This window comes from Salinicola avicenniae (genome assembly GCF_023736115.1).
Lineage (GTDB): Bacteria > Pseudomonadota > Gammaproteobacteria > Pseudomonadales > Halomonadaceae > Salinicola > Salinicola avicenniae.
Genome location: NZ_JAKQZC010000004.1, coordinates 341,647 through 399,317, shown reverse-complemented (window position 1 = coordinate 399,317; position 57,671 = coordinate 341,647). Strand labels below are relative to the sequence as shown.

General features: G+C 65.7%; 46 protein-coding genes and 1 pseudogene (2 of these 47 only partly in view). 17 read left to right on the top strand and 30 right to left on the bottom strand.

Annotation, left to right across the window (positions count from 1 at the left end):
- From ttcA to MC381_RS11145, 6 genes are all read right to left on the bottom strand, one after another.
- Nucleotides 1-586, bottom strand: the 5' portion of a protein-coding gene (gene ttcA, locus MC381_RS11170) for a tRNA 2-thiocytidine(32) synthetase TtcA (RefSeq protein ID WP_251977831.1). The gene continues 323 nt to the left of window position 1, outside the view; 586 of the gene's 909 nt are visible here — the first part of the coding sequence; the start codon lies at nucleotides 584-586; its stop codon lies beyond the left edge, outside the window.
- 142 nt (nucleotides 587-728) lie between these two features.
- Nucleotides 729-950 carry a hypothetical protein gene (locus tag MC381_RS11165; protein WP_251977830.1) on the bottom strand — a complete coding sequence of 74 codons (222 nt, stop codon included), beginning with the start codon at nucleotides 948-950 and terminating at the stop codon, nucleotides 729-731.
- A 58-nt stretch (nucleotides 951-1,008) separates the two neighbouring features.
- Nucleotides 1,009-1,653, bottom strand: coding sequence for a 3'-5' exonuclease (locus tag MC381_RS11160; RefSeq protein ID WP_251977829.1), 645 nt, complete (start codon nucleotides 1,651-1,653; stop codon nucleotides 1,009-1,011).
- Between the two features lie 14 nt (nucleotides 1,654-1,667).
- Nucleotides 1,668-3,506: a DUF294 nucleotidyltransferase-like domain-containing protein gene (locus tag MC381_RS11155; RefSeq protein ID WP_251977828.1), complete on the bottom strand. Its 1,839-nt coding sequence runs from the start codon at nucleotides 3,504-3,506 to the stop codon at nucleotides 1,668-1,670.
- Between the two features lie 52 nt (nucleotides 3,507-3,558).
- Nucleotides 3,559-5,343, bottom strand: coding sequence for a sodium:solute symporter family protein (locus tag MC381_RS11150; protein WP_251977827.1), 1,785 nt, complete (start codon nucleotides 5,341-5,343; stop codon nucleotides 3,559-3,561).
- Nucleotides 5,344-5,403: 60 nt separating this feature from the next.
- Nucleotides 5,404-5,661 carry a DUF4212 domain-containing protein gene (locus tag MC381_RS11145; protein WP_251977826.1) on the bottom strand — a complete coding sequence of 86 codons (258 nt, stop codon included), beginning with the start codon at nucleotides 5,659-5,661 and terminating at the stop codon, nucleotides 5,404-5,406.
- A gap of 348 nt (nucleotides 5,662-6,009) precedes the next feature.
- Between MC381_RS11145 and MC381_RS11140 the strand changes: the two genes are divergently transcribed.
- Nucleotides 6,010-9,978 (top strand): hybrid sensor histidine kinase/response regulator, encoded by a 3,969-nt coding sequence (locus tag MC381_RS11140; RefSeq protein WP_251977825.1) that lies wholly within the window; start codon nucleotides 6,010-6,012, stop codon nucleotides 9,976-9,978.
- 86 nt (nucleotides 9,979-10,064) lie between these two features.
- Here the strand turns inward: MC381_RS11140 and rpoD are convergent, their stop codons facing one another.
- From rpoD to rpsU, 3 genes are all read right to left on the bottom strand, one after another.
- Nucleotides 10,065-11,924: an RNA polymerase sigma factor RpoD gene (gene rpoD / locus MC381_RS11135; RefSeq protein ID WP_251977824.1), complete on the bottom strand. Its 1,860-nt coding sequence runs from the start codon at nucleotides 11,922-11,924 to the stop codon at nucleotides 10,065-10,067.
- A 391-nt stretch (nucleotides 11,925-12,315) separates the two neighbouring features.
- Entirely contained in the window at nucleotides 12,316-14,238 is a 1,923-nt protein-coding gene (dnaG, locus tag MC381_RS11130) for a DNA primase (protein WP_251977823.1), read from the bottom strand.
- A gap of 209 nt (nucleotides 14,239-14,447) precedes the next feature.
- Nucleotides 14,448-14,663: a 30S ribosomal protein S21 gene (gene rpsU / locus MC381_RS11125; RefSeq protein WP_011506277.1), complete on the bottom strand. Its 216-nt coding sequence runs from the start codon at nucleotides 14,661-14,663 to the stop codon at nucleotides 14,448-14,450.
- Between the two features lie 345 nt (nucleotides 14,664-15,008).
- Between rpsU and tsaD the strand changes: the two genes are divergently transcribed.
- Entirely contained in the window at nucleotides 15,009-16,037 is a 1,029-nt protein-coding gene (tsaD, locus tag MC381_RS11120) for a tRNA (adenosine(37)-N6)-threonylcarbamoyltransferase complex transferase subunit TsaD (protein ID WP_251977822.1), read from the top strand.
- Nucleotides 16,038-16,164: 127 nt separating this feature from the next.
- Here tsaD and MC381_RS11115 read toward each other — a convergent pair.
- A pseudogene (locus MC381_RS11115) lies at nucleotides 16,165-16,692 on the bottom strand (glycerol-3-phosphate acyltransferase); the annotation flags it as partial.
- A 221-nt stretch (nucleotides 16,693-16,913) separates the two neighbouring features.
- Here MC381_RS11115 and folB point away from each other — a divergent pair.
- From folB to MC381_RS11095, 4 genes are all read left to right on the top strand, one after another.
- The gene (gene folB / locus MC381_RS11110; RefSeq protein WP_251977821.1) at nucleotides 16,914-17,267 is read left to right on the top strand and encodes a dihydroneopterin aldolase; all 354 of its coding nucleotides are present in this window, start codon (nucleotides 16,914-16,916) and stop codon (nucleotides 17,265-17,267) included.
- Nucleotides 17,267-17,800: a 2-amino-4-hydroxy-6-hydroxymethyldihydropteridine diphosphokinase gene (gene folK / locus MC381_RS11105; RefSeq protein WP_251977820.1), complete on the top strand. Its 534-nt coding sequence runs from the start codon at nucleotides 17,267-17,269 to the stop codon at nucleotides 17,798-17,800. Before folB ends, folK begins: the two co-directional genes overlap by 1 nt.
- Nucleotides 17,801-17,909: 109 nt before the next feature.
- The gene (locus tag MC381_RS11100) at nucleotides 17,910-19,382 is read left to right on the top strand and encodes an ATP-binding protein (protein ID WP_251977819.1); all 1,473 of its coding nucleotides are present in this window, start codon (nucleotides 17,910-17,912) and stop codon (nucleotides 19,380-19,382) included.
- Nucleotides 19,382-20,074, top strand: coding sequence for a response regulator (locus MC381_RS11095; RefSeq protein WP_251977818.1), 693 nt, complete (start codon nucleotides 19,382-19,384; stop codon nucleotides 20,072-20,074). The genes MC381_RS11100 and MC381_RS11095 overlap by 1 nt, the downstream gene beginning before the upstream one ends.
- 39 nt (nucleotides 20,075-20,113) lie before the next feature.
- On the opposite strand, the gene MC381_RS11090 is transcribed toward MC381_RS11095, so the two are convergent.
- The 4 genes from MC381_RS11090 to ptsP all read right to left on the bottom strand — a co-directional run bounded on the left by MC381_RS11090 (nucleotide 20,114) and on the right by ptsP (nucleotide 26,442).
- Nucleotides 20,114-20,662 (bottom strand): O-acetyl-ADP-ribose deacetylase, encoded by a 549-nt coding sequence (locus MC381_RS11090; protein WP_251977817.1) that lies wholly within the window; start codon nucleotides 20,660-20,662, stop codon nucleotides 20,114-20,116.
- Between the two features lie 94 nt (nucleotides 20,663-20,756).
- Nucleotides 20,757-22,559: a PTS fructose-like transporter subunit IIB gene (locus tag MC381_RS11085; protein WP_251977816.1), complete on the bottom strand. Its 1,803-nt coding sequence runs from the start codon at nucleotides 22,557-22,559 to the stop codon at nucleotides 20,757-20,759.
- Complete coding sequence (pfkB, locus tag MC381_RS11080) at nucleotides 22,556-23,536, bottom strand: 1-phosphofructokinase (RefSeq protein WP_251977815.1); 981 nt, start codon at nucleotides 23,534-23,536, stop codon at nucleotides 22,556-22,558. Before pfkB ends, MC381_RS11085 begins: the two co-directional genes overlap by 4 nt.
- Nucleotides 23,536-26,442: a phosphoenolpyruvate--protein phosphotransferase gene (ptsP, locus tag MC381_RS11075; RefSeq protein WP_251977814.1), complete on the bottom strand. Its 2,907-nt coding sequence runs from the start codon at nucleotides 26,440-26,442 to the stop codon at nucleotides 23,536-23,538. Before ptsP ends, pfkB begins: the two co-directional genes overlap by 1 nt.
- 448 nt (nucleotides 26,443-26,890) lie before the next feature.
- Here ptsP and cra point away from each other — a divergent pair, with 448 nt between their 5' ends.
- The 3 genes from cra to MC381_RS11060 all read left to right on the top strand — a co-directional run bounded on the left by cra (nucleotide 26,891) and on the right by MC381_RS11060 (nucleotide 30,372).
- Entirely contained in the window at nucleotides 26,891-27,874 is a 984-nt protein-coding gene (gene cra, locus MC381_RS11070) for a catabolite repressor/activator (protein WP_251977813.1), read from the top strand.
- Between the two features lie 84 nt (nucleotides 27,875-27,958).
- The gene (locus MC381_RS11065) at nucleotides 27,959-29,926 is read left to right on the top strand and encodes a metallophosphoesterase family protein (RefSeq protein ID WP_251977812.1); all 1,968 of its coding nucleotides are present in this window, start codon (nucleotides 27,959-27,961) and stop codon (nucleotides 29,924-29,926) included.
- A complete protein-coding gene (locus tag MC381_RS11060; protein WP_251977811.1) occupies nucleotides 29,923-30,372 on the top strand; it encodes a GNAT family N-acetyltransferase in 450 nt (149 codons plus the stop codon). Before MC381_RS11065 ends, MC381_RS11060 begins: the two co-directional genes overlap by 4 nt.
- Nucleotides 30,373-30,490: 118 nt before the next feature.
- On the opposite strand, the gene MC381_RS11055 is transcribed toward MC381_RS11060, so the two are convergent.
- From MC381_RS11055 to MC381_RS11030, 6 genes are all read right to left on the bottom strand, one after another.
- The gene (locus tag MC381_RS11055) at nucleotides 30,491-32,059 is read right to left on the bottom strand and encodes a SulP family inorganic anion transporter (RefSeq protein ID WP_251977810.1); all 1,569 of its coding nucleotides are present in this window, start codon (nucleotides 32,057-32,059) and stop codon (nucleotides 30,491-30,493) included.
- Nucleotides 32,060-32,101: 42 nt separating this feature from the next.
- A complete protein-coding gene (locus MC381_RS11050; protein ID WP_251977809.1) occupies nucleotides 32,102-32,773 on the bottom strand; it encodes a carbonic anhydrase in 672 nt (223 codons plus the stop codon).
- A gap of 596 nt (nucleotides 32,774-33,369) precedes the next feature.
- Nucleotides 33,370-34,158: an MOSC domain-containing protein gene (locus MC381_RS11045; protein ID WP_251977808.1), complete on the bottom strand. Its 789-nt coding sequence runs from the start codon at nucleotides 34,156-34,158 to the stop codon at nucleotides 33,370-33,372.
- 356 nt (nucleotides 34,159-34,514) lie between these two features.
- Nucleotides 34,515-37,112, bottom strand: a complete 2,598-nt coding sequence (locus MC381_RS11040; RefSeq protein ID WP_251977807.1) for a TRAP transporter permease — start codon at nucleotides 37,110-37,112, stop codon at nucleotides 34,515-34,517.
- Between the two features lie 181 nt (nucleotides 37,113-37,293).
- Nucleotides 37,294-38,268, bottom strand: coding sequence for a TAXI family TRAP transporter solute-binding subunit (locus tag MC381_RS11035; protein WP_251977806.1), 975 nt, complete (start codon nucleotides 38,266-38,268; stop codon nucleotides 37,294-37,296).
- A gap of 434 nt (nucleotides 38,269-38,702) precedes the next feature.
- Nucleotides 38,703-39,224, bottom strand: a complete 522-nt coding sequence (locus tag MC381_RS11030) for a DUF192 domain-containing protein (protein ID WP_251977805.1) — start codon at nucleotides 39,222-39,224, stop codon at nucleotides 38,703-38,705.
- Nucleotides 39,225-39,402: 178 nt separating this feature from the next.
- On the opposite strand from MC381_RS11030, the gene MC381_RS11025 reads away from it, so the two are divergent.
- From MC381_RS11025 to MC381_RS18360, 4 genes are all read left to right on the top strand, one after another.
- Nucleotides 39,403-40,272 carry a DMT family transporter gene (locus MC381_RS11025; protein WP_251977804.1) on the top strand — a complete coding sequence of 290 codons (870 nt, stop codon included), beginning with the start codon at nucleotides 39,403-39,405 and terminating at the stop codon, nucleotides 40,270-40,272.
- Nucleotides 40,269-40,727: a GNAT family N-acetyltransferase gene (locus MC381_RS11020; protein WP_251977803.1), complete on the top strand. Its 459-nt coding sequence runs from the start codon at nucleotides 40,269-40,271 to the stop codon at nucleotides 40,725-40,727. The genes MC381_RS11025 and MC381_RS11020 overlap by 4 nt, the downstream gene beginning before the upstream one ends.
- Nucleotides 40,728-40,810: 83 nt before the next feature.
- Complete coding sequence (locus MC381_RS11015; protein WP_251977802.1) at nucleotides 40,811-41,332, top strand: putative pterin-binding protein; 522 nt, start codon at nucleotides 40,811-40,813, stop codon at nucleotides 41,330-41,332.
- A complete protein-coding gene (locus MC381_RS18360; RefSeq protein WP_251977801.1) occupies nucleotides 41,329-42,960 on the top strand; it encodes a GGDEF domain-containing protein in 1,632 nt (543 codons plus the stop codon). Before MC381_RS11015 ends, MC381_RS18360 begins: the two co-directional genes overlap by 4 nt.
- A gap of 16 nt (nucleotides 42,961-42,976) precedes the next feature.
- On the opposite strand, the gene MC381_RS11005 is transcribed toward MC381_RS18360, so the two are convergent.
- The 5 genes from MC381_RS11005 to MC381_RS10985 all read right to left on the bottom strand — a co-directional run bounded on the left by MC381_RS11005 (nucleotide 42,977) and on the right by MC381_RS10985 (nucleotide 49,029).
- Nucleotides 42,977-43,792, bottom strand: a complete 816-nt coding sequence (locus MC381_RS11005; RefSeq protein ID WP_251977800.1) for an ABC transporter ATP-binding protein — start codon at nucleotides 43,790-43,792, stop codon at nucleotides 42,977-42,979.
- A gap of 66 nt (nucleotides 43,793-43,858) precedes the next feature.
- On the bottom strand, nucleotides 43,859-44,965 hold the full coding sequence (locus tag MC381_RS11000; RefSeq protein ID WP_251977799.1) for a FecCD family ABC transporter permease: 1,107 nt from the start codon (nucleotides 44,963-44,965) through the stop codon (nucleotides 43,859-43,861).
- A gap of 4 nt (nucleotides 44,966-44,969) precedes the next feature.
- Nucleotides 44,970-45,938: a FecCD family ABC transporter permease gene (locus MC381_RS10995; protein WP_251978003.1), complete on the bottom strand. Its 969-nt coding sequence runs from the start codon at nucleotides 45,936-45,938 to the stop codon at nucleotides 44,970-44,972.
- A 70-nt stretch (nucleotides 45,939-46,008) separates the two neighbouring features.
- Nucleotides 46,009-46,941 (bottom strand): ABC transporter substrate-binding protein, encoded by a 933-nt coding sequence (locus MC381_RS10990; RefSeq protein ID WP_251977798.1) that lies wholly within the window; start codon nucleotides 46,939-46,941, stop codon nucleotides 46,009-46,011.
- A gap of 120 nt (nucleotides 46,942-47,061) precedes the next feature.
- Nucleotides 47,062-49,029, bottom strand: coding sequence for a ligand-gated channel protein (locus tag MC381_RS10985; RefSeq protein WP_251977797.1), 1,968 nt, complete (start codon nucleotides 49,027-49,029; stop codon nucleotides 47,062-47,064).
- Nucleotides 49,030-49,260: 231 nt separating this feature from the next.
- Between MC381_RS10985 and MC381_RS10980 the strand changes: the two genes are divergently transcribed.
- The 4 genes from MC381_RS10980 to MC381_RS10965 all read left to right on the top strand — a co-directional run bounded on the left by MC381_RS10980 (nucleotide 49,261) and on the right by MC381_RS10965 (nucleotide 53,620).
- The gene (locus MC381_RS10980; protein WP_251977796.1) at nucleotides 49,261-50,196 is read left to right on the top strand and encodes a LysR family transcriptional regulator; all 936 of its coding nucleotides are present in this window, start codon (nucleotides 49,261-49,263) and stop codon (nucleotides 50,194-50,196) included.
- 111 nt (nucleotides 50,197-50,307) lie between these two features.
- The gene (locus MC381_RS10975; protein ID WP_251977795.1) at nucleotides 50,308-50,526 is read left to right on the top strand and encodes a DUF1656 domain-containing protein; all 219 of its coding nucleotides are present in this window, start codon (nucleotides 50,308-50,310) and stop codon (nucleotides 50,524-50,526) included.
- On the top strand, nucleotides 50,526-51,551 hold the full coding sequence (locus tag MC381_RS10970; RefSeq protein ID WP_319022840.1) for an efflux RND transporter periplasmic adaptor subunit: 1,026 nt from the start codon (nucleotides 50,526-50,528) through the stop codon (nucleotides 51,549-51,551). The genes MC381_RS10975 and MC381_RS10970 overlap by 1 nt, the downstream gene beginning before the upstream one ends.
- Nucleotides 51,552-51,556: 5 nt before the next feature.
- Nucleotides 51,557-53,620, top strand: coding sequence for an FUSC family protein (locus MC381_RS10965; RefSeq protein ID WP_251977794.1), 2,064 nt, complete (start codon nucleotides 51,557-51,559; stop codon nucleotides 53,618-53,620).
- On the opposite strand, the gene MC381_RS10960 is transcribed toward MC381_RS10965, so the two are convergent.
- The 5 genes from MC381_RS10960 to MC381_RS10940 form a co-directional block, all read right to left on the bottom strand.
- On the bottom strand, nucleotides 53,617-54,396 hold the full coding sequence (locus MC381_RS10960; RefSeq protein WP_251977793.1) for an ABC transporter ATP-binding protein: 780 nt from the start codon (nucleotides 54,394-54,396) through the stop codon (nucleotides 53,617-53,619). The two genes, MC381_RS10965 and MC381_RS10960, sit on opposite strands and share 4 nt — an antisense overlap.
- On the bottom strand, nucleotides 54,390-55,166 hold the full coding sequence (locus MC381_RS10955; RefSeq protein ID WP_251977792.1) for an ABC transporter ATP-binding protein: 777 nt from the start codon (nucleotides 55,164-55,166) through the stop codon (nucleotides 54,390-54,392). Before MC381_RS10955 ends, MC381_RS10960 begins: the two co-directional genes overlap by 7 nt.
- A gap of 11 nt (nucleotides 55,167-55,177) precedes the next feature.
- Nucleotides 55,178-56,191 (bottom strand): branched-chain amino acid ABC transporter permease, encoded by a 1,014-nt coding sequence (locus MC381_RS10950; RefSeq protein ID WP_251977791.1) that lies wholly within the window; start codon nucleotides 56,189-56,191, stop codon nucleotides 55,178-55,180.
- A gap of 1 nt (nucleotide 56,192) precedes the next feature.
- Nucleotides 56,193-57,107 carry a branched-chain amino acid ABC transporter permease gene (locus tag MC381_RS10945; protein ID WP_251977790.1) on the bottom strand — a complete coding sequence of 305 codons (915 nt, stop codon included), beginning with the start codon at nucleotides 57,105-57,107 and terminating at the stop codon, nucleotides 56,193-56,195.
- Nucleotides 57,108-57,230: 123 nt separating this feature from the next.
- Nucleotides 57,231-57,671 carry the 3' end of a branched-chain amino acid ABC transporter substrate-binding protein gene (locus tag MC381_RS10940; RefSeq protein WP_251977789.1) on the bottom strand. The gene runs 684 nt beyond the window's last position, so only the last 441 of its 1,125 coding nucleotides appear in the window; its start codon lies beyond the right edge, outside the window; the stop codon is at nucleotides 57,231-57,233.

Below are 57,671 nucleotides of genomic sequence, written 5' to 3'. Positions count from 1 at the left end.
TGCCGTCGTCGGAGAGCAGCTTGGGCGGCATCGCCTTGAGCGAACCCCCGAAGAACATGTTGAGGAACAGCGTCTCGAGAATGTCCTCGCGATGGTGGCCGAGCGCCACCTTGTTGGCACCGATCTCTTCGGCAAAGCCGTAGAGCGAGCCGCGCCGCAACCGCGAGCAGAGCGCACAGGTGGTCTTGCCTTCCGGCGTTTTCTCCTTCACCACCGAATAGGTGTCGCGCTCGAGGATGTGGTAATTCACGCCCTTTGCGTCGAGATACTCGGGCAGCACGTGCTCGGGAAAGCCCGGCTGCTTCTGATCGAGATTGACCGCCACCAGCTCGAAGCTCACCGGCGCGTTGCGCTGCAGATTCAGCAGAATCTCCAGCATGGTGTACGAGTCCTTGCCGCCGGAGAGGCAGACCATCACCTTGTCGCCGTCGTGGATCATGCCGTAGTCGATGATCGCGTTGCCGACCTGGCGCCGTAGCCGCTTCTGCAGCTTGTTGAACTCGCGCTTCGCCCTGGCCGACGCTTCGGCGTTGCCATCGGCGGCACCGGAGAGCCGGTTGTCGAGAGAGTCGCTGGCTTGTTGCATGAATTCGCTCTTTCGCGCTCGACGCCGAGGGCCCGGAACGGGCCGTCGCGACGCCGCCTTGCGCGGGTGTCGTTCGTGGGGCACCTATGCTAACACCGCCTCGCGGCTTGGCGAAGCACCGGCAGGCGCGGCGGCCCACTGTTCAGCCCCAGAGCGTCAGGTTGAGATAGCGAATCAGGATGCCGACGAACAGCACCACGATCCCCGCCCGCTGCAGCTTGAACTCGCCGGGCGTCAGCGCCATGCGCCGCTGCCAGAACAGCAGCACGCCGCGAAGGTCGTGCGTACGTCGCACGTAGTGCAGATAGCTCAAGCAGACGACCATCAGGCCGAGCAATAGCATGCCGTTTTCCACCCACCCCATGGCGTCCCTCCTCGGACCACTGTCGTATGATCGCGCGCTCGCCTCGCTCGTGCCGACGTCACGCTTCACGCGCGAGGCGCAGCGACATCAGCGCGGTTGTGACCGCATCGCCGAGCGCGGTGTGCCGCCCGATTATCGGCACGTCCAGCGTCGCCGCCGCTTGTTCGAAACGCAGATCCGGCGTCACGTCCGGATGCTTGCGACGCCAGTAGCGCACATAGTCGCGCCGAACATCGCGCCGCCGATTGGGCAGCGAGAAGCCGAACCGCGGACGCAGCTGGCGGTCGATCACCGCCAGGTCGTAATCGAGGCACCAGCCCAGCAGCGGGCGGTTACCGATAAACTCGAGCAACTGGGCGAGCGCCTCCGACAGCGCCTCGCCGCCTTCCAGATCGACATGACGCTGGCCGTGCACGCGAATCGACTCGCCGCTCAGGCTGTCAGGTGGCTGCAGGCGCAGATCCAGCGCGCTACTGGTCAGCACCCGCTCGTCAACGACCTTGACTGCCGCTAGCGTGACGAGTTCCGCGCGATGCGGATCGAGGTCGGTGGTCTCACAATCGAGCGAGACCCATTCGCGCGTGTCGCCCGGCGTAAACAGATGACGATAGCGCAGGTCGCAGGTTGCGCGGTCACGCCGGCGCCGCCACCGGGTCAGCAACGGCAACTGAGTGTCCTGCCAGATCTCCAGTGCTCGCCCCATCGGCCGTGACTCGCTCAGTACTCGAGGTGATAGCGATGGGTCAGGCGCTGCTTGAACGCTCTCACCGTATGCAAGGATTCCCGCAGCAGATCGCGTTCGAAGCCGCTCAGCCGACTGACGATCACCGACGCCGTCGCCGCCGCCGGCGAGGCGCCGGTATCGATTGCCGCCAGCTGACGCCGCAGACGCAACTCGGCGAAAAACCCGAGCGCCTCGGCCAGATCGTCGGCGAACGCACGATCGAGACGACCGTCCACAACCAGCGCCTCGAGCCGATCGAACGTGGAGGTCACCGTCACGCGTCGCTCCAGCGCCATCGTCCTGACGCCGTGGACGATCGGAAAGATACCCGCCTTCTTGACGTCGACCTCTTCTTCCCGGCGGCGCAGGCCGCTGAACAGCCGTAGCGGCGAACCGAAACGCAAGGCGCCACGGGCAAAGTGCGACAGCAACAGTTCATCGTCGGCACAGTGGCGGAACAGCGACTCGCGCAGGGCGTCCAGCAGCGCGACCTGCCCCCCCACGGCTCGCGCATCGAGCAGAATCGCCAACTGCATCAACGACTCGGCATCTCGGCTCGAGGCCCAGCGCGCAATCTTGCCGAGCCACGCCGACTCGCTGGCCACCCACGCCGGGTTGGAAACCATGATGCCCCCGGGGCAAGGCGGATAGCCGAGCTGCGCCAGCTGGTCGCTGAAGTGCTGCATCGCGGCCGTCAGGCGGTCGGCGGCTTCTCGGCCGGCCCAGGATTCGCCGTCGGCGAGAATCAGCGCGTTGTCCTGATCGGTTTTCAATACCTGCTCGCCCCGCCCCTCGCTACCCAGGACCAGCAGACAGCTCTGCGCCTGCAGCGTCTCCGGCACGGCAAAGGTGAACGCCTTCTGGATTAGCCGGGCATTGAGCGCCGACAGCAGCGCCATGACGAAGCGCAGCTTCACCCCCTGGGCCATCAGCCCCTCGACCAACGCGGTCAGGCCGCTGCCGGCCGCCACCAGCGCCGCCATGTCCTGCGCCTGCTCGATCTGCAGGCCGACGACATGCGTACGGCTGGAAAACTGGCCGAGCACGTCGAGCAGCTCGACGATGCCGGCGACGCCGCCGTTCTCGAAGACCACCAGTCGCGCAACCCGATGCTGCGTCATCGTCACCAGCGCACTAAACAGATAATCGTCGATATCGACACCGATCAGCGGCCGCGTGCCCAAGCCGGTCAGCGGCGACTGCGGCGTGACCCGCGCGTGCACCAGCGCCTCCAGCAGATCGGTCTTGGTCACCATGCCCAGCGCCTCGCCCGCGCCGACCAGCAGGCTGTCAGCGCGCCGCTCCCGCAGCGCCGCGGCGGCGTCGGTGACGCGCACCGCTTCCGCGAGCACCAATGGCGGGCGCAGGCAGGCTCGCACCCGAGAGAGCATGAAACCGGCCAGCGTCGCGCCGAAGGCGCCGCGCCGCGCCAGCAGCCGCTGCGTCTTGTCGGCCAGGCGCTGCTGAAAATACTCGGCGAATGCCGGACAACCCTCGCAAAGCGAAAGGAACAGCGCCGCCGGCAGCAGGTGACAGAGCGCTTCCTGCTCGACCCGAAAGCGATAGCGGCTGCGCCCGTTGAGCACGCTGATGGCGCCGAACAGATCGCCGGCGGCATAGTGGCCGATCCACGCCGCTTCACCGCTCAGGGCCGGGTCCTCCTCGACCACTTCCCCCTTGTGGATCAGGTAGACGTTTTCCGGCTCGGCACCGCTCTCCAGCAGCACCTGACCGACCGCGTAATAGCCCAGGTCCAGCCCTGCCTCGAGACGACGACGCTGCCCGGAATCGAGCAGCGTGAAAGGGAGTCGGTTCAGGTCGGCCGTCAGCATGGCTGCCCCCTCGATGGCGTCGCTCCGGCCACCAGGCCGGAGCGACGTGCCTTCAGTGGTCGACTGCACCGCCGGCGCCGCGCGGCACCCGGATATCCTCGACGATATGCTGGATCGACTCCGGCGGCGGGGCGGTGAAGCGGGAGACCACCAGCGCCGTGACGAAGTTGAAGATCATCCCCAAGGTCCCGATCCCTTCGGGCGATACCCCCAGCCACCAATGCTCGGCGGTATTCGCTTCAGGCGCGATGAACTTGAAGTAGACGATGTAGCTGAACGTGAAGATCAGCCCCACCAGCATGCCGGCAATCGCCCCTTCCTTGTTCATGCGTTTGTAGAAGATCCCCATCAGAATGACCGGGAAGAAGCTCGACGCCGCCAGACCGAAGGCGAAGGCCACCACCTGGGCGACGAAGCCCGGCGGGTTGATGCCGAAGTAACCGGCGATCACGATAGCCACCGCCGCCGCGATACGCGCCGCCAGGAGTTCGCCCTTCTCCGAGATATCGGGCTTCAGCTGCTTCTTGAGCAGGTCGTGGGCGATCGCCGAGGAGATCACCAGCAGCAGCCCCGCCGCGGTCGACAGGGCGGCGGCCACCCCCCCTGCGGCGACCAGCGCAACCACCCAGGCCGGCAGATTGCCGATCTCGGGGTTGGCCAGCACGATGATGTCGCGATCGATGTAGACCTCGCCGGCGTTATCGGTCGGCGCGTTGCTCAGGAGCCGCTCGCCGTGTTCGCCACGCTCGCCTGTATAGGCCGGCGTGCCGCTGAACGGGTCGCCGGCGGCCATCTGCACCTCACCGTCGCCGTTCTTGTCGGTCCAGGCGATCAGTCCGGAGTTCTCCCAGTTGTGAAACCAGTCCGGCAGCGCCTGGTAGGCGGTGTTGTCGACCGTCTCGATCAGGTTGACCCGGGCGAAGGCCCCGACGGCCGGCGCGCTGGTATAGAGGATGGCGATGAAGAACAGCGCCCAGCCGGCACTGACGCGCGCATCGCGCACGCGCGGTACGGTGAAGAAGCGCACGATAACGTGCGGCAGGCCCGCCGTGCCGCACATCAGGGCCGCGGTGATGAAGAACACGTCGATCGTCGACTTGGTGCCGGAGGTATATTCGCTGAAGCCCAGCTCGGTCACCAGCTGGTCCAGGCGCTGCAGCAGGTAGACGCCGCTGTCGTTGCCCGCGGCATCCAGCAGCGTGGCCCCGAACCCGGTCTGCGGCAGCACGTGACCGGTCATCATGATCGACAGGAATATCGCCGGCACGGTGAAGGCAAAGATCAGCACGCAGTACTGCGCCACCTGGGTATAGGTGATGCCCTTCATGCCGCCAAGCACGGCGTAGAAGAAGACGATCACCATCCCGATCACCACGCCGATGTCCACGTCCACCTCGAGGAAACGGGCGAAGACGATACCGGTACCGCGCATCTGCCCCGCCACGTAGGTGAACGAGACGAAGATGACGCAGATGACCGCCACGGTGCGTGCCACGTTGGAGTAGTAACGGTCGCCGATGAAGTCCGGCACCGTGAACTTGCCGAACTTGCGCAAGTAGGGCGCGAGCAGCATCGCCAGCAGAACATAACCGCCGGTCCAGCCCATCAGATAGACCGAGGCGTCATAACCCGAATAGGCGATGATCCCGGCCATCGAGATGAAGGAGGCGGCCGACATCCAGTCGGCGGCGGTCGCCGCGCCGTTGGCCACGGGAGAGACGCCGCCCCCCGCGACGTAGAACTCCTTGGTCGACCCGACTCGCGACCAGATCGCGATACCGATGTAGAGGGCGAAGGACCCTCCCACAAATAGATAGGTCAGCAGTTGAACATCCATCATCGAATCCTTTTTTTCTGATTATCGAGCCCGGCGCCGTACCGGCCGGCGATGTCCGCGTTACTGCTCTTCCACGTCGTGTCCCCGGTCCAGCCGGTTCATCGACCAGGCGTAGACCACGATCAGCACGAGAAAGATGTAGATAGCCCCCTGCTGAGCGAACCAGAATCCGAGCTTGAAGCCGAAGAAGTGGATGGCGTTGAGCGGTTCCACCAGCAGCACGCCAAAGCCGTAGGATGCGATGAACCAGATCACCAGCAGCGTGGCGATCAAGCGGATGTTGGCTTTCCAGTAGTCCTGTCTGTTTTTCCCCGTCATGACTCTCCCCTGCCCATTGCGTTTGCTTTCGGGAAATCAACGATTTGTTATGCAAGACTGCATGGGCGAGCCTAAGTCACGCGCACGCGCTACCGGCAGCGGACTTTAGTCGAGTATTCGGAAAATGCTTTCCAAATAGTGTTATTTTCCTTTTCAATCAAAAGCCTACAGGGTTATCCGAGACACTGAACCTTGGTCTATCAGCCCAAAGCCGCAGGCGGCATGGACCGGCACCGACGAGCGGTCGTGAACGCGCCTATCGGCCCACGGTCCGGGCTGGCACACTGAGTCGGGCGACAAGAAGGCAAGCAAGCGGCGTCGGGAACGCCGGCACCATCTGGGGGAATCATGTTCGAAGGCGGTTTGTTGATCGTCGTGGCGCTGCTCTATGTCGTCGCCCTGTTCGCCATTGCCTGGCGCGGGGATCGTCACGCCCGCCGTCACGGGCCCGCCAGCCGCCGACCGATCGTCTACAGTCTGGCGCTGGCAGTCTACTGCACCTCCTGGACCTTCTTCGGCAGCGTCGGCCAGGCAGCCACCTCCGGCTGGTCGTTTGCCAGCATCTTCGTTGGCCCGGTACTGACCTTCCTGCTGTTCTGGCCGGTCATCGGCAAGATGATCCGCGTGGCCAAGCGACAGAACGTCACCTCGATCGCCGACTTCATCGCCTCGCGCTACGGCAAGTCGCAGTCGCTGGCGGCGTTCGCCAGCCTGATTGCGCTGATCGGCACGCTGCCCTATATCGCCCTGCAGCTGAAGGCGGTTTCCACCGCCTTCCAGGTGATGACCAGCGATGGCCACACGATCAAGGCCCCGGTGGTGGACGACACCGCCTTCTACATCGCCATCTTCATGGCCGCCTTCGCGATTCTCTTCGGCACCCGGGACACCAATGCCACCGAACACCACGAGGGGCTGATCCAGGCCATCGCCTTCGAGTCGGTGGTCAAGCTGGTGGTCTTTCTGGTGCTGGGCGCCTACGTCACCTGGGGCATGTTCGACGGGCTGGGCACGCTGTTCACCCGCGCCGACACCTACCTGCAACTGCAGCAGCAGCTGACCGAACAGAATCTCGACACCAGCTTCTGGACCCAGACGCTGCTCGCCATGCTGGCGGTCTTCTGTCTGCCGCGGCAGTTTCACATCACGGTGGTGGAGAACACCCATACCGACGACGCCAACCGCGCACGCTGGCTGTTCCCGGTCTATCTGCTGGCGATCGGTTTCTTCGTGCTACCCATCGCCGCCGCCGGGCTGACACTCTTCCCCGGAGACACCGTGTCTCCGGACAGCTACGTGCTGGCGCTGCCGATCGTCGCCGACCAGCCGTGGCTCGCCATGCTGACCTTCATCGGCGGCCTGTCGGCGGCGACCGGCATGGTGATCATGGCCGCTGTGGCCAACTCGATCATGATCTCCAACGAGATCGTGCTGCCGGCGCTGTTCCGCCTGCGCTGGTTCGAGGAGACATCGCGCGACTACGGCCGCTTGGTGCTGCGCGCGCGACGCTTGACCATCGTCGTCATCCTGGCGCTGGCGTACCTGTTCTACCAGCTGGTGGCGGAGTACAGCTCGCTGGCCGCCACCGGCCTGCTGTCGCTCTCGGCGGCCGCGCAGTTCGCGCCGGCGCTGCTCGGCGGGCTCTACTGGAAGCGCGGCAATCGACTCGGCGTGGTTACCGGGCTCAACGTCGGCTTCGCCATCTGGGCCTATACGCTGCTGATGCCCGCCCTGATCCGTGCCGGACTGCTGCCCGACGCCTGGCTGGCCGGCGGCCCGCTGGGGGTCGAGTGGCTCTCGCCGCTGCACCTGTTCGGGCTCGACGTCACCGATAGCTTCGCCCACGGCGTCATGCTCTCGCTCGGCTTCAACCTGTTCTTCTACATCTTCATTTCACAGCTGACGCCGCAACGCGTGGTCGAGCGCATCCAGGCCTCGCTGTTCGTCGACAGCATCGAGACCCGCCAGACCACGGTCAACCGCCCCTGGACGGGTGCGACCACGGTCAACGATCTCAAGGTGCTGTGCGAGCGCTTCCTCGGCCACTCCCAGGTCGAGCGCGCCTTCGAGGACTACGCCAGGCGCAATGCCAAGTCGCTGGAGAACAACGCACGTGCCTCGATCGACGTGATCCAGTTCACCGAACGCCTGCTCGCCTCGGTACTCGGTGCCTCGTCGGCGCGCATCGTGGTCAACTCAGCGCTGCAGGGGCGCGGCATCGGCATCTCGGACGTGATCTCGATCGTCGACGAGGCCTCCCAGGTGCTCGAGTTCAACCGCGCCCTGCTGCAGGCGACGATCGAGAACATCAATCAGGGCATCGGCGTGGTCGACCAGAATCTCAACCTGGTGGTATGGAATCAGCGCTACCTGGAGATCTTTCGCTTCCCCGACAACCTGATCCGCGTCGGCACGCCGATGGAGAAGGTTTTCCGCTACAACGCCCACAATGGCGAGTACGGCCCCGGCGACCCGGAGGAACACGTCGAGCAGCTGATCGAGAACATCCGCAGCGGCCAGCCCCACCGCTACGAGCGCTATCGCCCCGATGGTACGGTGCTGGAGGTGCTCGGCAATCCGATGCCGGGCGGCGGCTTCGTCTACACCTATCAGGACATCACCCAGCAGAAGCGCACCGAGGAAGCGCTGATCCGCTCCGAGAGCAACATCCGTATCTACACCGACAACGTGCCGGCGCTGATCGCCTATTTCGACAAGGAGTGCCGCTACCTCTTCACCAACCGTGCCTACGAAGCGGCCATGGGGATCGATCGCAACGCGGTGATCGGCGAGCGTGTCGATAACGTCATGCCGCCGGCCGCCGCCCGCCAGCGCGGCCCGTGGATGCAGCGCGCCCTTAATGGCGAACGCGTGACCTTCGAGATCTCGCTCGACGACGGCGACGGCGGCGTGCGTTACATGCTGGTGACCTATACGCCGCACTTCGGCGAGGGGGGCCGCATTCTCGGCTTCTTCGCGCTCTATCAGGACATCACCGAGCGGCGCCTCGCCGAAATCGCGCTACGCGAAACCAACGAAAACCTCGAGGAGCGCGTGCGTGAGCGCACCCAGGCGCTCTCCGAGGCCAACGCCGCCCTGCGCCAGGAGAACCGGGTTCGCGCCGAAGCGGAGCAGGCGCTGCGACAGGCCAAGCAGACGGCGGAAGACGCCAACGCCTCCAAGACCCGCTTCCTGGCCGCCGCCAGTCATGACCTTCTACAGCCACTGAACGCCGCTCGCCTGTTTACCTCGGCCTTGGGTCAGCAGATGGAAGACGCCGACCACCGACGCACCATCGGCCATATCGACAACTCGCTGCAGGCCGCCGAAGAGCTGCTGGGCACGCTGCTCGATATCTCCAAACTCGACGCGGGGGCGCTGACGCCGCGCAAGAGCCAGTTCCCGCTGGCCGACATCCTGCATCCGCTGCGCGCCGAATTCGAGGTCATGGCCGACGACCGCGGGCTCGATCTGGAAATGGTCACGACCAGTCTGTGGGTCGAGAGCGACGCCCAGATGCTCCGGCGCATCGTGCAGAACTTTCTCTCCAATGCCCTGCGCTACACCCAGCAGGGGCGTGTGCTGCTCGGCTGCCGACGCCATACCGACCGGGTGATCATCGAAGTCTGGGATACTGGCCCCGGTATCCCAGACTCCAAGCTGAGCGAGATCTTTCAGGAGTTCCGGCGTCTCGATCAGGCCTCGCGCCACAAGGAGAGCGAACGCGGTCTGGGGCTGGGCCTGTCGATCGCCGAGCGCATGAGTCGGGTGCTCGATCATCCGATTCGCGTGCGCTCCAGGGTCGATGCCGGCACGGTCTTCTCGGTCTCCGTGCCACTGGTCGCGGAGCGGCGCGGCGCAGCCAGTCCGGAGGAGACTTCACCACGCCGCAGCGGCAACAAGCTCATCGGCACACGCATCCTGTGCATCGACAACGAGCGGCTTATCCTCGAGGGCATGAAGGCAATGCTGGAGGGGTGGGAATGCGAGGTCTTCACGGCCACGTCGATCGGCGGCGCCAAGTCCGCGATCCGCAACATGGGCGGCGATCCCGACGCCATTCTTGCCGACTATCACCTCGATAACGAGGTCACCGGCATGATGGCCCTGGAAGCGCTAGAGGAACTCTGTGCCCACGACGTCCCCGGCATCGTCATCACTGCCGATCGCACCGAGGAAGTCGCCGAAGAGGTCAAGCGCGCCGGTTATCAGCTGCTGCTCAAGCCGGTGCGCCCGGCCGCGCTGCGCGCCCTGCTGACACGGACGCTGCAGGCCAGCCGCGCAGCCCGACTGTCGGCAGATGACTCACCCAGCTAAAGAGAGCCACAGCAGATTCCATGACTAAAAAAAGCCCCCAGGTCCGAGGACCTTGGGGGCTTTTTTGGCTTGCGCTTCCCGAGAGATTATTCGTCGAGGAACGAACGCAGCGGCTCGGAGCGCGACGGATGGCGCAGCTTGCGCAGCGCCTTGGCTTCGATCTGGCGAATACGCTCGCGGGTGACGTCGAACTGCTTGCCGACCTCTTCCAGCGTGTGATCGGTATTCATGTCGATACCGAAGCGCATGCGCAGCACCTTGGCTTCGCGCGCGGTCAGGCCGCCGAGCACGTTGCGGGTGGCTTCGATCAGCCCTTCGCCGGTGGCGGAGTCGATCGGCAGCACCATGGTGCTGTCCTCGATGAAGTCGCCCAGGTGCGAATCCTCGTCGTCACCGATCGGCGTCTCCATGGAGATCGGCTCCTTGGCGATCTTCAGGACCTTGCGCACCTTGTCTTCCGGCATCTCGAGACGCTCGCCCAGCTCTTCCGGCGTCGGCTCGCGCCCCATCTCCTGCAGCATCTGGCGCGACACGCGGTTGAGCTTGTTGATCGTCTCGATCATGTGCACCGGAATACGGATGGTGCGGGCCTGGTCGGCGATCGAACGCGTGATTGCCTGACGAATCCACCAGGTGGCATAGGTCGAGAACTTGTAGCCGCGACGGTATTCGAACTTGTCGACGGCCTTCATCAGACCGATGTTGCCCTCCTGGATCAGGTCCAGGAACTGCAGGCCACGGTTGGTGTACTTCTTGGCGATCGAGATCACCAGACGCAGGTTGGCCTCGACCATCTCCTTCTTGGCACGACGCGCCTTGGCTTCGCCGATCGACAGGCGGCGATTGACCTCTTTCAGCTGGCCGACGTTGAGCTGGACCATCTCCTGCTCGAAGCCGATCTTGCGCTGCGCCCGCTGCACGTCGCCGCGGAACGGCTCGAGGCGGTCCGCATACTTGGCGTGGCCGGCAACGAAGTCCTCGAACCAGGTCTCGGTCGTCTCGTGACCGAGGAAGGCGCTGATGAAGGTCTTGCGAGGCACTTTGCCCTGCTTGACGAACACCTGCATGATCGCCTTCTCCTGCTCGCGCACCTGCTCGACGCTGATACGGACCTGGCCGACCAGACGCTCGAAGTGCTTCGGCGACAGCTTGATCGGCGAGAACAGCTCGGCCAGACGCGCCAGCTCGGCGCCGGCTTCCGTCGAGTCGCGGCCGTGCTTGGCAATCGCCGCCTTGGCGGACTCATTCTGCTCGCGAATCTGCTCGAAGCGCACCCGCGCCTCTTCGGGATCGGGACCACCCTCGTTGGAGTTGTCGTCCTCGTCCTCTTCGTCCTTCTCTTCCTCGTCGTCGTCGCTGTCGTCATCGCCGGAAAGGCTGGGCTCTTCCTCCTCGGGCATCTCGACTTCGGCAACGCCGGGAATCCCTTCGTCGGGATCGATGAAGCCGGAGAACAGGTCGGACAGCCGGCCGGGGGCTTCTTCGTCCTGAGTCTGGTCGTAGAACTCGAGAATCGAGTCGACCGCGCCAGGCAGGTACGCCAACGAGGACATCACCTCGCGCAGCCCTTCCTCGATGCGCTTGGCGATCAGGATCTCGCCCTCGCGGGTCAGCAGCTCGACCGTCCCCATTTCGCGCATGTACATGCGCACCGGATCGGTCGTGCGCCCGACATCGCTCTCCACCGCCGCCAGTGCCGCGACAGCCTCTTCCGCCGCCGACTCGTCGGTGGAGTTGTCGGACATCATCAGGGTATCTTCGTCAGGCGCTTCCTCGACGACGTTGATCCCCATGTCGTTGATCATGGAGATGATGTCTTCCACCTGATCGGGATCGGCGATATCTTCGGGGAGATGATCGTTCACTTCGGCATAGGTCAGGAATCCCTGCTCCTTACCGCGTGCGATCAGCTCCTTCAAACGTGACTGCTGTGCATTTCCAGCCATAGAAACCCTACTCGACGAAGAAGAATGAAGCACCTGGGGTGGCAGCGCGACGCCCCGTGAAGCCCGCTAGTATAGCGTGCCATCGCTTTTTGCTGCCAGCTTCTGTTGCCTTGCCTGCCAGGTGTGCTAGTGTGTCCGGCTACCCTTTGGTAAACCTATCTGGTGGCGATCGCTGCCATTTCAACCGTTTTTCTACTTGCCAGTCGCGAATATTCGCCACCACTTCACGCTTCCCTGCACGGCAATATCGGTCTCTCACTGATCGATTTTTTTCGGTGTGTTCGACAGGAACGCGGCGTCAAAACTCCTCGCCTTTGAGCGTGCTCGCCCCACGCCGACAACGCCATAACCTTTGGCCAGCCTCAGACCGAGGATCGACAACGCCCTACTGTCACGTTGCCAGCTTGCCAATCAACTCACGCAGACGCTGCTTCTCCTCGGCGCTCAGCGCCCCGGGCTGACGCGACTTCTCAAGCAGCTGGCGGTACTCCTCGACCGGGGACAGTCGCTCGCTCTCTCGCTCGAGATGGCGCACCCAGTTATCCAGTTCACTGGCCCGCACCTCGCGCGGGATCTCCAGCTCGCGGCGTGCCAGCGCATTGAGACGCTCGCCCTCAGGCGTGCCATGAAAATGCGCCAGCAGCACCTGCGGACTACGATAGCGCCCCGCACGCAACAGCTGCACCACGCTACGACAGAGCGGGCCGTCCGGCACCGTCTCGGGGCACCAATCCAGCGTCTGCGGCAATCCTTCCGCCAGTCCGGGCTCATGCAACAAGAGATGCAAGATTCGCGCCGGAAGGCTCAGGGAAAGCGTAGCAGCTCCCGCGCGAGATGCTGGCAACCCTCGCTGTCTTGCACGATTATTGCCATTATCGACCGACGCCGGCACGCCTGAAGGCGCATCATCCTCGGCCGCGTCGATCATCAGCGCCGCATAGCCGGCGTCCTCGCTGCCAGAGGCCGGTGGCTGCCCCTGACGCGACGTACGACGCGCTTCGGAGGCCGCATGCGTGGCCAGCCAGTCGCTGAAATGCGACGATTCGATGCCGCTGCGCGTCGAAAGCTCCTTCAGCAGCAGCGACTTCAGTACGCCCTCGGGCAGATGCTTGAGCGCCTCGAGCACCGCGGTCACGAAGCGCTCCCGCCCTTCGACCTGCTTGAGATCGCGTCCCTCGGCCGCCTGCTCGAAGAGGAACTCGGAGAGCGGGCTGGCGCAGGTCACGCGGTCCTCGAACGCCTCGCGCCCCTCCTGGCGAATCAGGGTGTCCGGGTCTTCCCCGTCCGGCAGAAAGAGAAAGCGTACCTGACGCCCGTCGATCATCGACGGCAGGGCCGTCTGCAAAGAGCGACGCGCCGCCTGCCGCCCGGCATTGTCTCCGTCGAAACAGAACACCACTTCGTCGACCAGACGAAACAGCCGCTGCAGATGGTCCGAGGTCAGCGCGGTCCCCAGGGTCGCGCAGGCGTTGCGCACCCCGAACTGCGCCAGCGCGACCACATCCATGTAGCCCTCGACCACCAGCAGGCGCGACAGCTGACGGTTGGCCTGGCGCGCCTCGTAGAGCCCGTAGAGCTCACGCCCCTTGTGGAAGACCGGCGTCTCCGGCGAGTTGAGATACTTGGGCTTGGCATCGCCGAGCACTCGCCCACCAAACGCGATGGTGCGCCCCTTCCAGTCGCGAATCGGGAACATCACGCGATCGCGAAAACGGTCATAGGTGCGCCCGGTCTCCTCGCGATGGACCAGCAGGCCGTACTCCACCTGCACCGGCTCGCCAATCCCCTTGTCGAGCAGGAAACGCTTGAGCGACTCCCAGTTGTCCTCGGCGTAACCGATCCCGAAGTCGCGAATCACGTCCTGGCTGAGCCCTCGCCGTTCGAGATAGGCCCGAGCCTCCTGTCCCTGCCCCAACGCCAACCGCTCACGAAAGAAGCCCGAAGCCAGCTCGAGCAGATTGACGCCTTCCTCACGCTTCTGCTGACGCTGCTTGGCACCGGGGTCGTCGCCCCCTTCGCGCTCCACCTGCATGCCGGCACGCGAGGCCAACGCCTCGACCGCCTCCGGAAAACGCAGGTTGTCGTACTCCATCAGAAAACGCAGCGCATTGCCGTGAGCGCTGCAGCCGAAGCAGTGATAGAACTGCTTGTCCTGGCTCACGGTGAACGAGGGCGAATTCTCCTGATGGAAGGGGCACAGCCCGGAGTGATTGCGACCGCTCTTCTTGAGCTGCACCCGCTCGGAGACCACCTCGACAATATCGGTGCGTGCCAGCAGGTCGTCGATGAAGCGCTGTGAAATCTGTCCGGCCATGTCGTCGAGACGCTCCCGGAAGACCGACCGTCAGGTCAGTCGGCGGTATCCGTGATCATAAAATTCATGATGACAAGCTGCGTACTGCAGCAGGATCCATGCTGAAGATAGGACACTGCGATGGCGGTGCGGGATAAAAACAAACGGCCACCATGACGGCGGCCGTTTGCTGGTCCCTCTGAAGCGACTGACGTCGCCTCCAGTACGGATCAATACAAGCGTTCGAAACGCTTACGCTCACGCTGCAGCTTCTTGGCGTGACGCTTCACGGCAGCCGCGGCCTTGCGCTTGCGGACAGCAGTGGGCTTTTCGTAAGTTTCGCGACGACGGACTTCAGACAGAACTCCGGCTTTCTCGCAGGAACGTTTGAAGCGACGAAGCGCGACGTCGAACGGCTCGTTATCGCGTACTTTAACAGAAGGCATGAAGCACTCACCTACCTTGGGAATTGAGTTCGGTTTGAACGCACGCCACACACCGACGACGCGGGATTCGGACGGCGCGACCAACGGCCGAGGCCCTTGTGAGACAAGGACTTGAGCCTTTCGTGCCGTACTCCCGAGTCTTTCCCGACGAACGGGAATCTGTTATGGGCGCACGACCCAGTCCTGCAGAGCAGCGTATTCTAGTCCTCGCCCATGGCCATTGCAAACGGCTTTTGTCGTACAGGTCTTGGGAGGAGCGGCGGCAGACTCATGCAAATGCCTGCCGCCACGCGTAGAATGGCGGCCCTTCTACTGTTTCCACCTCATTCGACGGACGCAACCATCATGCGCGTGCTGGGCATCGAAACCTCCTGCGACGAGACCGGCGTCGCTCTCTACGACACCGATCACGGGCTGCTGGCCGATGCGCTCTACAGTCAGGTCGCGCTGCACGCCGAATTCGGCGGCGTGGTACCGGAGCTCGCCTCCCGTGACCACACGCGCAAGCTGCTGCCACTGGTCGACCAGGTACTCGCCGAGGCAGGCCTTGCCAAGCAGGCGCTGGACGCCATCGCCTATACCGCCGGCCCCGGTCTGGTCGGCGCGCTGATGGTCGGCGCCTGTACCGCCCACGGCATGGCCCGGGCGCTGAACATCCCCCTGCTCGGCGTCCATCACATGGAAGGGCACCTGCTGGCACCGATGCTGGAAGCAGAGCCACCCGCCTTTCCCTTCGTCGCGCTGCTGGTCTCGGGCGGCCATACACAGTTGGTCGACGTTCGAGGCCTGGGCGACTATCGACTGCTGGGAGAATCCGTCGACGATGCCGCCGGCGAAGCCTTCGATAAGGTGGCAAAGATGCTCGACCTGCCCTACCCCGGCGGGCCGCAGGTGGCGGCGCTGGCCGAACGGGGTGACACCACTCGCTTCCGCTTTCCGCGCCCGATGACCGACCGTCCGGGGCTCGACTTCAGCTTCTCCGGCCTGAAGACGCATACCTTGACCACGCTTCGCGGCCTGGAAACCGACGGCGCGCTCGACGACCAGGCCCGCGCCGATGTCGCCAGAGCGTTCGAGGATGCCGTCGTCGACACCCTGGTCATCAAGTGTCGACGTGCCCTCAAGGCGAGTGGCCGCGAGCGCCTGGTCGTGGCCGGCGGCGTCAGCGCCAACCGCCGCCTGCGCGATGGACTGGATGCCGCGTTGACGAAGCTCGGCGCGCGCGCCTTCTACCCGCGCGGCCGATTCTGCACCGATAACGGCGCCATGATCGCCTATGCCGGAGCCTGTCGCCTGCTGGCCGGCGAACGCACGGCCACCCTGCAGCCGCGACCGCGCTGGCCGCTGGCCGAACTCACGCCTCCGGTGGCCTAGGCTCACGGCTCGCAACATCGCTACCGGGCCTCGCGTGCTCGCCGGGGGGCGAGTCGCCAAGCGCATCCTCTTCTCCCGGCACGGCCACCGTGATGATCCTGTCGTCGGCTTCACGCCGGTGCGCGCGCCATAGCCGGAAGTTCCACACATGGCGCACCAGCACCAGCATGGAAAAGACACAAATGACACCGGTCATCGGCGGCACCAGCCAGTAGCTCAAGAGCGGTGCCATCAGCGCGACCGCCAGCGAGGCCACCGCGGCCGTGCGCACGCGCCAGGCCAGCACGAACCAGCCGACGGCGCAGATCAGCGCCACGGGCGTCGCCAGCATCAGCAAGACGCCGAAGGCGCTGGCGACCGCCTTGCCCCCTCGCCCGCGATGCCAGATCGGGCAGCTATGGCCCAGCAGCACGCTCAACCCTACCAGCCCCTGGGCCCAGACACCCAGCGCCAGCGTACCGGCCAGCCACAGCACCGGCATGCCCTTGGCGGCATCGATAAGTAGCGTCGCCAGCGCCGGACGCCAGCCGAAAGCGCGCAGGACGTTGGAGAAGCCGGGATTGCCCGATCCCGCCCAACGCGGATCGCGCAGCCCCCAGAGGCGGCAGACCCAGATCGCGCCGAGCAGCGAGCCGCTGAGATAGCCGGCCCCCATCAGCAGGCCGGTGACAAGTACCGGTGGCAAGATGTCTCTCCCGAATCGCACGACATCGGCGATCGCCGCCGCGTCTCGACGCCTGATTCTGCCACTCTCATGGCTTACAATCGACGCCATCGGTGCCGCCCGGCATCCGACCATCGGGTGAACGACCCGGGCCATGGCTGAACTGAAAGCTGAACTGACCAAGACTGCACGGAAAAAGAAGAGGAGCGCGCGTGGACCAGGTACTGATTGAAGGGTTGACCCTGGAGACCGTGATCGGCGTCTACGACTGGGAACGCGTCATTCGCCAGCGCCTCGAGCTGGATCTCGAGCTGGCGACCGATATCCGCGCCGCGGCCCGCGACGACGACCTGTCGCACACGCTCGACTACGCGGCCATCTGCGAGCGCCTGAGCGCCTTTGCCGATGCCAACGCCCATGGCCTCGTCGAAACCTTCGCCGAACGGGTCGCAGCTCTGCTGATCGCCGAGTTCGGCGTCCGCCGCGTACGCCTGACGGTACGCAAACCCGGCGCGGTCGCCGCGGCGCGTGCGGTCGGCGTGCGCATCGAGCGCGAGGCCGACTGATGCCGCTGGCGGTACTCGGCCTGGGCAGCAATATCGCGCGCCACCACCACCTGACGCGGGCGCTCGATGCGCTGCAGACGCTCGCCGGCGACTCATCGCTGGCGATCTCGCGCGTGTTCGAAAGTCCACCGGTTGGCTTCGACGACCCCCGGACGTTCTACAATCTGGTCGTGGCATTCGAGACCGCGCTGCCGCCGGGCACGCTTGAGCGCCGGTGCAAGGCGATCGAGCGCGACAACGGGCGGCCCGACGGCCCGACCAAGTTTGTCGCGCGCACGCTGGATATCGACCTGCTGCTGTGGGGCGATCGCGCCGCCGAGCCGACAGACGACATCGCGCTGCCGCGCACCGATGTCACCCGCTACGCGTTCGTGCTGCACCCGCTGGCTGAGCTGCTGCCGACTCGCCGCCATCCCCGCGACGGCCGCACCTTCGCCGAGCTGTGGGCCAGCTTCGACGCCAGCACCCAGCCACACTGGCCGGTCGACTTCGCCTGGCAGGGCCGACAGGTCTCGTGGGCGGATGGCGGCTGACCGGCCGCCGCACCAATCTCCACAATCTTTGCCCATTGCCTGAACCGTCGCTGCCGTCCCATGCGACACACTGGAGACCCTGTCCCAGCTCGTGAAAAAGATCGACCCGATGTCCCTATCGCTCAGCGGACGACGTGACTGGCCCAGGCTGTCACGTCTCAGCCTCAAGCTCTTCGCCATCATCCTGATCACCAACGTGCTGATCAGCGGTCTGGTGTTCGTCTTCGTCTCGCGCAGCCTGGATCAAGGCTTCGTCAACTACCTCGAGCGGAGCCAGGCGACACGCGCCGAGACACTGGCCAACGCGCTGGGCGAACAGTGGGCCAGCCGCGGCAGCTGGCAATGGCTGCGCGACAATCCGCGGGCCTGGCAGAGCCTGGTCCGCAGCCAGCTGTGGTCGAGCGAGCGGCGGCCGCCTCAGGGTATTGACCGCGAGCTGAGCGACGCCCGCGGCTACGTCCTGCTCGATGAACTGAGCAACCCGGTGATCGGCGAGCCGCTGCTCGACACGCCGCCACCCGACCCCGGCATGCCGCCGCCGCCAGAGCCCCACTTCGTGCCGATCCGCAGCGACGGCCAGCTGGTCGGGCAGCTCGGCTACCTGCCGCCGGAACGTCTGATGGCGCGCATGGACCAGATCTTTCTCGAGCGTCAGCAGCGCAACCTGATGATCATCGTCGGCTCGCTCTTCCTCGCCTCGCTGCTGCTCGCCGGTGGGCTGGCCTGGTGGCTTGGGCGGCGCGCGCGCTCCATGACGCTCGCCACGCGTCGACTGACACTGGGCGACTACAGCGTCAGGCTTTCCGAACGCGGCCGCGACGAGCTCTCGCGTCTATCGGCCGACTTCAATCAGCTCGCCGAGACCCTCGAGGCCAATCGCCGCGCACGCCAGCGCTGGGTCGCCGATATCGCCCATGAGCTGCGCACGCCGCTGGCGGTCCTGCGCGGCGAGATTGAAGCGATGGAAGATGGCATCAGACCGCTGACAACGGACAACCTGGGCTCGCTGCAGCAGGAAGTGGACCAGCTGGGCCACCTGGTCGAGGATCTACGCCTGCTGGCGCAGAGCGACGCCGGTGCCCTCGACATGCATCTGGTACCGGTGGATCTGGCGGAATCTCTGGCCCAACGCCTCGAGGACAGCCGTCTGCGACTGGAGAACCGCGGCCTCGAACTGGTCTTCGAGACCGAATCCCTCTGGGTCCGCGCCGACAGTCAGCGCCTGCGCCAGCTGTGGGACAATCTGCTCTCGAACACGCTCGCCTACACCGACAACCCCGGCATGCTGCGAGTTACCCTGCGCCAGCGCCAACAGTACGCGGAGGTGGTCTGGGAAGACACCTCGCCGGGCGTGCCCGAGCACGAGCTGTCGCGCCTGACCGAACGCCTCTATCGCGTCGAGGGCTCGCGCAACCGGCGCAGCGGCGGCAGCGGCCTGGGGCTGTCGATCGCCAGCGCACTGATCGAAGCGCAAGGTGGCACGCTGGTGCCGTCGGCCTCCCCGCTCGGCGGACTGCGCTGGACGCTCTCTTTTCCCCTGGAAGTGGCGAATGCTTCGCCCGCCATCATGGAGCCGGCCTGATGAATGACTCTATCCTGATCGTCGAGGATGAACCCAAGATCGCGCGGCTGATCGCCGACTATCTCTCCAAGAGCGGCTACGCTTCGGATCATCTCGACCATGGCGACGCGGTCATGGGCTACCTCGACGAGAATCCGCCGATGCTGGTTCTGCTGGACCTGATGCTGCCGGGCACCGATGGTCTGACCCTGTGCCGCCAGATTCGCGAACGCTTCCCCGCCCTGCCGGTGATCATGCTCACCGCCCGCGTCGAAGAGGTCGATCGACTGCTCGGTCTCGAGCTTGGCGCCGACGACTACATCTGCAAACCGTTCAGCCCGCGCGAAGTGGTCGCCAGGGTCAAGGCCGTGCTACGCCGCACTCAGGGCGCCGCCGCCCCGGGCGGCGAGATCGCCGAGCGTGATCGCATCAATCTCGACGAGGACGGCTGGCGCGCGCTGGCCGGCGGCGAGGACCTGGGCCTGACCGCGGTCGAATTCCAACTGCTCAAGGTGATGATGCAGAGTCCAGGACGAATCTTCTCCCGCGACCAGTTGATGGACCACATGTACCGCGACCACCGCATCGTCTCCGAGCGCACGGTCGACAGCCATGTCAAGAAACTGCGGCGCAAGATCGCCGACATCTGGCCGGAGCGCGATATCATCCGGTCGGTCTACGGGGTCGGCTACAAGTATCAGCCGGAGGAATAACGACCGGCGGCAAGGCAGTAGGATGGCGACGAGACGCGCTCAGCGAACGCCGTCTATTTCAGCATGCTGCAGAAAGGTCTCGGCATCGGCGGCTGCATAGAACACCAACGTGACCTCGAGCCTCGGCAAACGCGGTAGCGCCTCACGCATGACGTCGGCCACGATGCGCGCCGCCGCCTCGGCCGGATAGCCGTAGACGCCGGTGGAGATGGCGGGAAATGCCAGGCGCCGGAAGTCGCGCTCGGCGGCCATCGCCAGCGCGCGGCGATAACAGTCGGCAAGCAGCCCGGCGCGATCCTCGCCGCGAGCGTAGACCGGCCCTACCGTATGAATTACCCAGTCGGCCGGCAGGGCGAAGCCCGGCGTCAGCGCGACCTGCCCCACCGGCAAGCCTTCCGGCCACGCCCGCTGGCGAAGTTGACGACACGCCTCGCGCAGCGCCGGACCGGCAGCGCGGTGGATGGCGCCATCGACGCCACCGCCACCGAGTAGCGTGGCGTTGGCGGCATTGACGATGGCGTCGCCGTCGAACCGGGTGATATCGCCCTCGACGACGCCAAGACGCTCGTTCTGCCAGTGGATTCTCATGAGACCTCCGCCGCATCCAGTCGACCGTTCCCGCCTGCGGCGCGAGCGGCAACCTTCAGCGTAGAATATCTCGCTCGCCGTCGAGGCCCCGCTCTCAGGCAGTCTGACCGGCCTCGGTCGGCGCCGTCGCGACTGCATCCCCGCCGCGCTTGAGCAGCGCGTAACCCGCGCCGGTAATCAACGACCCCACGGCGATCGCCAGCAGGTACAACAGCGCCAGATTCACCGCATTGGGGATCGCCAGCACGAATAGACCACCGTGCGGTGCCATCAGCTTGATGCCGAACAGCATCGACATCGCGCCGGTGACCGCGCCGCCGATCATCGACACCGGAATCACCCGCAGGGGGTCCTTGGCGGCAAACGGGATCGCCCCCTCGCTAATGAAGCAGAGCCCCAGCACGAACGATGCCTTGCCGGCCTCGCGCTCCGGCTGCGAGAAGCGACTACGGCGCAGGAAGGTTGCCAGCCCCATGCCGATCGCCGGCACCATACCGGCGGCCATGATCGCCGCCATCGGCATGTAGGTCTCGCTGGAGAGCAGCCCCACACCGAAGGTATAGGCGGCCTTGTTGACCGGACCGCCCATGTCGAAGCACATCATGGCCCCGAGCAGCACACCGAGCAGTACGGCGTTGGTCGAGCCCATATTGTTGAGAAAATCGGTCAGCCCCGAAAGAATCGCCGCCACCGGTGCGCCGACGACATAGATCATCACCAGCCCGGTGAACAGGCTCGCCAGCAGCGGGATGATCAGGATTGGCTTGAGCGACTCGACGCTCGCCGGCAGCTTGACGTAGCGCGTGATCACCTTCGCCGAATAGCCGGCGAGGAAGCCCGCCAGGATGCCACCGATGAAGCCCGCCCCCAGACTCGAGGCGAGCATGCCACCGATCATGCCCGGCGCAATGCCCGGGCGGTCGGCGATGGAGTAGGCGATATAGCCGGCCAGTACCGGCACCATCAGGGCGAAAGCGGTCTCGCCGCCGATCTGCATCAGCGCCGCCGCCAGCGTTCCTTCCTGCTTGAACGCCTCGATACCGAAGACAAACGACAGCGCGATGCAGAGCCCGCCCGCCACCACCATCGGCAGCATGAACGAGACCCCGGTCAGCAGGTGCTTGTAGAGGCCTCGCTCCTTGGCACTCTTGCGCGCGCCACGGCTTTGACCTTCGGCGGCGGCCGGTCGCGCCTCTGCGGACTCGACCTGCGCCTCTGTGAGTGCCTGAGTGATCGTCTGCTGCGGCTGCTTCAGCGCCGTACCGGTCGCGGTCCGGTAGATCGGCTTGCCGGCAAAGCGACTGTCGTCGACCTCGATGTCGCAGGCCAGCAGGACGACATCCGCCGCCGCGATATCGGCCTCGCTCAGCGGATTCTGCGCCCCCACCGAGCCTTGGGTCTCGACGTGGATACGGTGGCCCATCGCCTTGCCGGCCTGGGCCAGCGCCTCGGCGGCCATGAACGTGTGCGCGACCCCGGTGGGGCACGCCGTCACCGCGACGATACGCTTGCCGCCACTTTCGGCGCGGGTTTCGCCGCTGCGAGTCCCGGTATTCGCCGCCGCGTCCGTGCCCTCATCGGCGCCGGTGAAAGCGCTTGCCTCGCGCGAGGCACGCTCGAGAAACGCGTCCGGGTCCGGTAGCGCCTGATGCACTGGCGCGCGATGGAGACGCTTGCCGGCGAAGCGCGCGGCCTCGGGTATGCGTTCCGCGGCGACCACGATCAGGTCGGCGGCGGCGATCGCCTCGGCCGATACCGGCGTGACCTCCGCCAGTTCCCCGTGCATCTCGACCTCGGCCTGCCAACCTCGGCGTGCGGCGGCCTGCTCCAGCCGGCGCGCGGCCAGAAAGGTCGTCGCCATGCCACTCGGGCAGGCGGTAATCAGAATGACGTTCATGCGCTCCCCCTGCGATCCACCGCCTCGTCGAGCCGGCTCACCGTCGTCTGTTGATGTAATGCGGCAAAATCCGCCGCCTGCGGCGCGCCGACCCCGAGATGCCTGACCGCCTCGGCCCCCAGCGCCGCCGCGAAGCGCAGTGCCTCGGGGGCCTCGCGGCCGGCGATCACGCCGTCCAGCAGGGCCGCCAGCAGCGTGTCGCCGGCACCGACGGTACTGACGACCTCGACCGTCGGCGGCGACGCCAGCCACTCGCCGCGCCGGCTGATCCAGATCACCCCGGCAGCGCCGAGCGACAGGATTGCGTCATCGACACCGGCCGCATGCAAACGTCGCGCGGCGGCCAGCTGGGCCGCCTGCGTCGCGAGCGGCTCACCCGCCCAGTCCGCCAGCTCATGTTCGTTGGGCTTGGCCGCTGTCGGCGGTACCGCCAATGCGGCGATCAGCGCCGCTCCGCTGGTATCGACCCAGACCGGCGAGCCGGTGTCCTTGAGCGCCGCCACCAGGGCGGCCAGCGCGGCCGGCGTCACGCCCGGCGGTAGACTGCCGGTCACGACCACCGCTGCCGGCGGCTCGCGCCGGCAGCGCGCCAGAAGCGCCTCGCGCAGCGCCATCAGGTCGGTTGCACTGACCGACAAGCCGGGGCCGTTGATATCCGTGACGCGGCCATCCGCCTCGGCGATCTTGGCATTGATTCGCGTCTCCCCCGCTACGCGCAGGCTGGCATCCTCGATGCCGTCGCGCCGACACGCCTGCACGAAAGCGTCGTCGTTATCGGCGCCCAGAAAGCCGGCCAGCGTGACACGCCGCCCCAGCGCTGCCAGCACTCGGGCGACGTTGAGCCCCTTGCCGGCCGCCTCGAGCGTGGTCGACTCGGTGCGGTTGACCGTGCCGGGCGCAAGCTGGGGCAAGCGGATCGAGAGATCCAGCGCCGGGTTGAGCGTCACCACCAGGACGGCGGCTGCAGGCGTCTCCATTACAGCGCCTCCAGCGCATCGCGCACCGCTTGGCTGGTCGACTGCGCCAGCGCCGTCTCGGCATGCTGGCGGGCAACGGTCGTGGTCAGGCCTCGCAGATGTGCCTTGACCATCGGCACCTGGCGCACCGAGACCGACAGCTCGTCAACGCCGAGGCCGACCAGCACCGGAATCGCCGCGGCGTCGGACCCCAGCTCGCCGCACACGCCGACCCACTTGCCGTGGGCGTGGGCGGCGTCAACGGTCATCTGGATCAGCCTCAGCACCGCCGGATGCAGGCCGTCCGCCTGCGAGGAGAGCGCGGCATGGCCGCGATCGATCGCCAGCGTGTATTGGGTCAGATCGTTGGTTCCCACGGAGAAGAAATCGACCTCTGCCGCCAAGCTCGGCGCCAGCAGTGCGGCCGAGGGTATCTCGATCATCACGCCGACCTGGACGTCGCCGGCACCGATCTCCGCCTGCAGGCGGTCGACGATCGCCCGCGCCTGGCGATACTCGTCGACGTCCTTGACCATCGGGAACATGATCCGCAGCGGCCGCTCGCCGGCCGCTGTCAGCAGCGCCCGCAGCTGCGTTTCGAGCACCTCGGGCCGGGTCAGCGCGAGGCGAATGCCGCGCAGGCCCAGAAACGGGTTGTCCTCCGCCGGTACCGGCCAGTACGACAGCGGCTTGTCGCCGCCGACATCCAGCGTGCGCGCCACCAACGGCCGGCCGTCGAGCGCATCGAAGGCACGTCGGTACTCGCCGATCTGGGTGTCGAGATCCGGCGCTTCCGGATGCGCCATGAAGATGAATTCCGTGCGCAGCAGGCCGACCCCCTCGGCGCCATGCTCGACCGCGTCCTCGGCGTGCGCCGTATTGCCCAGGTTGGCAGCGACCTCGATGCGCCGCCCATCGGCGGTGCGCCCCTCGTCGAAGCGCTGGCCATGCGCCTCGCGCTGCAGCCGCTCCAGCTCCTTGAGCCGCAGCTCGGCACGATCGCGACGCTCGCTCGCCGGCTTGACCACGATACGACCGAGATCGCCATCGAGAATCAGCTCGACGTCGTCCTCGAGCGTCAACACGCGCTCACCGGCACCGACCACCGCCGGAATCCCCAGCGCCCGCGCCAGAATCGCACTGTGCGAGGTGGCCCCGCCCCGTGCCGTCAGCAGGCCGCGCACCTGCGCCGTATCCAGGCGCGCCACGTCGGACGGGCCGATGTCGTCGGTCACCAGAATGTAGGGGCGATCCGGCGGTGTCGGCATCGCCACGCCACAGAGCACACCGAGCACGCGTCGGCCGACGTCGCGCAGGTCGGCGGCCCGCTCGGCCAGCAGCCGGTCGGCCAACACTTCCTGGGCGCGCGCGGCGGTGTCGATCGCATCCCACCAGGCCGCTTCGGCACTCTGACCGTCGCGCATCCCCTCGAAGGCTGCTTCATGCAGCTCGGGGTCGTCCAGCATCTCGGCATGCATGGAGAGGATCTCGGCGACATCGCCGCCCTGCGCCGCCGCAATCAACGCATTCAGCTGATGTCGCGCCTCGACCAGACTCTCGTTGAGACGCTCGCGCTGGCGTTCGGCGCTCCCCTGCCGGGCGGCCGGCAGATCGCGAGCCCGTTCCGGGTAGTTAAAATCCGGCGCCCGCAGAATGAAGGCCGGCGCGATCGCCAGGCCCGGCGACGCGGCGGTGGCCGGCAGCGCGCTGTCCGCTTCGAACGGCGTCGGCAGCGATGTGTCGCTGGCGATCGACGTGTCAGCGACCGTTGCCGCCCGCGGGCCGCCATGGGCGCCACCTTCCGAGAGCGGCCGCACCGACTCGCCAAGCCCCGCCTCCACCGCGTGCACCATGGTGGCCAGCGCTGCCGACGCGCCCTCGCCCTCGGCGGAGAAAACCAGCGTCTGACCACGCCGGGCGCCGAGGCCGATCACCTTGGTCAGGCTCGCGGCCGAGACCGTCTCGGCCGCGCCCTCGAGCAGCCGGACCCGGACCGGCACCGACTGCTCGCGCGCCGCCTGCACCAGAATCTTGGCCGGGCGCGCGTGCAGGCCATGAGCGTTGAGCAGCGTGACGCGGGCCGTCTCGGACTGACTGGATTCGCCGGACAGCCGTGCCAGCACGCCGTCGGCATCGGCGTCGACAAGCGCCTCCGCCTGGCCGCCATCAAGCAGCTCGGCCAGCCGCACCAGCAGCTCACCGTGCGCATCGCCCTGGGCCGCCACGCAGAACACGCCGTTGACCGGGCCGCGCGAGCCGGTAAAGGCGCGCTCGGGCGTGGCCAGCGACAGGGCCGGCTGATGCACACCAGCGGCCGCGCTCACCAGCCACAGACCCTGCCCCAGCGCGACCGGCTCCTGTTCGTTGATCGCCGCGACGAAACCGGCGTCGACGCAGCCGGCCTGACGCAGGCGTGCGGCGGCCGCCAGCGCCAGCTCGAAACGATCGCGCGCCGGAAATCCGAGACACAGCGTGTCGGCATCGAGGCGCGCACGGACCTTGGGCTTGTCGAGCAGTCCGATCATCGTCTCGGCACTGTCGGCGCCGGCGATGCGCTCGGCAACACTCTCGTCGTCAAGCACGTGGGTCAGTCGACGCAGCACGTCCAGGTGTTCGTCGCTGGACGCGGCGATGGCCACCAGCAGATGGACGCGGTTGCCGTCGTGCCATTCGACGCCTTCGGGAAACTGCAGCAGGCGCACGCCGGTGCGGTAGATACGATCACGGCTCTCCGGGGTGCCATGGGGAATCGCGATGCCGCTGCCGAGAAAGGTGGAACCCTGGGCCTCGCGCGCGTGCAGCGCATCGCGATAGCCGGACTCGACCAGACCGGCGGCCTGCAGCGACGCGGCCGCCTGATTCAACGCGTCCTGCCAGTCGTCGGCACGGCAGTCTAGTGCCGCATCCTGCGGCTGAAGGGTCAACATGGGCGCTCTCTCCTGGTCATAAAGTCGGCCTGGTCGTCACGATCCTGAGACCGCCCCGCTCGTGATGGTCAATCGGAGCCATCACGCGGCTTCGTGGCGGGTTCGATGCCGCCGACGGCACACCGAGACAGCGTAGCGGACATGACCTAACGGAGCCCTTGCCAACGCAAGCTGAATCGTGTCACCTAAAGTATCCTTATCGTCGCCGCTGCGCGTCACTTTGACAAGCTAGACCTTCGACGCACGGCCTTGGCGACGGTAACAGCCGGGGGAATACCGCGACGAGAAACGACGAAAATCGTGTGTGCCATGCCGGCCTCACAGGGTATGGTGACTCCGCCAGGCAACGCGCAACGCGCGCCCGATCAAGTCTTTCGTTTGCGCTCGTCCTCGCGGACGTCAGCCCCTGAAGCCACGGCAACTGGAACTGCTGCACAAGGAACCTTGCATGAAGCTCGCCGACATCGCGCGCCTGGCCGGCGTCTCGCGGACCACCGCCAGCTACGTGCTCAACGGTCAGGCGCGGGCGCGACGCATCAGCGAATCGACCGTGGCGCGGGTGCTCGAGATCGCGCGGGCCCACGACTATCGCATCGACGCGCAGGCAGCGGCGCTACGTGGTGGCGACAGCCGCACGCTCGGGCTGATCGTGCCGGACCTGGAGAACGGCAGCTACGCGCGCCTGGCCAAGCGACTCGAGCACGGCGCACGGCGCCAGGGATACCAGCTGCTGATCGCCGGCTCCGACGATGATCCGGCGAGCGAGCGCGAAGTGGCGCTGTCGCTGCGCGCGCAGCGCTGCGATGCCCTGCTGGTGGCCAGCAGCCTGCCGCCGGAAGACACCTTCTATCCGCGCCTGCTGGCCGAGGGGCTGCCGATCATCGCCATCGACCGGCCTCTCGATCCGGCACGTTTCATCAATGTGGTCACCAACGGCCGTGCCGCCGGCGAGACGCTGACCCGTTCGGTGCTGGTCGAGAACGTCAACCACGTGGTGTGGCTGGATGCGGTACCCGACCTGTCGATCTCGGTGGAGCGCCGGCGCGGCTTTCTCGATGCGGTCGAGACGCTGGCACTGTCTCGTTTCCGCTGTCTGAGCGGCGAACGCTACGATCGCGACAGCGGCACTGCCCTGTTCCGACAGCTGATGGCCGAAGACCGCTTGCCCGACGCCATCGTCACCGCCTCCTATACGCTGATGGACGGACTGCTGGATATTCTGCTGGCGCAGTCGCCGCTACCCACGTCGCTGCGCCTGGCCACGTTCGGCGACGACCGTCTGCTCGATTTTCTGCCGTGCCGGGTCAATTCGCTGCCGCAGGATCACGATCGGGTCGCCGAACAGGCGCTGAGGCACGCGCTGCAGGCGGTGCGAGGCGAATACACGCCGGGCCTCGAGGTCATCGAGCGCACGCTCAAGCGGCGCGATTGACGCCGCCGTGGCCGGCAACCACCGGCTCACGTATGCTGACCGGAACCTCTTGATTCGTTGCCCGGAGCCCACCGCGACCGCTGCATGGATGATTCCCGTCTCGCCGACCTACCCGCCGTTATCGCCGGCCCGATCCTGCGTCGTGCCACACCGCGTCGTCTGGTGCTGTGGCTGGTCACCAGTCGCCCGCTCGCCCTGCAGCTGACGCTCACGGCCGATAGCTCGACGACACATGGGCTCGAGGAGGCGACGACCCGCCTGCGCATCGGTGAACGGGCCTGGCTTCACCTGATCGATCTGACGCTGGCGGAGGCGCTGCCGCAGGACCGTCGGATTCACTACGACCTGGCGATCAGGGAGGCGGTTGATCGCGACTCGGCCACCCAGCAGGGAGACACCGCCCAGCAGGGAAACGCCGCGGAATGGCGCTCGATGCGCGACTGGGGGCCGGGGCTCTGTTACACCGCTGAGACGCTGCCCAACTTCGTGTTGCGCGCGCGTCACGACGACCTGCTCCATGGGTCTTGCCGCAAGCCGCACTGCCCGGCACCGGACGGGCTCGTGCGCGCCGATCGCTGGCTTGCCGAGCGACAGGCTGAGGCCACACAGCGACCGGCCGCCCTGCTGTTGACCGGCGACCAGATCTACGCCGACGATGTCGCCGGCCCCATGCTCAGGGCGATTCATGCGCTGATTGCCCGTCTCGGACTTTACGACGAGAGTCTCGAAGGGACCGAGATCGCCTCCGGTCGCGAACTCTATGCCCGCGACGAGACCTACTATCACCGCGACGAACTGCTGCCTGCGGTCGAATCCACCGAGGCGCTACGCGACAAGTTCTTCGGCGGGGTGCGCAAACCCATCTTCACCACCGCCAGTGCCGATAACCACCTGATCACCTGCGCCGAGGTGATGGCGATGTATCTGCTGGTCTGGTCGCCGACCCCGTGGTCGCTGATCGCAGTCGAGCCGCCGACGCTCGAAGCGGACGAGCAAGCGCGCTACCACGCGGAGCAGCAGCACATCGATGCCTTCGTCGCCGGACTACCCCAGGTTGCCCGCCTGCTTGCCCACCTGCCGACGCTGATGATCTTCGACGATCACGACATTACCGATGACTGGAACCTGACCGCCGCCTGGGAGCACGCGGTCTACGGTCACCCGTTCTCGCGCCGGATCGTGGGCAATGCACTGATCGCCTATCTGCTGTGCCAGGGCTGGGGCAACGACCCCGACGGGCTGCGCGAACCGCTCGCGCACTGCCAGCGCTGGCTGGCGACCGGCAGCCCCGAGGGCAACCTCGACGGCGAGGCGCAGGATCGGCTAATCACCGACCTGCTGCGTTTTACCGGCTGGGGATACACGCTCGACGTCGAGCCCCGGTTGGTGGTGCTCGATACCCGCACCCGCCGCTGGCGCAGCGAACGTCACCCGCACCGCCCCTCCGGCCTGATGGACTGGGAGGCGCTGAGCGAGTTCCAGCAGGACCTGCTCGGGCAGTCGTCGGTCGTCATCGTTTCGCCGGCGCCGATCTTCGGCGTCAAGCTGATCGAAGGCATCCAGCGCCTCTTCACCTGGTTCGGCAAACCGCTGATGGTGGATGCCGAGAACTGGATGGCGCATCCCGGCGCCGCACGCACCATGCTCAACATCCTGCGCCACAGCCGCACGCCGCAGCGATACGTCATCCTCTCCGGCGACGTGCACTATTCGTTTGTCTATGCCATCACGATTCGTCAGCGCCAGCACGCCCCCAGAATGTGGCAGGTCACCAGCAGCGGCCTGAAAAATACCTTCCCCGATACCCTGCTCGACGTGTTCGACCGTCTCAACCGCTGGCTCTACGCCCCTTGGTCGCCACTCAATGTGTTGACCAAGCGTCGACGCATGCTGATCGAGCCGTTTCGTCCCGAACGGGCCGCCCACGGCGAACGGCTGTGGAACCGCGCCGGGATCGGCCATGTCCGGCTGACGCCGGAAGGCTCGCCCGACGAGATCGTGCAGCTGGGTGCCGACGACACCGATACCCCCTTCGCACCGGAGCCGACATGATCACCTTGCGTCTCGCGACAGCCGCCGACCGTCCCCGGGTCGAAGCACTGGTCAACGCCGCCTACGGCCACTACGTCGAGCGCATCGGCACCGTGCCCGGGCCGATGCGCGACGACTATGCAGCCTATATCGCCGCGGGCTACGTCACCCTGCTGCTGGACGACGAAGCTATCGGTGGCCTGCTGGTGCTGATCCCGCACGACGACACGCTGCTGCTGGATAACGTCGCCGTCGCCCCCGGCCACCAGGGCCGCGGCATCGGGCGACGGCTGATGCAGCTCGCCGAGCAGCGTGCGCGCGAACTCGGTTTGGGCAGCATCACGCTCTATACCCAAGAGCAGATGCACGAGAATCGTGCGATCTACCGCCACTATGGCTACGTCGAGACGCACCACGCCCGGGAGCGCGGCCTTGATCGGGTCTACCTGCGGAAAATGCTGACCTAGAAAGGCCACCGTCCGGGAAAGCGGGCGGTGGCCGTGGCGAGGAATCAGGCGAGGAGTCAGGCCACGCCGCCAAAATCAGCGACGGCGGCCCAGAAGAACGGTGTTGCGGTCATGCGCTTCAGACGGCGCGCGCCATCCCGTCGGCGGGCGCCTCCGGCCCATAGGTGCCGGAGCGGCCCTCCATGTCGCGCAACTCCACGACGATGTCTCGCTCGGGCGCCTGCGCGATAAACGCCTGGATATCCTCACGGATGTCGGGGTCGACGTAGTTGGCACCTCTGGCATCGAGAATCAACTCACCGCCGTCCGGCACCGTGTCGAGACACTGGCGCATCTCCTCGCGATTCAGGAACGAGACATCCTGCTGGAACTTGAGCAGCACGTGATCGCCGCGTCGCGTACAGGCAATCGCCGAGCGATAGCCGGACTTGAGCAGGAAATAGAGGCTGCAAACCAGCCCGACCAGCACACCCATCAGCAGATCCGTCGCCAGAATCGTCACCACGGTGACGGTAAAGGGCACGAAGCGTCGTCTGCCTTCACGATACTGCGATACGAAGAGCGCCGGCCGCGCGAGTTTGTAGCCGGTATGCAGTAGAATCGCCGCCAGCGTCGCCAACGGAATCAGCTCCAGCCACATGGCCAGAAACGCCACGCTGACCAGCAGAAGCCCGCCGTGGATCATGCTCGAGAGTCGCGTCCGGCCACCGGCGCCGGCATTCGCCGAGCTGCGTACGATGACGGCGGTCACCGGCAGCGCGCCGACCAATCCGCAGACCATGTTGCCGATTCCCTGCGCCTTGAGCTCACGATGCGGCGGAGAATGCCGCTTGAGCGGATCGAGCTTGTCGATCGCCTCGAGGCTCAGGAGCGTCTCCAGGCTGGCGATGATCGCGATGGTCAACGCGACGGTATAGACCGCCGGGTTGGCGAGAATCGCCCAGTCGGGATGCGTCAGTTGCGCGACCAGGTCGCCGGGGCCGGCCAGACCGCCAAGCTGCACATGGTGCTCTGCACCCAGGGCCAACGCTGGCAAGGCACCGCCGACAAGACGATCGATGGCGATACTGCCGAGCACGACCAGCAGCGGCCCGGGAACCAGCGACAGCACACGATGCTGCTTGATCGCTGGACGCTCCCACAGTACCAGCAGCGCCAGGCTGAACAGCGCGATACCGATCGCCAGCGGCGAAACGCCGCTGAAAAGCGCCGCCGGCTCGGTGATGGCCGGCATGTCGTTCAGGGGATGCCCCAGGGCCATCGGGAACTGTCCCAACACCAGAATCAAACCGATCCCTGCCAGCATGCCCTTGATGACCGACGTCGGCACAAAGGCACCGATGCGGCCTAGCTTGAAGATCCCCATCAGCAGCTGCAGACAGCCCGCCAGGATCACCGCTACCAGAAAGGCGGCGAAGCTGCCAAGATCGGCGATCGCCTCAAGCACAATCACGGTCAAGCCCGCTGCCGGGCCGCTGACGGAGAGCGCCGAACCGCTGAACACTGTCACGATGAGCCCCCCGACCATGCCCGCCACCAGGCCAGCGATGGGCGGCGCCCCCGAGGCCAATGCGATGCCCAGGCAAAGCGGAATGGCGACCAGGAAAACGACGATGCCAGCGGGAAGATCCCGCGGCAGGTGTCTTAGGGAAAGCGTCGTACCGTTGTCGTGTGTCGATGTCGTCATTGTCGTGTCCTCGAATCCATGAGTCTCGGGCGGTAACGCTCGTCAGCCGGCCACGGCCTGCCGCCATTGGCTGTCGTCTGCGCCCGCGTCGGCACGCTGACTCGTCTCGTCGATCTGCCGCCGACAGACCTCCTCGAGCCGACCACTCGCGAGATCGTAGACCCAGCCACGCAGCGTCGGGCGACGGCGCGCGGCCCATGCCTCCTGCACCAGCGGCATGCGCGCCAGCCTCTCGACCTGCGCGGTCACATTGAGCTCGACCACGTGGTCGACCTTGTCGCCGAGCCGGGAAAACGACTCAAGTTCCTTGCTACGCTCGACCACCAGCTGCTTGACCGGGGCCAGATGGCGCTCGACGCTCGGCAGCGCCGCCAATGCCTCGCCGCCGCTTACCGCGGCCTGTATCCCCCCACAACCGCGATGTCCGCAGACAATGATGTGATCGACCTTCAGCGCGTTGAGAGCGTATTCGAGCACGCTGACGGCGTTGTCGTCGGTCTCGTGGACGAGGTTGGCGATATTGCGATGGATGAACAGTTCACCCGGTTTGACGTTGCAGATCTGCTCGGCCGGTACACGGCTGTCGCAGCAGCCGATCCACAGTGCCGATGGCGCCTGCCCTTCGTGCAATCTCTCGAAGATGCCGGGGTCGGCGGCCTCCATCTCATCGGCCCAGGCTCGATTTTCGAGCATCAAGCGATCGAAGAATTGCATGTCCAGCACTCCCTTTATGCTTTATCGAATGAGAATGTCGCGATTGGCCAATGCCGCGGCAACGCAATGAATGCCTGACATCGGCGACTCGATAACCCCTGCCGGATTCGTAACGTTCCTGTTCGTGTCGCGGCGGTTCAGGCTTCGATTAAAGTCGTAAAGGGAAGTGGAAAAGCGAACAAGGAAAAACCGATTTGCTAACAGCAAATTTTGTAAGCGAACGTGATTGTATGTTGACCTATAACTGTCATGCGATAGGCCCCCGGCTAAGGGCGAGTCAAGCTATCGCGCTGTAAAACCGTGAAAAGCGCTGGAAAAGCGCTGGAAAAGCGCCTCGAATGGCCGTTATATGAGAGCGAATACGCCGAGCCGGACTCGCGCATGAATGACATATGAAAGCCTTGTTAACCGCTTGGCTGAAACGCCAAAAACATCGTTAATTCAATAAAATTTAATGTAACAGAGAAGAGGATAACCTGACGCCAACATGAATGAGTAAAACCCTTTCTGGAATCCAGTGTGAATGAACATTATTCGCTGGTAACGTTCATTGACGATTCATGTTGACGGGTCGAGAAGTCGATAACAGAAGGGGGTTAGATAATCACCAGCGGATCGTCGACCCGAATCCAGCCGGTATTCTCAGCCACCAGATTCTGGCCGAAGTAGACCTTCCCGCGCTCACCGCGTCGATAGCCGGCCAGCGTCTTGAGCGGCTCCTTGTCGGTGCGGCGTTCGCCGCTGGCAGGATCGACCGTGACCATCGCACAGCGCGCGCAGGGAGCATCGACGCGAAAGGTCACCTCTCCGATCCGGATACGCTGCCAGGTATCCTCGGCATACGGCAGGGTGCCGTCGACAACCAAATTGGGGCGAAACTGCGCCATCACGTGGCTGCCGTCGGTACGCGCATTGAGATCCTCCAGCGATGCTTGGGAGATCAGCAGCAGCGGATAGCCATCGGCAAAACTGACACGCACCCCGAGGTTGTCGCGGTAGCGCGGCGATCGCTCGCCGACCCAGAGCAGTCGCGCGGGTTCCCCCGCCACCTGCGAGAACCAGTCGTCCAGCGAAGCGTGCACAAGCGTCGCGGTAAAGGCATCGCCCCAGACTTCGGTCTTCAGGGGGACGCCGCTGAATTCGGCACGATCGACGTCGAGCGGCGGCAAAGCGTCGTGTGTGAGCGTGAGACGCGTGCCATCGAAAATGGCCCGAACCCGCTGCAGCTGGGAATGCGTTCGGGCCGTCAGAAAAGTGCCGTCCGGCTTGACCACCATGAAGCGGCGGTCGCCGACCAGCCCCTCTTCGGCAACCTCGGCCTGCGTGAGTGACTCGCCGGCGGTGGACTTGATGGGATAGCGATGAAGAGAAGACAGTCGAGGCATGCCGATTCCTGTAACCGAGGGCGATAGCGGCGCCTGTCGCCGGCAAGCACGTGGCGATCACACAGCCGCTGGGCGAGTTGCGGACGGGCACGCGGCGCTCGAAGGTAAGCCAGTCGACGCCGCGGTGACCTGACAGAGAGTAAGCGATGGCGGCGGGCGGCGTCATGTCTGGCGTGCTCGCCGACGCGGAGCAGGACGCTGTAGGGGGAATGATCGTCGGCCGCGCGACCGGGAATCGCCCTGAGTCGCCTCTCTCTCGACGCCCATCGGAGGCGAGTGGCCAAAAGAAACGGCCGTCATCGCTGACGGCCGTCGGTTGTCGAAACGAGAGGCCAGCCGGAGGCCGACCGTTCGATTCAAGACGCGGCGGTGGTGCCTTCTGCGAGTCCGGGTTCGCGTCGTCGTCGCTGCAGCAAGACGATCAGGCCGAAGAGCAGAAGCGCCGGGATCCACATCAACTCCTTCGGCAGTTGATCACGCGGCACGCGCACCTCGACGATCTGCTGGTCGAAATCGAAGCCCAGTTTCTCCGCCTGGCTGCCGAAGTCGGTCATATCGACCAGCACCTGGCCATCCTCCTGCATCAGATGCAGCCCCAGGCTCGCCATGCGTTCGCTGCCGGTCTCGCCTTCGGTGGCCGGCACCTGCATGACAAAGCTGGTCGGCGCGCCATAGGCATCGAGCCCATCGATTCGCACCATCAGATGATCGTCCGGATCGAGTTCGCCCAGCGCCTGCTCGAACTGCGTCGCTGGCATCGTCTCGTAAGGCGCGTCAACCATATCCATCCAGAAACCCGGACGGAACAGCGTGAACGCGACCAGCAGCAGCAGCAGGCTTTCGTACCATCGGCTGCGCACCAGCATGAAGCCTTGGGTGGCGGCGGCGAAGATCAGCATGGCAAAGGTCGCCACGATGAAGATCAGGATGCCGTGCCAGAGATCGACGTCGATCAGCAGCAGGTCGGTGTTGAAGATGAACAGGAACGGCAGGGCCGCGGTCCGCAGGCTGTAGTAGAACGCCTGGAAACCGGTCCGGATCGGATCGGCGCCGGAGATCGCTGCCGCCGCGAACGAGGCCAGCCCGACCGGTGGCGTGACATCCGCCATGATGCCGAAGTAGAACACGAACAGATGCACCGCGATCAGCGGCACGATCAGCCCGTTCTGCTCGCCCAGCTGGACGATGACTGGCGCCAGCAGCGCGGACACCACGATGTAGTTGGCCGTGGTCGGCAGCCCCATGCCCAGAATCAGACTCAGGATGCCGGTCAGCAACAGCATCAGCAGCAGGTTGCCCATCGACAGCACTTCGACCAGATCCGCCAGCACCAGACCGACCCCGGTCTGCGCCACGGCGCCGACGATGATACCCGCCGTCGCCGTGGCGATGCCGATACCGATCATGTTGCGCGCTCCGTCGATCAACCCTTCCCACAGATCGATGGCACCTCGGCGGGCGTCCGCCACGAAATCGCTCTTGCCGCGGAAGTAAGCATCGATCGGCCGCTGGGTGAGAATGATCAGGATCATGAAAGCGGTGGCCCAGAAGGCCGACAGCCCGGGCGAGAGACGCTCCACCATCAGACACCAGACCAGCACCACGACCGGCAGGATATAGTGCAGCCCAACCAGCACGGTGGGCTTGGTTCGCGGCAGCTTGGTGACCTCCTGGTTAGGGTCGTCGACCTCAAGCTCCGGGTAGTTGGCACCCAGCTTCAGAAGCCCGACATAGACAAGCGCCACACCGCCACCGATCACCCAGGGGGCAGCCTCGCCGAGCACCGGCTTGAGCCAGCCGATGCCGTAATAGACGACCAGCGCCAGCGCCATGATACCGACCAGCCCGGTCAGGAAGCCGATGATCTTGTTGAGCCAGGGACGCTGGGGGTTACCGCTGGGCAGCCCGCGCATGCCCGCCTTCATGGCTTCGAGATGGACGATATAAAGCAGTGCGATGTAGGAGATCACTGCCGGCAGGAAGGCGTGCTTGATCACCTCGATATAGGGAATCCCGACATATTCGACCATCAGGAAGGCCGCCGCGCCCATGACCGGCGGCATGATCTGCCCGTTGACCGACGAGGAAACCTCGACCGCCCCCGCCTTGGTCGCGCTGAAGCCGACGCGTTTCATCATCGGAATGGTGAAGGTACCGGTGGTCACGGTATTGGCGATCGAAGAGCCGGAGATCAGACCGGTCAGCCCTGAGGAGACCACCGCCGCCTTGGCCGGGCCGCCGCGATAGTGGCCGAGCAGCGAGAAGGCAACCTTGATGAAATAGTTGCCGGCGCCGGCCTTGTCGAGCAGTGCGCCGAACAGCACAAACAGGAACACGAAGCTGGTCGACACGCCGAGCGCGATGCCGAAGACGCCCTGTGTGGTCAGCCACTGGTGGTTGACCAGACCGGAGAGACTGACGCCGCGATGCGCCAGAAAGCCCGGCATGTAGGGGCCGGCCAGCGAATAGATCAGAAAGAGTAGCGCGATGATCGTCAGCGGCGGGCCGAGCGAACGGCGACACGCCTCGAGCAGCAGCACGATGCCGACGATACCGACGATGACATCCTGCAGGATCGGCGCACCGGGACGACTGGCGAGCTGATCGTAGAAAACGTAGAGATAGGAGGCGCAGAACGCCGCCACGAGCGCCATCACCCAGTCCTGGATCGGCATGCGCTCGCGCGGCGAGCGCTTGAGCGCCGGATAGGCCATGAAGGCCAGGAACACGGCGAAGGAGAGATGAATGGAGCGCGCCTCGGTGGCGCTGAAGACACCGAAGCCGAACACGAACGGCAGCGGCGAGGCAATCCAGAGCTGGAACAGCGACCAGAGCGCCGCGACGCTCAGCAGCAGTCGGTTGGGAAACCCGCTCAGCTTGCGCCCACCGGTATCGGCGGCAGCGAGTTCATCCAGCACGGCCTGATCGGGGCCAGAAGTCTTGTTGTCCGTCATGGGTAGATCCTGACAGGGCAACCGGTCGGCGAGTGTCGAGGTGGGCAACATCGCCTGGCGGTCGCGGCCGGGGAGGAAAACGACCCGGGGGCCGATTCAAAGGCGCGGCGGCTGGAAACAGCCACCGCGCCGACCAGCCGACGGGTGTACACCCGCCGGCGGCAACAGGTCCCGGGGACGCTTACAGCCAGCCCTGTTCCTGATAGTAGCGCTTGGCACCGTCGTGAAGCGGCGCGGAAAGACCGTTACTGATCATGTCTTCCGGCTCGAGGTTGGCGAACGCCGGATGCAGACGCTTGAATCGATCGAAGTTGTCGAAGACTGCCTTGACCGCCTGATAGACCACTTCGTCGTCGACATCAGCCGAAGTCACGAAGGTGGCGCGCACGCCGAAGGTCTCGACGTCGTCCGGGTTACCCTCGTACATGCCGCCCGGGATCGTGGACATGCTGTAGTACGGATGCGCATCGACCAGCTCCTGCACGACCGGTCCGTCCAGCGGCACCAGGTTGGCATCGACCGTGGTGGTCGCTTCCTGGATGGCACCGTTGGGATGACCAACCACGTAGGCCATGGCATCGATGTTGTTGTCGGCCAGGGCGGATGCCATCTCGGCCGCCCCGAGTTCGGAGGCCAACGAGAAAACGCTGGTATCCCAGCCCTTGGCATCCATCAGCACTTCCATGGTGGCGCGCTGGCCGGAGCCCGGGTTGCCGATGTTGACACGCTTGCCCTGCAGGTCGTCGAGCGAATGGATATCGGCGTCCTGACGCGCCAGGATCGTCAGCGGCTCGCCGTGCACGGCAAAGACGGAGCGCAGGTTCTCCATCGGTTGGTCGAACTGGGCCTCGCCGTTGTAGGCGTTGTACTGGACGTCGGACTGCGCCACGCCCATGTTCAGCTCGCCGGACTTGATGCCGTTGATGTTGGCGACCGAACCACCGGTGGAGGGCGCGTTGCAGCGAATGCCGGTCTCTTCCGCGCTGCGGTTGACCATGCGACAGATCGACTGTCCAACGACATAGTAGACACCGGTCTGGCCACCGGTCCCGATGGTGATGTACTGCTGCTCCTGGGCCATCGCCGGCGTGGCGCCCACGGTGGCACCCAGCAGGGCGGAGGAGAGTACAGCGGCGGTTAATGCCTGGCGTTTCATGCGCATACCTCGGATTTACCGTTTATTGTGTGGTCGGTCTCCCCGACCCCGTGCAAACGAGCGCTTGGCGTGCGTCAGGGTTGTTGATGATTTCGCACCACGCCCGTCACCTCACTTTATGCAACATAGCTTATCCTGACGGCGCGCCATCATATAGCGTGACGGCGCGGCGAGAAACAGAGGCCGGCCCATGCCAGGCCCGATCCCCGAGACACCGCCCACTTCGGCGCGCCGCCACTGTCGTGAGCGACAGTGGAAGCAGCCGCTTCATGCGGGCATTTCTTGCCGACCTTGCCGTGGCTGAAAAATTGCCATCGGCAAACTCTCAAGTCTCGTTATTCGCATATCTCATGCACGGCGAGAATGATCGCCAGGCCTGGCCTCCCGCGCGGGACTGGCCCCCCCATGTCATGACACGCCGGCCCCGCGAGTCGTCAGTGAGAAAGCCACGCGTCAAGCGTGATTCGGTCACCGACGTCTACACCGTGCGCCGAGAAATAGCCGGCATTGGTCTCAAGCGCCGCTCGAAATGGCGCCCCGGCCGGATAGATCGGGCACGCCGCCGAACGTTCCGCCCGGCAGGGCGGCATGGTCTTGAGCGACTGAATCACGCCGTCACCATCGACAAACGCGATATCCAGCGGAATTCGCGTGCGATACATCCAGTAGGCACTGGTCGCCGGCTGGTCGCTGGCGTAGACAAACAGCATACCCGCGTCGTCGGCCAGCGAGTCGCGCTCCATCAGGCCGCGCGCGCGCGCCTCGGCGGTACGCGCGACCTCGATCTGCAATACGTGCTCGCCGGCGACGGTCAGCCGTCCCGCTTCGATCTCCGGCGCGGGCTTTGCCGCCTGCGCCACCGCGGCCAGACCCGCGAGCACCAGCACGCCGACAACCCGCGCGAGCGGCCGTTGCCTACCCCACCGGCGACGGCCGTGACTTTTCGCTCCCTGCATGATGCATTCCCCAAGGCTGATGAATCGACGTGCGCAGACCGGCGAGGCCTGGCGGCATCGCACTCGGAATTTCCCGCCGTTTCACGCTACTCTATCGTGCCGTGCCGCGCGCCGGCTTGCCAGCGCGGCGCGCTCGAGAAAGGGCCGCCGCCTCCTTTTCACGAGACGGAGCGACAACTTGCCTCTCAAGCACCTGCTGATCGGCCTTGGCGTCATTGCCATCTGGGCGTTCAACATCATCGTGATCAAGGTCGGCATCGAGGACCTCCCGCCGCTATTGGTCACGACGCTGCGCTTCGCGCTGGTCGCGCTGCTGATCGTGCCGTTCACGCGCCTGACCCGCGGCCAGTTGCCCTGGATTCTGCTGCTGTCGGTGACCTTCGGCGGCCTGCACTTTCCGCTGCTGTTTCTGGGCCTGAAGGAAGCGGAAGCCGGCACTGGCGCGCTGCTGGTACAAATGGGGACGCCATTCGCCACGCTGCTCGCGGCGATCTTTCTCAAGGAGAAACTCGGCGTCCGCCGCCTGACCGGATTGGCGCTCGCGTTCGGCGGTGTGGTGGTGCTGGCCGGAGGGCCCTCGCTGCCGCCCCCGGCCAGCACCGCCCTGTTGCTGGCCAGCGCCTTCTTCTGGGCCGCCTCGACCATGATCATCAAGCTGGCACCGCCCATTCCCCCGCTGACCATGACCGGCTGGCTGTCGCTGTTCGCGATTCCGCTGGTGGCGCTCGGCAGCGCGTTGCTCGAGGACAACCAGTGGCAGGCGCTCGCCCAGGCGAGCTGGACCGGGTGGGGCGCAGTCGTCTACACCGCGCTGATGTCATCGATCGCCGCCTACGGCATGTGGTACTGGCTGCTGCAGAAACACCCGGTCAGCCGCGTGGTGCCGCTGACGCTGCTGATGCCGGTATTTGCTGTCATACTCGGCGTCTGGCTGCTCGATGATCCGCTCGGGCTGGCCAAGATACTCGGCGGGCTCATGGTGATTGCCGGCCTGGCCGTGATCAATATTCGCTTTCGCCGCCCCCGCATCCAGGAATCCCGTGCATGACCGCCCCCGCGATCCCTCATATCCGACCGATGACCCTCGATGACCACCCGGCCTTTATCGTTATGATGCAGCGTACGCCTGGCGTGGTCCTGCGCACGGCCGACGGCTTCGAGGCCACGCGGCGCTATCTCGAGCGCAACCCCGACTTGAGTTTCGTTGCCGGCCTGCCGGATAGCGCCGAGATCGTCGGCTGTGCCATGGCCGGCCACGATGGCCGCCGCGGCTACCTCCAGCACGTCATGGTCGATCCGGCCTATCGCGGGCAGGGGCTGGCGCGGACCCTGGTCGAGCGCTCGCTGAACGCGCTCTACGACATTGGCATCGAAAAAGTGCATCTGGATACGCTGGCCGACAACCACGCGGCTCACCGTTTCTGGCAGCATCTGGGCTGGGCCAATCGCAATACCGAGATCGTACGTTTCTCACGCGTGCTGGGCAGTGACGACAATGCCTGATAGACCATCTCATCGGATGTCGGCCAAAGATCCAGAAAACCGGCACCGCTGCCGATAAGGCTAAAAATATCGAGACAGCTCTCATGCCACGACTTCTCTTCCGAGGCCTCCGGTACCTCCTGTTGCTCGTCCTTTCGGGGCTTTTCGCCGTCTCGGCGCTCGCCGATGCCGATGAACCGCCCTATCCGACCGATATGCCGCTGCTGCGGATCGTCGATGCCGCTGGCAATACGCGCGAGACGCTGACGCTCGAGGCGCTCGAGGCACTGCCGGGCAGAGAGGTCCATGGCTCGATCCCCGACACGCATAACCCCGAGGCAAGCTGGTACGGCGTTTCGCTAGCCCGCCTGATGGCTACGCTGCCGATACCGCCTCCGGCGCGCCTGCTCGCGGTCGGCCTGGATGATTACAGCGACGTGATCCCACGTCAGGACCTCGAGCGCTACGACCCGATCGTAGCCTACCGTCGTAACGGACACTATCTGGCCGTGGATGCCTACGGCCCATTGGTCCTGATGTACCCCTACGCCAGCCACCCCGAGCTCCACGAGCGAACCTACTACAGCCGCACCGTGTGGCAACTGAGCGAGCTCCGGCTGCCGTGAGTGGCTCCCCGCCGTCGAGCGCGGCCACTCATCGTCGCTGGCCGATCATTGCCCTGATCGCCCTCGCCGCCGCGCTGATTGTGGCTGCCCTGGCGGGGCTAGCGCTGATCTCCAAGAAAAGCGACGAGTACGCGGCCCCCGGCCTGCACACCGAGGTCTGGCAGGCATATCAGCTCTACAACCAGCTGCAGCGCCTCGAGACGACCGCCCGGGGAGTCGAAGCCGGCGAAGCCGATGCCGCCCGACTGATCCTGACACTGGGCGTCATGCGCAATACGCTCGATCCGTTCCGTCATACGCGGGTCTTCGACTACCTGCCGGAGCCGCGACCCGAAATCGCCGCTACCATCGAACGCCTCGACCGGCGCAGCGAGCGCTGGATGGCAGCACTCGACTGGCAGAAGGAAGGCGCGGCACGCGTGGTAGCGCAGGAGATGCTGCGCACGCTTCCCGACGAGCTGCGCCCCGCGCACGATGTGATCGTGGTCTCTAACATCGCCGTTGCCGCCAAGCTCGACCATGAGCGGCAATCGCTACAACGGACTTTTCACTGGCTCACCGGGATGCTGGTCCTGCTGGCCACGGGGTGCCTGGTCCTCGCGCTCAAGATCCTGAGTAGCCAGCGCCGCTCACGGCGACTCGCGGATGCCCTGCAAGCGCTCAATGGCTCGCTCGAACGCCGGGTCCAGCGCCGCACCCAACTGCTGCATGAACGCGAGACGCTGCTGCGCACGATCCTGGAATCGACACCCAGCGAGGCGGCCTTGATCAGCGCCGACCAACGGCGGGTGTTTTATGCCAGCGACAGGCTGCTGGCGTGCGCCCATGCCACTCGCCTCGAAGATTTCCAGCTCGAGGCGCTGTTCGTCACCCCGGAAGACTACCGGCAGCTCGTATCGCGACTCGACGCCGGCGAAGCACTGCATCAGATCGAAGCCAGGCTGGCACCCGCCGCACCCTACTGGGCCCTGATCAGCGCCCGGCCACTACAGGTCAACGCACAATCCGCGTGGCTGATCTGGAGCCTGGACATCACCCGGCGCAAGCAGATGGAACAGAAGCTGCAGACGCTCGCCTCGACCGATGCCCTGACCGGCCTCTGTAACCGGCGCGCACTGCTAAGGGCGACGATCCGCCAGATGCACGCCAAGCGCCATACGCCACTGAGCCTGCTGCTGATCGACATCGACCACTTCAAGAACATCAACGACAAATGGGGGCATCCCGTCGGCGACCAGGTGCTCCGCGCCATGGCCGAACGGCTGCGCGACACGCTGCGCGATGCGTCTCTTGCTGGACGTATCGGCGGCGAGGAGTTCGCGGTCGTCTTGCCGGAGACGGCGTTGGACAGGGCAGCCATCGTTGGCGAGCGACTGCGAGCGGCTATGGCCGACTCCCCCATCGTCGAGCTCGAGCACACACCGCTGACGATCACCATCAGCATCGGCGTTACCCAGCATGTGTGGGGAGAAAGTCTGAGACAACTGGCGACGCGCGCCGACCGGGCGCTCTATCGCGCCAAGCACGAAGGACGCAATCGCTGCTGTATCGAGACGATGCCGATACCTCGAAACCGCCCGCTACATCGCGCGGCGCCTGCCGAAAGCGACGATATCGCGTCACCCTAGGCGATCGACGAACCGCTTAACGCAGCGGCCGCAGGTTGGTCAGCACCGGGCTACCGGTCGCTGGGTCCTCGATCAACGTGCAAGCGATACCGTAGAGTTCGCCCACCAGCGCCTCGCTGACGATCTCGCGCGGCGGCCCGGCGGCGATGATGCGGCCGTCGAGCATCGCCACCAGATGGTCGGCATAGCGGCAGGCGCTGACCAGGTCATGGACCACCATGGCCAGCGTCTTGCCCGCGGCAGCCTGCGCCCGGATCAGCTCGAAGACCTCGAGCTGATGCCCCAGATCGAGCGCGGAAGTGGGCTCATCGAGCAGCAGTAACGGCGTCTGCTGGGCAATCGCCATGGCAATCCAGGCACGCTGGCGCTGGCCGCCGGACATGGCATCCAGCGGGCGATCCGCCAAGGCGTGAAGATCCGCGGCGGTCAGTGCGGCATCGACAATCCGCTTGTCCTCCGCCGACCACTGCTGGAACAGGCCCTGATGCGGCTGACGCCCGAAGCGGATCAGCTCGGCCACCGTCAGCCCTTCCGGCGCCTGTGTCTCCTGCGGCAGCAGCGCCAGGCGGCGAGCCATCTCCCGGGCCGGCAGGCGCTGGATATCACGCCCGTCGAGCAGTACCGCGCCGGCATCCGGCGCGTGCAACCGCGACAGGCTCGCCAGCAGGGTCGACTTGCCGCAGCCGTTGGGCCCGACGATGGCCGTCACCTGCCCAGCCGGGAGCGTCAGGTCAAGCGCCTCGATCACCCGGCGACGCGTGCGCCCGTGGCCGTAACTCAGGGAGAGCTGGCTGGCCGCGAGCGGCGCCGCCGATTCTAAGGGGGCATTCATACCGTGAAACTCATGACAGGACACTCACAACAGGACACTCACAACAGGACACTCACAACAGGACGCTCATGAAACAAACCTCGACGAGGGACGCAGCAGGATCCAGAGTAGAAAGGGTGCGCCGACAATCGCCGTGACGATGCCCACCGGCACCTCGATCGGCGCCAGCAGCAGGCGCCCGGTCAGATCCGCGGCGGTCATCACCAGAGCGCCCGCAAGCACCGACGCCGTCAGGGGCACGCCTCGCGGCGACGACAGCTGGCGTGCGATCTCCGGTCCGATCAGCGCCACCAGCCCGACCGGCCCCGCCACGGCCACCGCCAACCCGGTCAGGCCAACGGCAATCGCCAGCGCCAGATAACGGCACGCCTTGACGCGATAGCCAAGCCCGCGCGCCACCGCATCGGAGAAACGCAACACCGTCATCGCCCGAGATAACCCGGCCGCCCCGACAAAGGCCACCAGCAGACCCGCCGAGAGCCAAAGTACCGCTGACGCGTCGCGCGTGTTGAGGCTGCCCACGGTCCAGGGATAGGCCGCATTAGCGGCATCGATCGCCACTCGCGCCATCATCAGTTGCGTCAGCGCACCGAAGACAGCACCTACGCCGATGCCGGCAACGATGAAACGATAACCGCGGGTGCCGATATCGCTGGCTAGCGCGAAGGTCACGGCGGTCGCGGTCGCCGCACCGACCAGCGCCATCGGTGGCGGCGCGAGACTGGTACCGACACCGATCACCGAGGCGACCGCGAAAGCCGTGGCCCCGTTGTCGATGCCAACGATGCCAGGCGTCGCCAGGCGGTTGCGCGCCAGCGTCTGCATCAGGCAGCCGGCCAGCGCGAATGCCGCGCCGGTGGCAAGCCCCGCGGCCAGGCGCGGCAGCCGCAGCGCCTGGACCACGAAGACGTCCATGACATCGCCCTGGCCGAGCAGCCCATTGAGCGCCGTGCGCGGATCTAGCGGTAGACTGCCGAGACACAGCGAGAGCAGCGCCACAACGGCGAGTGCCAGGCACAGGCCGAGGTTGGCCAGCGCCGCCCGACGGTCGACCAGCAGGGAGAGATCGCGACCGCTGATACGCGCCGCCAGCCGCCAGGTGCCCTGGGGTGCCGGCACGGCGTCGGCGCGTCGAGCGCGCCACTGAGGCAGAGAGAGCATTCGAGTCTTCATGACATTACACCGCTGGCAGCCGATGTGCGCGGACGACCGCAATCAGCACCGGCGCGCCGACCAGTGCCGTGATAACCCCGAGCGGCATCTCCGAGGGCGCCACCAACAGTCGCGACAGCACGTCCGCGCCCAGTACCAGGATCGGCCCCAGCGGCAACGCCAGCCACAGTGAACGGCGAATATCCGGCCCGGCCAACGCCCTCGCTGCGAACGGCACCACCAGACCGACGAAGGCGATTGGCCCCGCAACGGCGGTCGCCGCACCGACCAGCAGCGCCACGGCCACGACCGTCAGCAACCGGACCAGCCGCGGCCGATGGCCGAGCCCGACCGCGACCCGTTCTCCCAGCGCCAGCGCGGCCAGCGGTCGCGCCACGGCCAGGGTCAGCGCGCCGGCCGCCGCCAGACTCGGCAGCATCGACTGCAGGTCATCGAGACGGCGTCCGGCCAGGCTGCCGACGATCCAGAAGCGAATTTCGTCGGCCGAGCGCTGGTCGACCAGCAGAATCAGCGACGTCAGCGCGCCCAGCAGGCCGGAAAGCACGGCACCGGCAAGCACCAGCCGCACCGGATCGCCGCCGACACCGTTGAGTCGAGCCACCGCCAGCACGAAGAGACAACCAGCCAGCGCCCCCAGCTGCGCTACCGAGACGCGCAGCGTGGCGGCGCTGGCGCCCAGCACCAGCGCGATGGCCACCGCCAGGGCACTACCGGCGCTGACGCCGAGTAGCCCCGGTTCGGCCAGCGGGTTGCGCGCCGCCGCCTGAATCAGGGCGCCGGCAACGCCCAGTGCCATGCCGACACCGATACCGACCGCCGTGCGCGGCGCACGCAGTGATTCGACGACAAATCGTGCCTCCTCGCCACCGGTTCCGGTCAGCACCGACCAGGCGGCAGCAGGCCCGACATCGCCAGCGCCGAAAAGCAGACTCGCCAACGTCATAAGCGCGAGACAAAGCAGCAGCCCCAGCATCAGCCGGGGCAGCGGGTATCGTTGCGGGGCAGCCAGGTCAGCCACGGGAATCAGTCATTGTCAGTCCGAATCATTGCGCCATGGCGGCTTCGATATCATCGAGCACGCGGGAAGCCGCGATCGGCCCCGAGGCGCTGGTCCATAGCTGACCATCCACGGGAACGACCCGATCACGCTGGACGACGTCGAGGCGCGCGAAGGCAGGCGATTGCCGGGCGGCGTCCAGCGCCGCGTCGCCCTCGTCGTTGAGCGTGGCGAGGAACAGCCAGTCGCTGTCGATGCGCGCCAGGTTCTCGAGGCTTAGCGGATCGCTGTGCGGCCGGCCCTCGTTGACCACGCCGCCATCCTCGACCGTGAAACCGGCGGCGGCCAGCATGCCGGTGGCGAACAGCCGCGTGGACATCACCATCGGCCCGTTCGGCATCCAGCGCGCCAGCGTCACTTCGGGCGCCGTCCGCGGCTGGCGTGCGGCGAGAGAGTGTGAACGATTATCAATCTCCTCAAGCGCCTTGTCTACCGGGGCTTCCCGTCCCAGCGCACTGGCGAACAGGCGTGCTTCGTCCCTCCAGGCATCCGGCTCGAACCCCTCGGTCGTCGGCACGATGGTCGGCGCCAGGCGTGAAAGCAGCTCGTACTGTGCCTGCGACAGGCGCGACGAGGCGAGAATCAGATCCGGACGCAGGGCGACAACCGCTTCCATGTTGGTCTCGCGGGCGGTACCGACGATATCGATGCCCGCCGCCGCATCGCCCAGATAGGCGGCGACGCCTTCACCGCCGCGCGTCGCGACCGCACCGAGCGGCGTGACGCCAGCGGTCAGCGCGGTATCCAGTGCCCCTTCGTAAAGCGTGACCACCCGTGTCGGCTGACCGTCGATCTCGACCTCGCCATAGGCGGTGTCCAGCGTGCGCGCTTGGGCGGTCGTGAGCACGCCGCTCAGCGCGAACAGCATCAGCGCCGCGCCGAATCGTGAAATACCAGGGCGTAGAGAACGCAACTGCATGACAATTTCCCTTTTCCGTCGAGATGGCACCGCCTCTGCACGGCGCCGGATTGATGGTCAGTAGTGCGGTTGATGTCGATGACACCTAGTCGGCAGCATCGACGCGGTAATCGGGGCGTCTCAGAACTCGAGGTTGATGCCGACCCAATAGCGGCGACCGTCTTCGGTCAGGCCGTAGTCGTCGTAGTCCACTTCCTTGTCGAAGAGGTTGTAGACACCGAACAGGAAACTGGCCTGGGGCGCGATTTCCCAGCTGCCGCCGGCATCGACGAAGGTGTAGGACGGCGCCTTGAGCGAACTCGCAGAGCGCCCGCCGGTCGGCTCGCTCTCTTCGCCGCGATAGGTGACGCGCGACCAGCCACTGAGGCGGCCGCTGGGATCCCAGTCAAGCGTCGCGGTCGCCAGATGCCGCGGCAGCTTGGTCAGCGGCTTGCCCTCGTACTCGCCGGACTTCTGTTCGGAGTCGGTAAAGGTGTAGCTGGAGTTGAGCGACAGCGTGTCGGTGAGTGGCATGGCCAGCGACAGCTCGACGCCCTGGGTCACCGCCTCGTCGACGTTGATGCGATAGGTCGGATCAGCGCCAAAATTGTTGGCCCCGTCGGTGCAAACATCGATCGGGCAGCCGACGCGGGTGATCTTGTCCTCGAACTCGTTGTAGAACAGCGTGGCGCTGGCGCTCATGCCGTCGTCGCCGCTGTAGACCAGCCCCAGCTCATGGTTGAGCGAGGTCTCGGGTTCGAGATCCGGGTTGCCGTAGATATTGCCGCCGCGGCTGACCTGGCCCCAGCCCGGCGTGATCTCGCGCAGTGCGGGCGAGCGATAGCCGGAGGAAACCCCACCCTTGAGCGTCCAGTTCGGCGTCATGCTCCAGACACCGTAGAGGCGTGGGCTGTAGTGGGTGCCGAAGTTCTCGTTGTCATCCATGCGCACGCCGCCGGTCAGCGAGAAATCGTCGGTCAGGAACCACTCGTCCTCGAGGAATAGCGCCCACTGATAGACCTCGACGCTGTCGACGCCGGTATCGAGATCGTTGCTGCTGCCGTCGTCCAGCTCCTGCTTCTCGTAGTTGGCGCCGACGGTCAGGATATGCGCGGCGAACGGCATCACCAGGCGCGAATCGGCCACCGTATTGGTGATCTCCATGTCGCGGGACTTGTTCTCTGCTGTCTCGCGCTGGATGTAGGAGTCGCTGGTACCGATACCCCAGCGTCCGGTATGCGTGACAGCAAAATGCTCACGGCTGAAATCGTTGTCGGAGCTTTCGCACGGCCCGCGGCAGCCGGTCTCGGAAGCCGAAACGCCCACGCGGGACTGACGCTCCTGCTCGGTGCGCCCGGCCTCGAAGGTGAAGTCGTGATTCTCGCTCGGGGTCAGCGACAGGCGCGCCGTGCCGTTGCGCAGCTCCTTCTCCTCGTAGCCATCGATGATGTGGTCTTCTTCCCGCGTCGAATAGCGGCCATTTACCTGCAGGCCGAGGAGGCCCTCCTTGAGCGGGCCGGAGACGTAAAACTGAGTCTGCTGTTCATTGCCGGAATCGCTGTCTTCCTGAATCGTGGCATCGACCTGCAGGTTGCCGTGCCACGCATCGGCCACCTTGCGCGTGATGATATTGATGACACCGCCAATGGCATCGGAGCCGTAGAGTGTCGACATCGGCCCGCGAATCACCTCGATCCGCTCGATCGCCTGGAGCGGCGGCAACCAGTCCTGCTCGAAGCCTGCGCTGCCGTTGGGCCGCGTCTCGCGAGTCGACTGGCGACGGCCGTCGACCAGAATCAGCGTGTACTGGGCCGGCATACCGCGAATGCTGATGTCGGCGCCGCTGGATCCCGCCCCGCCACCGGTCACGATGACGCCCGGAACGGTGCGCAACGCATCGGTGACATCGCGATACTGATGATCTTCCAACTGCTCGCGCGAGACCACGCTGATCGAGGCCGGCGCGCTGGCGACTTGCTGAGCATAGCCGGCGGCGGTGACGACCATCGGGTCGAGCGACTCATCGGCCTGGCCAGGTGCGGCAAAGCCGGCGGCGCCAGCCACCGCGAGCGCCAGAGAGGAAAGGCGGATTGGCGTTGACAACGTCATGGAGGTTCCCTTGTAGAACAAGCCCTCGAACGGGGCGATTTCTCACGGCCGAGAAATTTAATACGAATATTTATCATTTAGATTCTTCCATATTCTTCTGGTAACGTTGCGAGACAGCGCGTTGCGCGATGCGCAACGCCAAATCGATTCCAGCCCGTCACGGCCATTCGGCGCGGTCGCCTAACGCAGACCACGCCGAATGGACCGATGCTTCTTGAGGAGCGGCAACGCATGTACGATCTCGAAGCCCTGGCGACCTTCACCGAGGTCATGCGCAGTGGCAGCCTGACCCTAAGCGCACGACGCCTGGGTGTAGCCAAGTCGACCCTGAGCCGGCGTATCGCCCATCTCGAGACACAGCTGGGTCAGCCGCTGCTGCGGCGTCAGGCCAACCGGCTGCTGCCAACCGAAGCGGGTAGCCTGTTTCTGGACTACGCCCAGGAAATGTTGCGCGTTGCCGAACGCAGCCATCTGGCGCTGGACGACCTGCGCGCCGAAGTGAGCGGCCAGGTGATCATCGCCGTGCATTCGGCGCTCGCCCGCGGCTGGATGGCGCGGCAAGCGGAAGATTTTCTGGCCCGACATCCGCAGGCACGAATCACCCTGCGCAACTTGCCGGCGCCGCCGGTCGCCCCGGATGCGAGTGCCGTTCATGTCTGGTTGGGTGAGGTCGGTGAATGCGGCCTGCGCCAGGAGCGCCTTGGCTGGCTCACCTATGGCATCTATGCCAGCCCCGAGCACCTGAAGCGCCATGGCACGCCCCACCACCCGCGCGATCTGCGCCACTATCGCTGGATCGATCGCCTCGGCGACGCCGAGAGAGGGGTGATGCTTCACCATCCCGACTACGGCGAGCACCCGCTACCGGTCTCGACCTCTCGACTGCAGGTCGACCAGATGGTGCTGCATGCCGATGCCATCGCCCGCGGTCAGGGGCTCGGTCTGATGCCGCACTGGATGGCGCAGACACGCCTGCGCCATCACCCGGGGTCGCTGGTCCCTTGTCTCGCCGACTGGCAGGCCCCGGCCCAGCCCATCATGCTGCTCTACCCTTACGGCCATCAGCCACGCAAGATCGTGGCGCTACTCGAGCAACTGCGGCACGCCGTACCCGAGGCGTGGAAATCCGCGATCACGCCCGCGCCCGAACTCGCCGTTTCCAGCTAGACTTGCCGAAGCGGGAGGCACACGCCGCCCGCCGGCGCTGTCTGACAGCCTTTCGGGCGCGTGCTAGTATCAGCCGCCTCTTCGACTCCAATGACTACCCACAGGGACGGTATGGGTCTTCAGGAAATTGCCGTTGGCGGGATTCTCGTCAGCCCATTGCTGCTCTATGCCATCCTCGGCTTCGTCGCCACCGTCGTGACGCGGACCTTGCTGCACTGGCTGATCGGCCAGCGTGCCCTGTGGTATGAAGCCTGGTTCGATATCTCCCTGTTCGTGCTCTTCACCGCCGGTATCACCTTTCTGCTGACCGTACTGCTCGAGAGTTCCTGATGCGCCATTCGCTCCGAATCCTGCTGACCCTCGTCGTCGTCGCCATTGCCGTGGCGGCCGGCCTATGGCTGTGGAACTACTATCTGTATACACCCTGGACACGCGACGCCCGCGTCCGCGCCGAGGTGGTCACCATCGCGCCGGATGTCTCCGGCTGGGTCAGTGCGCTCAACGTCAACGACACCGACCGGGTTCGCCAGGGAGATGTGCTGTTCGAGATCGACGACGCGCGCTATCAGGCGGCACTGGAACAGGCCGAGGCCACCGTGGAAAACCGCGAGGCCACGCTGCAGCTGCGCCAGACCGAGGCCCGTCGGCGCAATCAGTTGAGCAATCGTTCGATCAGCGAAGAGGACCGTCAGATCGCGCAGATCAACAGCAAGGTGGCGGCGGCGGATCTCAAGCAGGCGCAGGCCGATCTGGCGGCGGCCCGACTCGATCTCGAGCGCACGCGGGTCGTCGCTCCGATCAATGGCCACGTGCTCAACCTGCAGCTGGCGGCCGGCAACTACGTCAACCAGGGCAATCCGGTCATGGCGCTGGTGCAGTCGGACTCGTATTACGTGATGGGGTATTTCGAGGAGACCAAGATGTCGTCGATCGAGGTCGGCGCGCCCGTCGACGTCATCCTCATGAACGGCGACACTCACCTGCGCGGCCATGTGGCCGGCATCGGTCGCGGTATCGCCGACACCAACACCAGTCTCAACAATCAGCTGCTGCCGCAGGTGCAGCCGACCTTCAACTGGGTCAGGCTGGCGCAGCGCATCCCGGTGCGCATCACGCTCGACGACGTGCCCGACGACACCCTGCTCAGCGCCGGCATGACCGCGACGGTGCGCGTCGACGCGAGTGCCGACACCGGAAAAGACGAGGCCACGCGCGTCGAACGGCCCCCCTCGCAAGCGACCACGGCCTCGCCGGCGAATGGCGAGGCTGACCGGCTGCCGACACAGCACGCCCAGTCCGGTGACACGGCTGGCAACGCCGACAATGGCGACGCCACCCCGGCCACGTCACCGTAATCGCCATGCCGCCGCTGATCGAGACCTATCTGACGCCGAGCGCAACAGCGGTCAAGTTCGCTATCAAGACCACGCTGGCGATGATGATCGCGCTCTATCTGGCGCTCTGGTTCGACCTGGATCGCCCCTATTGGGCGCTGATCTCGGCAGCGTTCCTGCAGGTCCGCCCAATGAGCGGCATGGTGATCGAAAAGGGGATCTGCCAGATTGGCGGCACGCTGACCGGCGCGCTGGCCGGCATCATCATCATGGCGCTGTTCGCCCAGGCGCGGGTACCGGCGCTGATCACGCTGACCGCGTGGATCATGCTGTGCACCTACGTCGGCTCGCTGTGGCGCAACAACTACACCTACGGCTGTCTGATGGCCGCTGTCACCGCCATGCTGATCGTGGTGATCTCCAATGGCAGCTCGCCCGGCGGCATCTTCGATATCGCGATCGCCCGCCTGTCGGAACTGGGTCTCGGCGCGATCTGCGCCACGCTCGTCAGCTCGCTGCTCTGGCCAACCCACGTCGGCCGACACCTGGCGACCCAGGCGGACAACGTGGTCAACGAAGCATTCGAGAACGCCGCCCTGCGACTGGAGGCCAGCGACGACATACCCGCCATGCAGAAGGCCCTGCGCGGCAGCCTCGGCCCCCTGACGACGCTCGAGACCGATAGCCAGGCGGCACGTTTCGAGGGCCCCGAAGGGCCCGGGCGCGTACGCGCCACCCACGTGCTGACCCGGCGCACCCTGCGTTTCCTGGCCACGCTGCAAGCGCTTCACCAGTTGATGCACGACCACGCCGATCGGCTCTCCTCGCGCAGTCTCGACGTCTCGCAGCGCGTGGCGCAGGGGTTTCGCGAGGCGGAGCACGTCAAGGGGGTGCCCAAGGCGCGCAAGGAGCTGCAGTCACTGCGCCATCTGGTTCACGAAAGCGATGAAGCGGGCATGGCCCCGCTCGACCGGCGGATACGGCTTGGTCTGCGCGAAGCGATCGGTCACGCCATGGTGATGCTCGACGCGCGCGAGGCGATCGCCTCACCCGGGCGCTACAACCTGCGTTCGACTTCGCTCGCCTGGCATCGCGATCACCTGGCCGCCGGCATCAATGCCCTTCGCTCGGGGCTGGTGTTCGGCAGCCTGGCAATATTCTGGATTCTGACTGCCTGGAACAGCGCCATGATCGCGCTGCTGCTGGGCACCTTGTTCTCATCGTTCTTCGCCAGCCGCGACAATCCGGTGGCGATCACCATGATGTTCTACAAGGGTATGCTAGCGGCGATTCCCAGCGCCTTTCTGTTCGGCCACGTCCTGCTCTCCCAAGCCAATAGCTTTCCGATGCTGGCCATGCTCTTCGGCACACCACTGTTTCTCGGCCTCATGGGCGCGACCAATCCCGCGACCATGGGCTACTGCCTGGCTTTCACCATCTTCAACATCCTGCTGACGATGCCCGGCAACGACATGGATTTCTCGTTCGACAGTTTTGCCAACCGGGCGGTCGCCGTGATCATCGGCCTGAGCTGCGTGGTGATGGGATTCCGGCTGCTGCCGGGGCTCGGCACGCGCCTGCGGCGGCGACGGCTGATTCGCGCCATCTCGAGAGATATCCATCATCTCCCGCGGCGTTCGGTGAGCGACGCGGAGAGCCGTTTCAGCGGCCACATGGCGGATCGCATGCTGCAACTGGCCCAGCACGACGACATGCTGCCGCAGGACCAGCGTCACCTGTTCATTCTCGGACTGACCGGGCTCGATGTCGGCAGTGCCGTCCTACGCCTGCGTGCGCGTCTCGACGACGCCCCCCATCCACTGGTTCGACGCGCGCATCGCCAGCTGCTAAGTGCACTGGCCAAGGGGTTCGAGGCAAGCGCCAACGGCCATCAGCCGACGGGCATCCGCGAGGCCGGTCACAAGCTCGAAGCCGCGATCGCCGATCACGGCAATGTGCCTGCCGACCGGCGCGTCCTGCTGGAGGGGTTGATCGAGCGCCTGACACTGGCACTGGAACGCCTCGGCCGCATCATGGCCGAGCGCCCTCATATCAAGCCGGATCACCGCCCCGAACCGGTAGGCAACTAGCTCTCTTCGCCCAGGCCGAGATACGCCTTGATGATCGAGGCGTCCTCGCGCAGCGTTGCGGCGGCACCGTGCAGGCGAATCTCGCCGTTCTCGATCACGTAGGCATAGTCCGCCAGACGCAGCGCCAGCCGGGCGTTCTGCTCCACCAGCAGAATCGTCGTTCCCGCCTCGTTGAGCTGCTTGACGATGCGCATGATCTCGGTGACCAGCTTCGGCGCCAGTCCCATCGAGGGTTCGTCGAGCAGCATGACGCTGGGGCCATGCATCAGCGCCCGCCCCATCGCCAGCATCTGCTGCTGCCCCCCGGAGAGCAGCGAGCCGTCCTGATGGCGGCGCTCGTGCAGGATGGGAAAGCGTGCGTAGACGTCCTCCAGTCGCTGCCGGCGCAGCGCCGGGTCCTTGACCGTAAAGGCGCCCAGTTCGAGATTCTCCTGCACCGTCAGCCCGCGCAGGATGCGCCGCCCCTCGGGCACGTGCACCACGCCCCGACGCGCGATCTCGTGCGCCGCGAGCCGGGTGATCGACTCTCCCTCCAGCTCGACCTCGCCCTGCCGGGCCCGTACCAGCCCCGAGATTGTCTTCAGCGTTGTCGACTTGCCGGCGCCATTACTGCCGAGCACGGTGACGATCTCGCCCTCGTGCACGTCCAGCGAAATCCCGCGCAGCGCCTGGATCTGGCCATAGAAGGCCTCGATTTCGCGCAGCCGTAGACGGACTCGCCCGGGGCGCTCGGTGGCCGTCTCCGCCACCGTCGGTGGCCTCGCGTCCTTCACCATGTCAGCTCCTCGTCGTCCTGCCCCAGATAGGCTTCGATCACCCGCGGGTAGTTCTGCACCGCTTGCGGCGCGCCCTCGGCGATCAGTCTGCCGTGATCCAGCACGCTGATCCGTTCGGACACGTTCATGACCAGACTCATGTCATGCTCGATCAGCAGCACGGAAACGCCACGCTCGTCGCGGATCCGTCGGATCAATCCGATCAGCGACTGCTTCTCGCCGCTGTTGAGCCCCGCCGCCGGCTCGTCGAGCAGCAGCAGTCGCGGCTCGGTCGCCAGTGCCCGGGCGATTTCCACCCGCCGCTGATGCCCGTAGGCGAGGTTGGTCGCCAGCCGGTCCCGGTGCTCGAGCAGGCCGACGAAATCGAGACAGGCAAGACTCGTCTCGAGAATCCGTTGCTCCTCGGCGCGCTGGCTCGGCAGCCGCAGAATCGCCGACAGCGCCCCCGCACGGGAGCGACAGTGCTGCCCGGCCATCACGTTCTCGAGCACCGACATCTCGCGGAACAGACGAACGTTCTGGAAGGTGCGCGCAATGCCCATCTGCGTGACGCGATGCGGCTCCTGGCGGACCAGGCGCTCGCCATCGAAGGTGATGTCGCCGCGCTGCGGGCGATAGAAGCCGGTGATGACGTTGAACATCGAGGTCTTGCCCGCACCATTGGGCCCGATCAAGCTCTGAATGCGACCGGGCTCGACGCCGAAGTCGACATCGTGCAGGACGGTGTTGCCGGCGAAGCTCAGGGCGACCTGTTGGAGTCGTAGCAGCATGGTGGATCTCCTCAGGCGCGTTTTTCCGGCCAGATCCCGCTCGGCCGAAACAGCATGATCGCGAGTAGCAGGACGGCGAAGATCAGCAACCTGAGCGTATCGAATTCGCGCAGCAGCTCCGGGCCCAGTACCACGATGAAGGCACCGAGAATCACGCCGGGAATCTTGCCCATGCCGCCCAGCACCACGGCGAGCAGAATCAGTACCGACTGCTGGAAACTAAAACTCTCCGGAGAGATAGCGCCCAGGTTGACCGAGAAGAAGATGCCGCCGATGGCGCCGAAGATCGCGCCGATGACGTAGGCCGCCAGCTTGATCCGGACCCGGTTAATCCCCATCGCCTCGGCGGCATCCTCGTCATGACGCACGTAGAGCCAGGCGCGCCCCAGCCGCGAATCGAACAACCGCTGGCTGGCGACATAGGCCAGAATCGCCAGCACCACGAAGACGTAGTAGAAGTCGATCGCGCTATCGATCCGCCAGCCGAACAGCGACGGCTCCGGAATATGCGACAGCCCGCTGGCGCCCCCGGTGATCTCCAGGTTGCGCGCGGTGAAGCGCACGATCTCGCCAAAGCCGAGGGTGACGATCGCCAGATAGTCACTGCGCAGGCGCAGCGTCGGACCGCCGATGATGATCCCGGCGATCGCCGCCGCGACCAGCGCGAACGGAATCGCGACCCAGAAATTGACCCCGAACTGCTGGGTCAGGATACCGACGGTATAGGCACCGACGGCGAAGAACGCGGCGTAGCCGAGATCGAGCAGCCCCGCGTAGCCAACCACGATATTGAGCCCCAGACAGAGCACGACGTAGAGCAGCGCGTTGGTCAGAATGACGGTGGTGTACTGACTGGAGATCCACGGCATCACGATAAGCAGCAGTACGATAGTGGCCTGCAGCGCGCGCCGCGGCCCGGGCGACTCGAAAGCGATGATCAGGCGCTGCCATGGCCGCCGCGCTTCCGGTTCGCGTTGAGAGGAAGATCTTGGGGGCGAGGGGCGTGGGTTCGATGAGTCGCTCATGTCACATCCTCTCCACTTCGGATTTGCCCAGCAGACCGGTGGGCTTGAGTACCAGCACCAGGATCAGGATCGAGAAGGTGAAGACATCCTTCCATTCACTGCCGATGAACGGGATATGCGTACCGAAGGACTCCAGCAGACCGAGAATCAACCCGCCGAGCATCGCGCCGGTGATGCTGCCGATACCGCCGATCACCGCCGCGGTAAAGGCCTTCAGCCCGATCAGAAAGCCCATGAAGTACCAGATGCTGCCGTAATAGGCGCCGGCCATGGTGCCGGCCGCCGCCGCCAGGCCCGAGCCGATGAAGAAGGTCACGGCGATCACCGCGGAGACATTGATGCCGAGCATCCGGCACATCTCCTTGTCGATCGCCACCGCGCGCATGGCGCGACCGTAAGCGGTCCGCGAGACGAACAGCTCCAGCGCGATCATCAGCACGCCAGCCGTGGCCACCAGCACGATCTGGTTGTAGGAAAGGAACAGGTTGCCGAGATTGAGCCCGCCGAAGCCGAGATCCGTCCGGAACGCGGTGTACTGGCCGCCGGTCAACGAGAGCGCAGCGTTCTGTAGCACCAGTGAGACCGCCAGTGCGGTGATCAGGATCGAGAGCCTGGGCGCGCCCAGCATCGGATGGTAGGCGACGCGCTCGATCACCACACCGAGACAGCCCACCGCCAGCATCGCCAGCAGCATGGCGACGAAGATGCCGAGCCAGCCGGCGCCGAGGACGCCGGAGACCAGCGAGAGGCCACCGAACCCGGCGAAGGCGCCGGTCATGTAGAGATCGCCGTGGGCGAAGTTGAGCAGCTTGATGACACCAAACACCATGGTGTAGCCAAGGGCCACCAGGGCATAGAAGGCGCCCAGCACCAGCCCGTCGACGAGCTGCTGCAGCAGGGAGTCATACCAGGTCATGAGTGAGCATCTCTGGACAGCTTGAGCGGCCATCGGAGCGAGCGGCCACGGCCTGTCGCCGCATACCGCCCGCGAATTCCGATGTCGAACCGGGGCTTCTGCCCCGACGAGGCTGCCACGCGCCTAGGGCGCGTAGCGCGTCCACCGGCCGCCCTGCCCCTCGAGCACGACGAAGTTGCTGCGCGCCAGCGTATGCTGCGGCGTGAAGGAGATCGGGCCCGCCAACCACTCCTGGCCGTCGGCGCTGTTGAGCGCCTCGATGATGGCGTCGGCGTCGGTCGAACCGGCTTTGCCGATCGCCCAGGCCATCAGCTGCAGGCCATCGTAGGCGAGCGGCGCGTAGGGGCCCGGCGCGCTATCGAACTCGGCTTCGTAGTCGGCGATGAACTGTTCGGCGGCCGGCAGGAAATCGGCCGTAGGGTTGGAGAAGGCAAAGACGCCTTCGGCGGCCTGGCCGGCAATATCGAAGAGTTTCGGTGAATTGGAGCCGTCGCCCACGGCAATCGTGCCTTGGAAGCCGCGCTGACGCAGCTGACGAACCAGCAGGCCGCCGTCGGCATAGTA

What these genes read in the sequence shown, in the direction of transcription:
- MC381_RS11165 (WP_251977830.1), bottom strand. Translation starts at nt 950, where the DNA reads ATGGGGTGGGTGGAAAACGGCATGCTATTGCTCGGCCTGATGGTCGTC.
- MC381_RS11160 (WP_251977829.1), bottom strand. Translation starts at nt 1,653, where the DNA reads ATGGGGCGAGCACTGGAGATCTGGCAGGACACTCAGTTGCCGTTGCTG.
- MC381_RS11155 (WP_251977828.1), bottom strand. Translation starts at nt 3,506, where the DNA reads ATGCTGACGGCCGACCTGAACCGACTCCCTTTCACGCTGCTCGATTCC.
- MC381_RS11150 (WP_251977827.1), bottom strand. Translation starts at nt 5,343, where the DNA reads ATGGATGTTCAACTGCTGACCTATCTATTTGTGGGAGGGTCCTTCGCC.
- MC381_RS11145 (WP_251977826.1), bottom strand. Translation starts at nt 5,661, where the DNA reads ATGACGGGGAAAAACAGACAGGACTACTGGAAAGCCAACATCCGCTTG.
- MC381_RS11140 (WP_251977825.1), top strand. Translation starts at nt 6,010, where the DNA reads ATGTTCGAAGGCGGTTTGTTGATCGTCGTGGCGCTGCTCTATGTCGTC.
- rpoD (WP_251977824.1), bottom strand. Translation starts at nt 11,924, where the DNA reads ATGGCTGGAAATGCACAGCAGTCACGTTTGAAGGAGCTGATCGCACGC.
- dnaG (WP_251977823.1), bottom strand. Translation starts at nt 14,238, where the DNA reads ATGGCCGGACAGATTTCACAGCGCTTCATCGACGACCTGCTGGCACGC.
- rpsU (WP_011506277.1), bottom strand. Translation starts at nt 14,663, where the DNA reads ATGCCTTCTGTTAAAGTACGCGATAACGAGCCGTTCGACGTCGCGCTT.
- tsaD (WP_251977822.1), top strand. Translation starts at nt 15,009, where the DNA reads ATGCGCGTGCTGGGCATCGAAACCTCCTGCGACGAGACCGGCGTCGCT.
- folK (WP_251977820.1), top strand. Translation starts at nt 17,267, where the DNA reads ATGCCGCTGGCGGTACTCGGCCTGGGCAGCAATATCGCGCGCCACCAC.
- MC381_RS11100 (WP_251977819.1), top strand. Translation starts at nt 17,910, where the DNA reads ATGTCCCTATCGCTCAGCGGACGACGTGACTGGCCCAGGCTGTCACGT.
- MC381_RS11095 (WP_251977818.1), top strand. Translation starts at nt 19,382, where the DNA reads ATGAATGACTCTATCCTGATCGTCGAGGATGAACCCAAGATCGCGCGG.
- MC381_RS11090 (WP_251977817.1), bottom strand. Translation starts at nt 20,662, where the DNA reads ATGAGAATCCACTGGCAGAACGAGCGTCTTGGCGTCGTCGAGGGCGAT.
- MC381_RS11085 (WP_251977816.1), bottom strand. Translation starts at nt 22,559, where the DNA reads ATGAACGTCATTCTGATTACCGCCTGCCCGAGTGGCATGGCGACGACC.
- pfkB (WP_251977815.1), bottom strand. Translation starts at nt 23,536, where the DNA reads ATGGAGACGCCTGCAGCCGCCGTCCTGGTGGTGACGCTCAACCCGGCG.
- ptsP (WP_251977814.1), bottom strand. Translation starts at nt 26,442, where the DNA reads ATGTTGACCCTTCAGCCGCAGGATGCGGCACTAGACTGCCGTGCCGAC.
- cra (WP_251977813.1), top strand. Translation starts at nt 26,891, where the DNA reads ATGAAGCTCGCCGACATCGCGCGCCTGGCCGGCGTCTCGCGGACCACC.
- MC381_RS11065 (WP_251977812.1), top strand. Translation starts at nt 27,959, where the DNA reads ATGGATGATTCCCGTCTCGCCGACCTACCCGCCGTTATCGCCGGCCCG.
- MC381_RS11060 (WP_251977811.1), top strand. Translation starts at nt 29,923, where the DNA reads ATGATCACCTTGCGTCTCGCGACAGCCGCCGACCGTCCCCGGGTCGAA.
- MC381_RS11055 (WP_251977810.1), bottom strand. Translation starts at nt 32,059, where the DNA reads ATGACGACATCGACACACGACAACGGTACGACGCTTTCCCTAAGACAC.
- MC381_RS11050 (WP_251977809.1), bottom strand. Translation starts at nt 32,773, where the DNA reads ATGCAATTCTTCGATCGCTTGATGCTCGAAAATCGAGCCTGGGCCGAT.
- MC381_RS11045 (WP_251977808.1), bottom strand. Translation starts at nt 34,158, where the DNA reads ATGCCTCGACTGTCTTCTCTTCATCGCTATCCCATCAAGTCCACCGCC.
- MC381_RS11040 (WP_251977807.1), bottom strand. Translation starts at nt 37,112, where the DNA reads ATGACGGACAACAAGACTTCTGGCCCCGATCAGGCCGTGCTGGATGAA.
- MC381_RS11035 (WP_251977806.1), bottom strand. Translation starts at nt 38,268, where the DNA reads ATGAAACGCCAGGCATTAACCGCCGCTGTACTCTCCTCCGCCCTGCTG.
- MC381_RS11030 (WP_251977805.1), bottom strand. Translation starts at nt 39,224, where the DNA reads ATGCAGGGAGCGAAAAGTCACGGCCGTCGCCGGTGGGGTAGGCAACGG.
- MC381_RS11020 (WP_251977803.1), top strand. Translation starts at nt 40,269, where the DNA reads ATGACCGCCCCCGCGATCCCTCATATCCGACCGATGACCCTCGATGAC.
- MC381_RS11015 (WP_251977802.1), top strand. Translation starts at nt 40,811, where the DNA reads ATGCCACGACTTCTCTTCCGAGGCCTCCGGTACCTCCTGTTGCTCGTC.
- MC381_RS11005 (WP_251977800.1), bottom strand. Translation starts at nt 43,792, where the DNA reads ATGAATGCCCCCTTAGAATCGGCGGCGCCGCTCGCGGCCAGCCAGCTC.
- MC381_RS11000 (WP_251977799.1), bottom strand. Translation starts at nt 44,965, where the DNA reads ATGAAGACTCGAATGCTCTCTCTGCCTCAGTGGCGCGCTCGACGCGCC.
- MC381_RS10995 (WP_251978003.1), bottom strand. Translation starts at nt 45,938, where the DNA reads ATGCTGGGGCTGCTGCTTTGTCTCGCGCTTATGACGTTGGCGAGTCTG.
- MC381_RS10990 (WP_251977798.1), bottom strand. Translation starts at nt 46,941, where the DNA reads ATGCAGTTGCGTTCTCTACGCCCTGGTATTTCACGATTCGGCGCGGCG.
- MC381_RS10985 (WP_251977797.1), bottom strand. Translation starts at nt 49,029, where the DNA reads ATGACGTTGTCAACGCCAATCCGCCTTTCCTCTCTGGCGCTCGCGGTG.
- MC381_RS10980 (WP_251977796.1), top strand. Translation starts at nt 49,261, where the DNA reads ATGTACGATCTCGAAGCCCTGGCGACCTTCACCGAGGTCATGCGCAGT.
- MC381_RS10975 (WP_251977795.1), top strand. Translation starts at nt 50,308, where the DNA reads ATGGGTCTTCAGGAAATTGCCGTTGGCGGGATTCTCGTCAGCCCATTG.
- MC381_RS10970 (WP_319022840.1), top strand. Translation starts at nt 50,526, where the DNA reads ATGCGCCATTCGCTCCGAATCCTGCTGACCCTCGTCGTCGTCGCCATT.
- MC381_RS10965 (WP_251977794.1), top strand. Translation starts at nt 51,557, where the DNA reads ATGCCGCCGCTGATCGAGACCTATCTGACGCCGAGCGCAACAGCGGTC.
- MC381_RS10960 (WP_251977793.1), bottom strand. Translation starts at nt 54,396, where the DNA reads ATGGTGAAGGACGCGAGGCCACCGACGGTGGCGGAGACGGCCACCGAG.
- MC381_RS10955 (WP_251977792.1), bottom strand. Translation starts at nt 55,166, where the DNA reads ATGCTGCTACGACTCCAACAGGTCGCCCTGAGCTTCGCCGGCAACACC.
- MC381_RS10950 (WP_251977791.1), bottom strand. Translation starts at nt 56,191, where the DNA reads ATGAGCGACTCATCGAACCCACGCCCCTCGCCCCCAAGATCTTCCTCT.
- MC381_RS10945 (WP_251977790.1), bottom strand. Translation starts at nt 57,107, where the DNA reads ATGACCTGGTATGACTCCCTGCTGCAGCAGCTCGTCGACGGGCTGGTG.